Origin of the sequence: Streptomyces sp. NPDC005774, from assembly GCF_042871645.1 — a bacterium.
Lineage (GTDB): Bacteria > Actinomycetota > Actinomycetes > Streptomycetales > Streptomycetaceae > Streptomyces > Streptomyces pratens.
Genome location: NZ_JBIAIV010000002.1, coordinates 1 through 56,560 on the forward strand (window position 1 = coordinate 1; position 56,560 = coordinate 56,560).

Here is a 56,560-nt window from a genome sequence, read left to right on the forward strand (position 1 = left end):
CTGGCGTTGATTTTTGGCACGCTGTTGAGTTCTCAAGGAACGGACGCTTCCTTCGTACTCACCCTCTCGGGCTTTCCTCCGGGCGCTTCCCTTCGGTCTTGCGTTTCCGACTCTATCAGATCTTTCCGATCCGATTTCCTCGGGGTTTCGCCTTCCGGGTCTCCGCTTTCGCGCTTTCCCTTTCCGGCGGTTCCGACTCTATCAGATCTTCTTTTTCGACCTGACCCCCAGTCAGCGGGGTTTGTCTTTCCGGCTGTTGGGCCGTTCCGACGTCTCAAACCTTAGCGGACTCCCTCGCCGCTTCTCAAATCGGAGCCGTTCGGTTCCGATTCAGACGCCGGCATCCCTGCGAATTGAATTCGGGCATACCGAAAGCAGTCCGCTGGGGAGGTCGTGCTGGTGGTTTTGAGTGCCGCTCTCGCGGCGGAAGTATTGCCGGAGAACCGTTACGGCTCGATGGCAACTCGGAGAACTCTACGGGTCGGGTTGGGGGAAGTCAAGCGCCCCCTGTCAAGATCTTTTCGGCCGTTCGCAGGCCCGGAACTCGCGAGGGCGAGGCCGTCAGTCCAGGTCGGCGAGGCGGCCGCCGGCGTCGGGCTGGGCGTCCTCCACCCTGCGCAGGAGGCGGGTGAGCACCTCGCCCAGGGTGATCCGCTCGTCCGGCGAGAGGTCCTGGAGCAGGTCCCCCTCGAAGACCGTCGCCATGCGCATCACCTCGAGCCACTTCTCGCGGCCGGCGGGTGTCGCCTCGACGATGACCCGGACCCGGTTCGTCTCGTCGCGTTCCCGGTTGACGAGGCCTTCGGCGACCATGCGGTCGATCCGGTGGGTCATGGCGGCCGGTGTGAGGCCGAGTCGCTTGGCCAGGTCGCTGGGGCCCATGCGGTACGGGGCGCCGGACAGGACGAGGGCCTTGAGGACCTCCCAGTCGGCATTGGTGATACCGAGCTCGGCGGTCTGGCGGCCGTAGGCGACGTTCATCCGGCGGTTCAGCCGGGACAGCGCGGAGACGATCTTCTCCACCTGGGGGTCGAGGTCCTGGAACTCGCGCTGGTACGCGGCGATCTGCTCTTCGAGTGTCGGCTCGCTGAGGCCGGAGGTGTCGCCCATGGCCCGCAGTATGGCATGACACCCTTCACCCTGAAGCCCTTCGCATTGAAGCTGTTCGGTGTGTATTCTTCACCTTCAAACTTTAGCTTCTAAGTCTTCACTGTTAACTTGCAAGAGAGGGTGAACGTGACCAGGGCGATGGGCGCTGCGATGCGCCGGATCCACGTGGGCAGCGCACTCAGTGCGTTCGGCCTCGGCTTCACCGTCCCCTACCTGTACGTCTATGTGGCGCAGGTACGAGGGCTCGGAGCCGTGACGGCGGGGCTGGTGCTCGCCGTGTTCGCGGTGGCCGCACTGATCGTGCTGCCGTTCGCCGGACGGGCCATCGTCCGGCGGGGTCCGCTGCCGGTACTGCTCGTCGCCCTGGTCACGGCCGCCGTCGGAGCGCTGAGCCTGGGGCTGTCGAGCGGTGCGTCGAGCGTGCTGGTGTCGGCGGCGCTGCTCGGGGCCGGCCAGGCCGTGACGCAGCCGGCGCTGGCGACGATGATCGTGGACTGCTCCACGGTGGAGACCCGGTCGCGTGCGTTCGCCATGCAGTTCTTCCTGCAGAACCTCGGGCTCGGGGTCGGCGGTCTCATCGGCGGACACCTCGTCGACACGACCAGGGCCTCCTCCTTCACCGTGCTGTTCTCGATCGAGGCGGCGATGTTCCTGCTGCTGGTCGTGGTGATGGCGACGGTGCGGATGCCGCGCTCGCCGCGTATCGAGGGTGCTCCGGCTCCGTCGGCCAAGGGCAGCTGGAAGCGGCTGATGGGCAACCGGGCCATGGTGCAACTGTGCGTGCTGGGCTTCGTGCTGTTCTTCGCCTGCTACGGCCAGTTCGAGTCGGGACTGAGCGCGTACGGGGTCGAGGCGGCCGGTATCTCGCCGTCGACGCTGGGGACGGCGCTGGCGGCGAACACGCTGGCCATCGTTGTCGCGCAGTTCGTGGTGCTGCGGTTCGTGGAGCGCCGCAGCCGTACGCGCGTGATCGCGTCGGTGGGGCTGCTCTGGGCCGTGGCGTGGGCCGTGGCCGGGTACGCGGGCCTCGGGAACGGCAGCCAGGCAATGGCGACCGCCGCCTTCATCTCGACGTACGCCTTGTTCGGGCTCGGTGAGTCGATGCTGTCGCCGACGCTCGCGCCGCTGGTCGCGGATCTCGCGCCGGAAGGGCTGGCGGGTCAGTACAACTCGGCGTTCGCCCTGGTGAAGCAGCTCGCGCTGGCCATCGGTCCGGCGGTGGGCGGGCCGATGGGGGCCTCGCTGCACGGGCCGTACATCGTGGTCTTCGTGTTGTTCTCACTGGCGATCACGGTGCTCGCGCTGCGGTTGGGCCGACAGCTCACCCAGGTGCAGGACCAGCCGTCCGTGGCACGGAGCCTGGTGGTCACCCAGGGCGGCGCCGCCCCGGCGGGCCAGTCCCCGGCACACGTCTGAGCCTGGCGCACATGTCTGAAGCCCGGCACACGTCTGAGACCGGCGCACATGTCTGAGACCGACGCTGCACGGCGCGCCGCTCCCCAGGGCCTGCCCTAGGGAGCGACCGGTTTCGGCAGGGCGAACTCGCACCAGACGGCCTTGCCGCCGCCCGGGGTACGCCGGCTTCCCCAGTTGGAGGCGATCGTCGCGACGATGGCGATGCCCCGGCCGGACTCGTCGGCGGGTTCCGCGCGGCGGCGCCTCGGCAGGTGGTCGTCGCCGTCGGTGACCTCGACGATCAGCCGGCGGTCGGTACGGCGCAGGCGCAGACGCATGGGCGGGATGCCGTGCTGGAGGGAGTTGGCGACCAGCTCACTGGCGGCCAGGACGCCCAGGTCGTGCAGATCGGCGGAGAAGCGCCAGCTGGTGAGCACGCCGGAGGCGAAGGCACGCGCGCGGGGTGCCGCTTCGACGCCGCCCAGCAGTTCCAGGGCGGCGTTGTGGAACAGCTCGCTCTCCGGGCCCGTGCGGGCGGGGTACTGGAGCACCAGGACGGCGACGTCGTCGTCGTGCTCCGGGGTCACGCCCGCCGAGCGGACCAGACGGTCGCAGATCACCTGGGGGGTGCCGGTCGCACCGGCCAGGGCGCGCTCCAGAGTGGCGATGCCCTCGTCCAGGTCCTCGTTGCGGCGCTCGACCAGGCCGTCCGTGTAGAGGACGGCGGTGGAACCGGGACTCAGCGGGATCGATCCGGAGGAGTGCATCCAGCCGCCGGTGCCGAGCGGGGGGCCGGTCGGTTCGTCGGCGCGCTGGACGGTGCCCTGCTCGTCGCGGACCAGGATGGGCAGGTGGCCGGCGGAGGCGTAGACGAGGGTGCCCTCGTTGGGGTCGTGGATGGCGTACACGCAGGTGGCGATCTGGTTGGCGTCGATCTCCGTGGCGAGGCCGTCGAGCAGCTGGAGAATCTCGTGCGGGGGGAGGTCGAGGCGGGCGTAGGCGCGTACCGCCGTGCGGAGCTGGCCCATGACGGCCGCCGCGCGGACGCCCCGGCCCATGACGTCGCCGATGACCAGGGCGGTGCGCCCGCCGCCGAGGGTGATCACGTCGTACCAGTCGCCGCCGACGGCGGCCTCGGTGCCGCCGGGGTGGTAGGTGGCGGCGACCCGCAGGTCGTCGGGCTCCTCGAGCTCCTGCGGGAGCAGGGAGCGCTGGAGGGTGACGGCGGTCTCGCGCTGGCGGCGCTCGCTCGCGCGCAGGCGTTCGGCGGCCTCGGCGTGGTCGGTGACGTCGGTGGCGAAGACCAGCACACCGCTGCCGTCGCCCTGGGTGACCGGGGTGCAGGTGAAGGTGTAGGAGCGGCCGTCGGGGGCCTTGCGGGACTTGACCGTGCGGGGCTTTCCGCTGCGCAGGACCTGGTCGAGGAGGGGCAGCAGGCCGAGTTCGTCGAGCTCCGGAAGCGCTCCCCGCGCGGGGGCGCCGATCGGGCGGGCACCGAAGGCGGCCGTGTAGGCGCCGTTGACGTAGGCGATGCGGTGGTCCGGGCCGTGCACCAGGGCGACGAGGGAGGGGACGTGGTCGAGGACCTCGCGCACCCTGAGGTCGTCGACGGCGGGCACGGGCCGTGAATGCTCGACGGCTTGTTCGGCGCGGGCCGTGGGCACGGAGCCCTCCCCCCGCCGGTCCGGAGAGACCGCGTACTCGCCGCGCGCTGCGGCGCGGCGTTGCGTTCCGGGGAGCCGGGCGCTCCAGCGGGTGAAGTTCACGAATCCTTGCCTCGTGTCAGTTGTCGGCGGCCGGGAAACGGGGCCGGCCGGGGCCCCGGGGCCGCACCGGGAACGAGCAGCCGCCCGCCCTCGGTGGTGGACCAGTCTGGCAGGCTGCCGACCGGCCCGGCATCCGTCAGACGTCGGGCCGGTCCGTGGAGTTCCTGGGTACGGTCAGGACGACCCCTTCGGGTTGTCCGGGGGGTCCTGAGAAGCCTTTCCACCGGCCGCGAGTTCGAACTCGGCCCGCGGGTGTTCGAGTGAACCCAGGGAGACGATCTCCCGTTTGAAGAGCCCGGCGAGGGTCCATTCGGCGGCCACGCGCGCCTTGCGGTTGAAGGTGGGGACGCGGCTCAGGTGGTAGGTGCGGTGCATGAGCCAGGCGGGGTAGCCCTTGATCTTGCGCCCGTAGACGTGGGCGACGCCCTTGTGCAGTCCCAGGGAGGCGACCGACCCGGCGTACGAGTGGGCGTACGTCTGAAGGGGTTCGCCGCGCAGGGAGTGCGCGATGTTGTCGGCGAGGACCTTCGCCTGGCGGAGCGCGTGCTGCGCGTTGGGGGCGCATTCCCGGCCGGGTTCCCCGGCGGTGGCGTCGGGGACGGCGGCGGCGTCGCCCGCGGCCCACGCGTGCGGGGCGCCCTCGACGGCGAGTTCGGCGGTGCACCGCAGCCGTCCGCGTTCGTCGCGCGCCAGGTCGGTGGCGGCGAGGACGGGATGCGGTTTGACGCCGGCGGTCCACACGACGGTGCGGGTGGGGAAGCGGGCACCGTCGCTGAGTACGGCGACGCGGTCGGTGCAGGACTCCAGGCGGGTCTCCAGGCGTACGTCGATGTTGCGGCGGCGCAGTTCGCTGACCGTGTAGCGGCCCATCTCCTCGCCGACCTCGGGCAGGATGCGGTTCGAGGCCTCGACGAGGATCCACTTCATGTCCTCGGGGCGGAGGTTGTGGTAGTACCGCGTGGCGTAGCGGGCCATGTCCTCCAGCTCGCCGAGCGCCTCGACGCCCGCGTAGCCGCCGCCGACGAAGACGAAGGTGAGGGCGGCGTCACGGATCGCGGGGTCGCGGGTGGAGGAGGCGATGTCCATCTGTTCGAGAACGTGGTTGCGCAGCCCGATGGCCTCCTCGACGCTCTTGAAGCCGATGGCGTGGTCGGCGAGACCGGGAATCGGCAGGGTGCGCGAGACGGAGCCGGGCGCGAGGACGAGTTCGTCGTACACCACCGCCCGGCCGCCGCCGCTCTTGCCGCCCCCGCCCTTCTCGCTGTCGGCGAGGGTGATGACGGTGGCGACGCGGGCGGCGTGGTCGATGGCCGAGGCCTCGCCGATGACGATGTGGCACCGGTCCAGGACACGACGCAGCGGTACGACTACATGACGAGGAGAAATGGCACCGGCGGCCGCTTCGGGGAGGAACGGCTGGTACGTCATGTACGGGTCAGGGGTGACCACGGTGATCTCGGCCGCGCCCCGGGCGAGTTCCCGTTTCAGCTTCCGCTGCAGGCGCAGGGCCGTGTACATCCCGACATAGCCGCCACCGACAACGAGAATGCGCGCACGTTCCTTCACCCTCCCATGACGCACCCGCCGCCTGCGTTTGTCCACAGCCCCGACGAATTGTGTGACTGGAGGCGGTGGGCTTGCCGAGCGGACCGGATTCCCGGAGTGAACGGTGTATGTGCAGGTCAGCAGCACTTTCCCGGTACTTCTCCCGGGGTACATACGGGATCAATGCCCCCCGTACTCCGATCGGGGGGCGCTCCGTGCGGAACCTGCCCCTTCTGAATTGACTTCCTCTCAACTATGTTCGTACGTCGACGGGGTGTAGGGGGATGCGCTCATTCGGGTCCGCGACGGGCGGATCCGGCCACCGGGCATGTTTCTCGAGCCCCGGCCATCTATGGCGGGGAGTCTCCGGGGGGAGACGTCATCACCGGGGGAAAACATATGCATGTTCAGGATTCTCATTGGTCTTCCGCGTCCACCGTGGCGCCCGGCACCGCGCTGAGTGCGACGTCGCCGGGCCACGGGCGCGCGGGAGGGCCACGCACGACACCGCTGCGCGTGGACGCGCAGCGCAATCTGGAGCACGTGCTGCGCGCGGCACGCGAGGTCTTCGGCGAGCTGGGCTACGGCGCGCCGATGGAGGACGTGGCACGCCGGGCCCGCGTCGGTGTGGGCACGGTGTACCGGCGCTTCCCGAGCAAGGACGTCCTGGTCCGGCGGATAGCCGAGGAGGAGACCTCCCGGCTGACCGACCAGGCGCGTACGGCGCTCGGTCAGGAGGACGAGCCGTGGTCGGCGCTGTCCCGCTTCCTGCGTACGTCGGTCGCCTCGGGCGCCGGGCGGCTGCTGCCGCCGCAGGTGCTGCGGGTGGGAGTGATGGACGAGCACGACCACGACGCGCGCGTGCCGCAGCAGCGGACGCAGCCGGCCGGCGCCGAACTGCGGCTGGTGCCCGAGAAGGGGTTGGCCGGCGCAGGGGAGGACGACGCCGGTACGGCACAGCTTCTCGACGTCGTCGGCCGGCTCGTGGGGCGGGCCCGCGAGGCGGGCGCGCTGCGGCCGGACGTGTCGGTGTCGGATGTGCTCCTGGTGATCGCCACGGCCGCGCCCTCGCTGCCGGACCCGGCCCAGCAGGCGGCCGCCTCGGCCCGGCTGCTGGACATCCTGCTGGAGGGTCTGCGCTCACGCCCGGCGTGAGCGGGTGCGGCCGATGGGGCCCGTCCCGACCGGACGGGCCCTACTCCTTCCCCCAATGGGTGACTGTCCACACTCATGTGCGACAGAAACCCTCGGACGGGTGGATAGGCTGCTCTGAGCTGTCCTGACCAAAAGCCGCTATGGCACCCTGACCCGTGATCAGGACTGGTTGGGCAGGTGGCGGGGGCTTCCGCAATGAGCGTTGACGGGCGGGACGGGTCGTACGGTGACGGCGACTCCGGGGCCGAGAACCCACCGCAGGTGCCGAGTCAGGGATGGCGCACGAGCGTGCCCCCCGACGACAGGGACGACCCGGACGGCCTCGTCCCCGCCCAGCGCGACCGGCGCGAGGGGAGCATCCTGTCTCCACCGCACGAACTGCCGTCGTCCGACGCCGATCTCATCGCGCGCATGCGCGCGGGCGACGACTCGGCGTACGAGGAGCTGTACCGGCGTCACGCGGAAGCGGTGCGCCGGTATGCCCGTACCTGCTGCCGGGACGCCCATACCGCGGACGACCTGACCGCCGAGGTCTTCGCCCGCGTGCTCCAGGCGGTGCGCGGCGGTTCGGGTCCCGAGCACGCCGTACGCGCGTATCTGCTCACGTCCGTACGACGGGTGGCGGCGTCCTGGACGCAGTCGGCGAAGCGCGAGCAACTGGTCGACGACTTCGCGGTCTTCGCCACCCAGGCCGCGCGCCTGCCGCACGGGTCCGGCCCCGACACCCTGGATCTGGGCGCGGACGTACGGGCGATGCACGAGGCCGAACAGTCGATGGCCATGCAGGCGTTCAGGTCGCTGCCGGAGCGCTGGCAGGCGGTGCTGTGGCACACCGAGGTCGAGGACGAGTCGCCGAGCACGGTCGCCACGCTCTTCGGCCTGGACGCCAACGGCACCCGTGTCCTGGCCAGTCGCGCCCGTGAGGGCCTGAAGCAGGCGTACCTCCAGGCGCACGTCAGCGCGACCCTCACCGACGACGAGGAGTGCGCCCGCTACGCCGACCAGCTCGGCACGTACGCGCGCGGCCGGCTGCGCACCCGCGCCGAACGGGGACTGCGGAGACACCTGGACGCATGCGCGCGGTGCCGGCTGGCGGCCACCCAGGTCCAGGAAGTCGCCGGCGGCATCCCCTCCCTGGTGCCCGTCGCCGTCATCGGCTGGTTCGGCGCCGCCGGGTACGCCAAGGCGGCCGGTCTCCTCGCCGGAGGCACGGCAGCCGCGGGCGCGGCCGGCGCGGCGGCCGGCGGCTCGGGCGGAGCGGCCGGCGTGGTGGCCTCGGAGGGGCTGGCCGCACCGGTGAAGGCGGGCCTGGCGGCCGGTGTGGTCGCGGTGGCGACGGCGGCGGCCATCGCCTTCGCCCTCTCGGGCAACGAGAAGCCCCCCGAGGAGCCGAAGGCCGCCCCGCCCGCCTCGTCCCCCGTGGTCCGCGAGGAGCCCCCGCCGCCCTCGGAGGAAACTCCGAAACCGGCGCCCCCGCCTCCCGCTCCGGCCCTCGCACCACCGGCGCCCGCACCGACGCCCGCGCCGACGCCCACGCCGGCCCCGAAGCCCACCCCGACACCAACACCCACCCCCAAGCCGACCCCGCCCTCAGAGCCCGCAACGACCCCGAAACCCACCCCCACGCCAACCCCCGCACCGACCCCGACTCCCCCGCCCCCGCTACCTCCTCCGCCTCCGCCTCCGCCCACTCCGACGGTCCACCAGTGGAGCGAGCTCGCCTACGACATCAGCGGCGACGGCGACGCTCCCGAGATGCGCATCCGCGAGAGCAGCCGGGTCTGGCAGCGCTCGGCCCTGTCCATCGCTCGCCGGAGCCACTCCCCGGGCGTGATGGTCCGCGGCCGTTCCTCCGTCACCATCAACCTGAACCGCCCGTGCACCGCCTACGACGCGATGGTCGGCGTGGACGACCTGACGATGAAACTGGGCAAGGTCACCTTCTCCGTCCACGCGGACGGCGTCCCCCTGTGGAACTCCGGGCCGGTCAAGGGCGGTGGCCGAGCCGTCCCGGTTCACGTGGACCTGACGGGCCGCAAAACCGTACGCCTGGTGGTGGAGCCTCACAGCCACTTCGACCGCCTGGCCCTGGCCGACTGGGCCGAGTCCCGCTTCACCTGCGCGTAGACCCCCGACGTCGGACGAAGAACACGGCACTCGGCGCTCGACCGCACACGCGTGGGGCCCCGCCGGCCGGCGCGGCCCCGCCGGCCGACACGGGTCCACCGACCGACACGGGTCCAACCACCGCGCCCGGCCGTTCCCGCCGCGACGCCGTAGGCCCTCTCAGACCCCCCGGGCCAACGCCCCCTGCTGCGGGGCGATCCCCCCGGGCACCGCTCGCTGCCGCCCGGGCGTCCCCGTCCAGCACGTCCCCCGCCGCGCCAGCAGCCGCCGCAGCCACAGTTCCAGCGCGACCAGATCCGCGAGCCCGTCCAGCGGCAGCGGCTCCCCCTCCGCCGCGGCCCGCAGCGCCTTGCGCACCACGCGGGCCTCGACCAGCCCCGCCTCCGCGAGCAGCGGCGTGTCGAACAACGTCATCAGCGTGCCTGCGGCGACCCGCAGCCCGATCCTCGCCTCGGCGGCGGTGTTGGCCTGAGTCGGCGCGCCCCACCCGGCGGGCAGGTCCCGCACGCCGGACCCTTCCAGCACGGTCCGCAGGATGGAGGCCCGCGCCCCCGGCTTCACCCGCAGCGCTTCGGGCAGCCCCCGGCACGCGCGGACGACCTGGTTGTCGAGGAACGGTGTGTGCAGCCGCTGGAAGCGGATCTCGGCGGCCTGCTCCAACACCCTTACGCCGGCCGCGTGCCGGGCCAGTGCCGCACGCGCGCGGAAGTCGCCGGGCCGCTGCCCCGGCCCCACGTCGGACCGGCGGGTGGACGCCTGAAGGCGAACCGATACTTCAGCGAGCGCCTCCCCGGTCAGCCAGCGCGCCGCCGGACCGGGTCTTCCCCAGGTCAGCGCGGCCAGCGAGGCATCCGCCGCACCCCAGGGGGTCCCGTCGTCCAGCTGGTGGCGCAGCAGCTGTTCAGCGAGGGTCTCGAGTCCCGTGCGGTACGGCGTACGGGCCAGGCGCCGGGCCGCGGCGTACACGCGCGCGGGCACCATCACGGACCCGTCGGCTTTCGCCAGCGCGGCGACGGGCCGTACGAGATGGCGCCGCTTGCGGTCCATGAGGAGGTCGGCGAGACGCGCGGGATGCGCGTCGAGCACCTGCCGGGCCCCGTACCCCGTGAAGTGGTCGGCGCTGCCCGCGGCCAGTCGTGCCCGGTGCCGGGCGGCAGTGACCAGGGAGGGGGCCGGCTCGTCCGTGAGCGGTCCGTCGAGGTCGGCGTACGGCAGGGTGTCCTCGCCACCGGGGACGACCACGTGGTGCAGCCGGGGGTTGGCGGCCAGCGCCCCGGCACGCGCGATTTCGTCCGCCCGCCCGTCGGCCGAGCCGCTCCCCGCCGAGGCCGCGCCCCCCGCGAGATCGTTGAACGTGACGGCGAGCAGCCGCTCGCCCGCGCCCGTGCCATGCCCCAGCACGGTCCCCGGCATGCCCGGCAGCCCGGCGGCGAGCAGCGCCAGCGTCCCGGAGGCGGGCCCGCCGGAGAGGTCGGCCCCGATCCCGGGCACCGGCATCCCGCGCGCCGCGCGCCGCTCGGCAGGACCCATGCCCGGCACCGGGCCGGGATCGATGTCGGCGCCGGGGACGTGCCGGGGCGCGGCGAGCCGGGTGCGTACGGCCTCGACCAGCGCGTCCCGGACGGCGTCCACCGCGCGGTCCGGGTCGGCGGGCGGCGCGGCGACGGCGAGCGAGGCGACGGGCTCGTACCCGGCGATCTCACGCGCCCCGGCGCGCAGGATCAGCGCATGCCCCGGCGGAACCCGCTTCACGCCGTCGTACGGAGTGGAGTCGTGGAGCGCGGCCGGCACATCGGGGGCGGCCAGGAGCGCGGCGAGGTGGCCGAAGTCGAGGTTGGCCTCGACGAGGTCGGCGAGCGGCAGCGCGGCGGTGGCGTACGCGGTGCCACCCTCCCAGGGGGTGTGGAACACCGGCCGGGCGCCCGCGAGGTCGCCGCAGACGGTGACCCGGCGGCCCACCTGTACGACGGCGGTGTAGCTGCCCGGCCAGGCGGTCAGATGGCGCAGCGCGCCGCCGCGCGCGGCGAACAGGGCGACGCGCAGCTGTTCGTCGGAGGCGCCGCAGGTGCCGAGGACGGCGATCCGGGTCTCGGCGTCGCCGGTCACCACCCGCACTTCGTCGGGGCGCCAGTCGCCGACCGCCCACAGCGGATCGGGGTCGCCCCACAACGGGTGGGAACCCACCGGTTGCAGTGTCTCGCCGTCGGGGCCGGTGGCGCCGGCGGAGCCGTACGCCAGGGCGCCCGCGGCGGCGCTGCTCCATCCCACCAACCACCGCATCGACGCCTCCACAGGCTGTGGACAACCGGCGCACCGCATGCACCGGTTCACCCATGCTGCCATGAAGGAGGCGCTCAGGAGGGGTGCCGGTGCCGCATGTGCTCCGTCGGATGCGCCCCGGCGGATACTCCTACCCCGATCCGAACACCCGCCCGAGGCAAGGAGATCGTCCGCTCGCGACCATGCGCCCACCTGCACCGCTGCGACGCGAATGCGCCCCCCAGCGCGCCCCAAGAACCACTAACGCGCCCTCAACTGCCGTGGTGGATGGGCTGATAGCCCTGAAAGAGTGGGGGCGATTTTCGGCCAATTCGGAGAGGTGAGGACAACCTCGAACACGCTCCGTACAGGCTTTGCGCACCGCCGGGGAGTCATGCGGTCCGGGAGACGGAGTGCGTCTCCCGGACCGTTCCACCGCCCGCGGGGATGAAGGCGGCGGCGTCCCCCAGCCCACTGGATCCAGTACAGCGGGCCGACCCACGCAAGGACCATGGAATCGCCCCCGCCGTGGCCGGAGTAGAGCGCACGCACGGGCGCACGGCCACACGCCGGGAGCATGCCGCAACTGCGCGTATCGGACCCGTACTTCAGTACGGACCACAATCCCGCCATCCGGAAGAATGCCCCTTAACGCTTGGGATGCGGAGAACTACGCTGGGTTTACGAATGCCGCGCGGTTATGCCAGAGCGGCAGCCGTCTGTGTCGAGGGGTGGCGCATGTCCAGGGAGCTACGCGGGCCGAACGAAAAGCTTGGCACCGTTCTCGCCCTCGCGGGTATCTCCAACGCGGGCCTCGCGCGGCGCGTCAACGACCTTGGCGCCCAACGCGGATTGACCTTGCGCTACGACAAGACGTCGGTGGCGCGCTGGGTGTCGAAGGGCATGGTGCCGCAGGGTGCGGCGCCTCACCTGATCGCCGCCGCCATCGGCCAGAAGCTCGGCCGCCCGGTGCCGCTCCACGAGATCGGCCTGGCGGACGCGGATCCCGCGCCCGAAGTGGGCCTGTCCTTCCCCCGGGACGTCGGACAGGCGGTGAAGTCCGCCACCGAGCTGTACCGGCTGGACCTGGCCGGCCGCCGCGCGGGGTCCGGCGGCATCTGGCAGTCGCTCGCCGGATCGTTCGCAGTGAGCGCATACGCAACGCCTGCCTCACGCTGGCTGATAACCCCGGCCGACAGCTCGGTCGCACGCGAGGTGAGCCCTTCGGAGGGCTCCGCCGCACCGGCCAGAGTCGGCCACAGTGATGTGCGCAAGCTGCGCGAGGCCGCCGAGGACGCGCGCCGCTGGGACTCCAAGTACGGAGGCGGCGACTGGCGTTCGTCGATGGTCCCCGAGTGCCTGCGGGTCGAGGCGGCGCCCCTGCTGCTGGGCTCCTACGCCGACGACGTGGGCCGCTCCCTGTTCGGCGCGTCGGCCGAACTCACCCGGCTCGCCGGCTGGATGGCCTTCGACACCGGCCAGCAGGAGGCCGCCCAGCGCTACTACATCCAGGCCCTGCGCCTGGCCCGCGCGGCGGCCGACGTCCCCCTGGGGGGATACGTACTGGCCTCCATGTCCCTCCAGGCCACCTACCGCGGCTTCGGCGACGAGGGCGTCGACCTCGCCCAGGCCGCGCTGGAGCGCAACCGCGGCCTGGCCACGGCCCGCACCATGAGCTTCTTCCGGCTCGTGGAGGCACGCGCGCACGCACGCGCGGGTGATGCCCCGGCGGCCGGCGCGGCCCTGAAGGCGGCCGAGGGCTGGCTGGAACGTTCCCGCTCCGGCGACAGCGACCCGGTCTGGCTGGGCTTCTACTCCTACGACCGCTTCGCCGCCGACGCCGCCGAGTGCTACCGCGACCTGAAGGCGCCCCGCCAGGTCCGCCGCTTCACCGAGCAGGCGCTGTCGCGTCCGACGGAGGAGTTCGTCCGCTCGCACGGGCTGCGGCTCGTCGTCTCCGCGGTCGCCGAGCTGGAGTCGGGCAACCTGGACGCCGCCTGCGAGCAGGGGGTGCGCGCGGTGGAGGTGGCCGGCCGCATCTCGTCCGCGCGCACCACGGAGTACGTCAGGGACCTCCTGCACCGCCTGGAGCCCTACGGCGACGAACCCCGCGTGGTCGAACTGCGCGAGCGCGCCCGGCCCCTGCTGATGACCCCCGCTTGATGCCCGTGCCCCCGCCTGATGCCCTTGCCCCCGCCTGATCCGGGACGCCCTCCGTACCACCGCCCCGGCCGGCCCGGCGGATGCCGGCAGGCCCTCGCCGCTCCCGGGGTTCACGGGGTTTACGGGCGTTGTCAGTGGCGCAGTGCACTATCGGGACCTGGAGGTGGTGCGGGTGGTGCGGCGGGCGTACGACTGCGATGTGCTGGTGATCGGTGGCGGCATCGTCGGCCTGTCGACGGCGTACGCGATCACCCGCGCGGCGCCGGGCACGCGGGTCACGGTGCTGGAGAAGGAACCCGGCCCCGCCCGGCACCAGACGGGCCGCAACAGCGGCGTCGTCCACAGCGGCATCTACTACCGCCCCGGCTCCCTGAAGGCGCGGTACGCGGTGCGGGGCGCGGCCGAGATGGTCAAGTTCTGCGCGGAGTACGACATCCCGCACGCGGTGACGGGCAAGCTGATCGTCGCCACCGGCCGGGACGAGCTGCCCCGCCTGCACGCCCTGGCCCAGCGCGGCCGGGAGAACGGTCTGACGGTCCGCGAACTGGGCGCCGCGCAGATCGCCGAGTACGAGCCGCAGGTCGAGGGCCTGGCCGCCCTCCACGTCAACGCCACCGGTGTCTGCGACTACGCGGCGGTGGCCCGCCGGCTGGCGGCCGCGTCCGGCGCGGAGATCCGCTACGGCGCGCGGGTCACCCGGGTCGACCGCCGCCCGGACCTGGGCGTGGCCGCCCTGACCGCCGCCGGAGACGTCGTGCGCGGCCGGGTCCTGGTGAACTGCGCGGGTCTGTACTGCGACGAGATCGCCCGCCTCACCGGCGACGATCCCGGCATGCGCATCGTGCCGTTCCGCGGCGAGTACTACGAGCTGGCCCGCCCGGAGCTGATCCGCGGCCTGGTCTACCCGGTTCCCGACCCGGCGTTCCCGTTCCTCGGCGTCCACCTCACGCGCGGCGTCGACTCGGGCGTCCACGTCGGGCCCAACGCCGTACCCGCACTGGCGCGCGAGGGCTACGACTGGCGTACGGTCCGCCCGCGCGAGCTGGCCGCCACGCTGGCCTGGCCGGGCTCCCGGCACCTGGCCCGCCGCCACTGGCGGCACGGCACCGGCGAGCTGCACCGTTCCCTGTCCCGGCGAGCCTTCACCGAGGCGGTCCGCCGGCTCGTGCCCGCGGTCCGGGAGGCCGACCTGGTTCCGGCCCCGGCGGGCGTACGGGCCCAGGCGGTACTGCGCGACGGCACGCTCGCCGACGACTTCCTGATCCGGGAGACGCCCTGCGCGGTCCACGTCCTGAACGCCCCCTCGCCCGCGGCGACGGCGTCCCTGCCCATCGGCCGGGAGGTGGCCCGCCGGGCCCTGACCGCCCTGGACGCCCTGCCCGCTCCGGACGGCGCACCCCGCTGAGGCAGCCGCTCCCGGAGCCGACGGACGAACCTCTCGCGGCACCCCCGTAAAATCGACAGCACTGTGTCTGAGTCCGTGAACCCCCCCGAAGCACACCCCCGGCACCCCGAGCACACGCCCGGTGTCTCGGTCCGCCGTACCCGGGAGAAGGGGGAGCCCCGCTTCCCTGACGGCCCGAGGGCCGATCCCGCCGGGTCGCACTTCGAACGGCGGATCCGGAGTTTCCAGCCACGCCGGAGCCGGGTCACCGCCGGGCAGGCGGACGCGTTGCAGCGACTGTGGCCCCGGTGGGGCTTCGACGTCGACGGCCGGCAGCACCTCGACCTCGCCGAGTTCTTCGGCAACGACCGCCCGGTCGTCCTCGAGATCGGCTTCGGCATGGGCGAGGCCACCGCGCGCATGGCCGCCGCCGACCCCGACACCAACATCCTCGCCGTGGACGTCCACACCCCCGGCCAGGGCCATCTGCTCGGCCTCGCCGACCAGCACGGTCTGGGCAACGTCCGCGTCGGCAACGGCGACGCGATCATCCTGCTGCGCGAGATGCTCACCCCCGACGCGCTGGGCGGGCTGCGCGTCTACTTCCCCGACCCCTGGCCGAAGAAGCGGCACCACAAGCGCCGGCTGATCCAGCCGGCCTTCCTGGACCTCGCCGCGACCCGTCTCGCCCCGGGCGCGACCGTGCACTGCGCCACCGACTGGGAGCCGTACGCCGAGCAGATGCTCGAGGTGCTGACCGCGCACCCCTGCTTCGAGAACACCGTGGCGGACGGCGGTTTCGCACCCCGTCCGGAGTTCCGGCCGCTGACCCGTTTCGAGGGGCAGGGGCTGGCCAAGGGACATGTGGTGAACGACCTGCTCTTCCACCGCGTACACCACGACGACCGGCCCGACAGCCGGGCCGCCGTCCGGCCCGAGGAACAGAACGCCGCCGGCGCCTGAGTCCACCTGGTGTTCCTGCGGGCAGCACCGTTCCCTCGTTAGGGTCAATGCTGTGGCCATCAGCCGTCCGTACCCGACACAGCCCGGTGCGGTCCCCGGCCCCGCGGGGCCGGCCGACGGGCCCTCCCGGCGGCACGCGCACTGGTGGCAGCAGCCCTGGGTGCGCCACGGGGCGCCGACCGCCCTCCTCGCGCTCTCGGGCCTGGTCATCCTGGGCCTGGTCCGCGAGCAGACCGGTACGGAGGGCTTCCTGGTCGGCCTCGGCCTCGCCGTCCTGCCGGTGCCGCTGCTCGTCGCCGCGTTCCGCTGGCTGGACCGGGTCGCACCCGGTCCGTGGCGCAACCTCGTCTTCTCGTTCGCCTGGGGCGCCGGCGCCGCCGCGCTCATGGCGATCGTCGCCAACAGCTTCGCCACGCGGTGGATAGCGACGGAGACGGCCGACCCGTCCCGCGCGGACACGCTCGGCGCGATCGTGATAGCCCCGGTCGTGGAGGAGTCCGTGAAGGCCGCCGCCGTCCTGCTGGTCTTCCTGTTCCGCAGACGCGACTTCACCACGATCCTCGACGGCGTGGTGATCGCCGGGGTCACCGCCACCGGTTTCGCCTTCACCGAGAACATCCTCTACCTCGGCACCGCCTTCGGCACCGACCGGCTCATCGGCGGCAGCGGCGTCTCCTCCGTCACCGCGGCGACGTTCTTCGTCCGCGTCGTCATGTCGCCGTTCGCGCACCCGCTCTTCACGGTCCTCACCGGCATCGGCTTCGGGACGGCCGCGCTCGCCACCGGGCGGCGGCGCCCGGTGCGTTTCCTGCTCCCGCTCGGCGGCCTGCTGCTCGCGATGGGCATGCACGCGCTGTGGAACGTCTCCTCGACCCTCGGCGAGTACGGCTTCTTCGCCGTGTACGCGGCGTTCATGGTTCCGTCGTTCGGCCTGCTGACCTGGCTGGTGGTGTGGACCCGGCAGCGCGAGCTGCGGACCGTGCGGGAGGAACTGCCCACCTACGTCAGGGCGGGTTGGCTGACCCCGGCCCAGCCCTACGCGCTCGGCTCGATGCGGGCCCGGCGCGTCGCCCTGCGGTACGCGCGCGGGCACGGCGGCCGGGCCGCGGCCCGCGCGGTGGCGCAGTACGGGGCGTACGCGACGTCGCTGGCGTTCCTGCGGCACCGGGGGCGCCGCGGCCGCGCGGGCACGGACTTCACCGCGCGGGAGCACGAGCTGCTACGGGAACTGTGGCGGCGCCGCGACACGGCCCGCCCGGCCCTGGAACACGCGGCCCGGGTCACCGCGCCGCCCGCCCCGCCCTGGCCGGTGTACGGGGGGCACGGCGCGTACGGCGTCGTGAACCCCGCCTGTCCCGCGCACCCCGGGTACCCGGCGTCCGGGCCGAATCCGTACGTGTACCCGTACCGCCCCTGAAACGCCGGACCGGCAGTCCTGACGTCGGGGGGTCGTCGTCGGGACTGCCGGGGCTGTGGCTGCGAGAGCACGCGGGAACCGGCCGGGGGCCGGTGTCTCAGACGGTGAGGCCCTTCGACTGCAGCCAGGCCAGCGGATCGATGCCCGAGCCGGAGCCACCGGTGTGCACCTCCAGGTGGAGGTGGGCGCCGGTGGAGTTGCCGGTGGAGCCGACACGGCCGATCACATCGCCGGTGTTGACCTGCTGGCCGACGCTGACGTTGATGGAGGACTGGTGGGCGTACCAGACCTCGGTGCCGTCGTCGAGGGTCAGCACGGTCTTGTAGCCGTAGGAGCCGTCCCAGCCGGCGGAGGTGATCGTGCCGGTGTGGACCGCCTTGATCAGCGTGCCCGTGGGGGCGGCGAAGTCCAGACCGGTGTGCTGGCCGGAGGACCAGTAGGCGCCGGCCTGACCGAAGGTCGAGGAGATGGTGTACGAGGAGGTGGGCAGCGCGTACTGCGTGGCCAGCTTGGCAAGACGCTCGGCCTCGGCCTTCTTCTCGGCCTCCTCCTCCGCCTTCTCCTTGGCGGCGGCGGCCTTCTCCTCCGCATCCTTCTTCGCGGCGGCGGCCTGCTCCTTGGCCTCCTTCTCCGCCTTGGCGACGGCTTCGGCGGCGGCCTTGTCCTCGGCCTGGCTCTGCTGCTGCTCGACCTGGGCCATGATCCGGGCGCGCAGCACCTCGCCGGCGTCGGAGGTGCTGCCGCCCTGCTCGGCCTCGTCGGCGACCGTGCCGATGCTGCTGAGCGGGGTGGCGGAGCCCTGGGGGGTTTCCTCGTCGGAGATGAGGGAACCGACAGAGGGAAGGTCCGGCATCGAGATCGAGACCGGCGGCTTGCCGGTCTGGGCGCTGGCCATGCCGCCACCGGCGACAGCGGCTATGACACCGACGCCCAGGACGGTGGAGCTACGGGCGAGGCCTCCACCGCGCTGCTTGCCGACGCGATGCCGGCCGCGCACGGGAGGAAGGGACTCCGCGGTGGGGTTCCACTCCTCGAAGGGGCCCTCGTCGGTGCGGATGCTGCCGTAGCCGAAGGTCTCGCTGTCGCGCTGGCTCGGCATGAAGGGGGCCTCAGGAGCAGGCCGGTTTGACGCCACGTGGGCGCACTCCTTTCCTTCCTTCTCGCCTACCGGGTTAGCTGACGGGTTCGGAGCAGGAAGGTCTCCTACGCGCGTATACCGCCCGTGTCTCCACGGGGGCATCCGCACGATTCACCCCAAGGTGTTGGTTCCCCGGTTCCCTTGCGGGATTCGGCGCGTGCGCACGGAGCCGACTCGTGTGACGGCTGGGACGACCGCGCTGCGTTATCGAACGTTAATAGACGGAGGGCTCGTATTCCAAGCCGTTCCTCTTGATCGTTAACGATTCCGCACAGACTTAAGCGCCACGACCACCTCAAAACGGGCGAGTTGACTTCCCCTCATTCGTCACACTGGACCTGACGACACGTCAGTCGTTATGCGCAGCGCGGTGGCCCGATCACCTGGCGTGACATCGGTGCGGAAGGGCTGCCCGGGGGACGCGTTCTCGAAACCTCCGCCGGAAGACCCGGAAGACGGGTCCTGGGCCGAGAAGGGGGAACGGGAACGACCGAGGGCCGGAACCCTTTCGGATTCCGGCCCTCGACCTTCAGTAGCGGGGACAGGATTTGAACCTGCGACCTCTGGGTTATGAGCCCAGCGAGCTACCGAGCTGCTCCACCCCGCGCCGTTGTGTAACCAGCATACGGCATCCGCGGGGCACTCCGCACACACATGCCCGCCGCCCCTCCGTCACCGGCCGGTCAGATGGCCGTTCGGCGCCTCGGCGGCCTCCTTGTGCTCCGGCAGAACGACGACCGTGGCACCCTCCGCGGCCAGCACGCCACTGCCGTCGGCGCCCGCCACGAAGGTGTCCGGCTCCCGCCAGGCGGTGACCACCCGCCGTACCCCCGCGTCCAGGATCAGCCGGGCGCAGGGCTCCGGACGGGATGCGCGGCGGGCACAGGGTTCCAGGCTGGAGTACACGGTGGCGGTCGCGAGCCGCGGGTCCGCGGGGTCGATCCTGGCGAGGGCGGCCTCCTCGGCGTGCACCGTCGGGTCGCCGGCCTCGCGGGAGTGGCCGCGCGCCAGTTCGGTGCCGTCGGCCGCCACGACCACCGCGCCCACACTGAACGCCGTCTCCGAGGGCGGGCACCGGTCCGCCAGTTCACAGGCGAGGGCCAGCCAGTGGTGGTCGGCGGCCACCGGGAGCGGGCCGGTGCCGGGGGCGGTGGGCTCGTAGCGCATGAGGACGACGTCGCCGATGGGGCGGGTCTCCGACAGCCGCAGCCGGCCGCCCTGGTAGGTGCCGGGGCCGAAGAGGCGGGCGGCGTCCGGGTCCCCGACGAAGAGCGGGGCGAGGACCAGCTGGAGCTCGTCTGCGAGGCCCTGGGTGAGGAGCTGGGTGTGGATCAGACCGCCGCCCTCGACCATGAGCCGCCGGACGCCGTACGCGTCGTACAGGTGCGTCAGGAGCCGCCGCCAGTCGAGTTCGGCACCGAGCGGCACGATGTCGGCGGCGATGCCGTGCGCGCGGGCGCGTTCGGCACCCTTGTCACTCGTGTAGAGGACCTTCGCGCCGCCGGTGTGCCAGAACCGCGCCGCCGGGTCCAGGTCGCCCGAGCCGCTGACGGTGACCTTCAGCGGGTATGCGGGGCGGCCCTCGGCGACCCGGGCGGCACGCCGCTCGGGCGCGTTGACCAGCAGCCGGGGGTTGTCGGCGCGGATCGTGCCGGCGCCGATCAGGATCGCGTCGACCGACGCCCGTACCTCGTCGACCCGGTCGAAGTCCTCCGGACCGGACAGCAGCAGCCGTTCGGGGCCGGTGTCGTCGAGATACCCGTCGAGCGAGACGGCGGCGGACAGCAGGACGTACGGGTGGGGCATCGACGGCGCTCCTGACAGGGACGGCGGGCAGGACAGGGCTGGACTGGACTGAGCTGGGCCGGACTGGGCCGGACTGGGCCGGCGCAGAGAGTCTTGCACCCGGTGTGTCCCCGCGCGGAGGGAAGCCGTACGGTGTGCCACCGCCACGTGGCGCGAAACCGTACGGCGCGAACCGTACGGCGTGGAAACGCGGTGACTCGCCGAGTCCGACAACCGGCCCGCGATGAGGACCTTCCCCCCATGCCCCGTGGGTGTCGTCCGCCATCCCGTTTGGTGGCGTCACGGATGGCGAGTGCCGGGGGTCGGATGTGAGCGTTGAGAAACCCCCGGGCCACGGTCCCGGGACGCACAGGCCGTAACCCCTCGGGACCCGTGGGTGTACCGGCCGCAGCCCCGTATGGCGGAGAACCCCCACCAACACGAAGAAGCATTCCCCACTCGGGTCAGTCGATCATTTCCCCCTCCGTCCCCGTGCTGTGGTGGTGACCCGTGGGACATGCCGACACCCTGCTCGCCATGGGCGGCGCGTTCCTCGCCGCGGCGTTCCTGGCCCGTCTCGGCAGCCGGATCGGGCTGCCGACGATCCCGCTGTTCATGCTCGCCGGCATACTGCTCGGCCCGCACACGCCCGGCCTGGTCCTGGTCGAGGACGCGCACGACTTCTCGATGCTGTCGGCACTCGGTCTCGTCCTGCTGCTCTTCTACCTCGGCCTGGAGTTCCACCTCGACGACCTGAGACGGGGCGGCAAACAGCTCCTCAGCGCCGGTGGCATCTACCTGGCGCTCAACGTCGGCGCGGGGCTGGGATTCGGGTTCGCCCTCGGCTGGGGAGCGCGGGAGGCCCTGGTGCTCGCCGGGGTGCTCGGCATCTCGTCCTCCGCGATCGTCACGAAGATCCTCATCGAGCTGGGCCACATCAGCCGGCCCGAGACCCGCCTCATCCTCGGTGTCACCGTCGTCGAGGACATCTTCCTCGCGCTGTACCTCGCCGCGCTGCAGCCCGTCCTCAGCGGCGCCCAGGGGCTCGGAGACATGGAGCTCCAGGCGTCCAAGGCGTTCGGCTTCCTGATGGTGCTCGCCATCGCCGCCCGCTACGGAACCCGGCTGTTCGGCCGGATCATGGCCGTACGCGACAACGAGCTGCTGGTCGTCACCTTCCTCGGGACCGCGATCTTCGTCGCGGGTGTCTCCGAGGTGCTCGGGGTCGTCGACGCCATCGGTGCGTTCATGGTCGGTCTGATCGTGGCCGGTACCCCCGCGGCGCCCCGGATCCGCACTCTGGTGCATCCCCTGCGGGACGCCTTCGCCGCGATCTTCTTCTTCGCCTTCGGGCTGGCCATCGACCCGGGGGACATCGCCTCCGTCGCCGGTCCGGTGGCCGTCGCGGTGGCGCTCACCCTCGCGATGAACCTGATCGCGGGCCTTCTGGTGGCCCGCCTGTACCGGTACGGCGCCGACATCGCCACCACGCTCGTCTCCCGCGGCGAGTTCGCGCTGATTATGGCCGCCATGGCCACCGGCGCGGGGCTCGACGACCGGCTCACACCGTTCATCGCCGGATACGTCCTCGTCCTCGCCGTACTCGGTCCGGTGCTCGCCAAGCAGTCCCACCTGCTCGCGCGCGCCCTGCGCGCCGTCCAGGCCCGGCTGCCCGACCGAGGCTCGTCCCGGGACACCGGAACCGACCCGGACACCGGCCCTTCATCCGGCACGGGGCTCCCCCCGGACCTGGACGCGGGGCCCGACGGAAGCCTGGATGCCGGACCCGTGCCCGACCGGGAGCCCGCCGAAGCCGAGCGCCAGCCGCACAGGGCGGGCACCGAACGCATGGGGACCGGTCATCGACCGTACGGGAAACGGCACTCGGTCAGGGTTCGGTGAGAGCCCGTCAGGGTTCGATCAGCCCCACCCGGATGGCGTACCGGGTGAGTTCCAGCCGGTCCTTCAGGTCGAGCTTGGCCAGCAGGTTCGCGCGGTGGCGCTCCACGGTCTTGGGGCTGATGACGAGGAGGTCGGCGATCTGCTGCGAGGTGTTCCCCTCGGCGACCAGCTTGAGGATCTCCTCCTCGCGGTCGGTGATGGCCTTCGCGGGCAGGTTCCGGCCGTCCCGGGCGAGTTCGAGATAGTTGCGGATGAGGGCGTTGACGGCGCCCGGGTAGAGGAACGGTTCGCCGCGCATGGTGGCCCGGCAGGCCTCCACCAGGTCACGGTCGGCGACGGACTTGAGCACGTAACCGGAGGCACCGGCGCCCAGCGCCTCGAAGAAGAACTGCTCGTTGTCGTACATGGTCAGAATGAGGATCCGCGTCTGCGGCAGGGTGCGGGAAAGCTCACGGGCCGCCTGAAGGCCGGTCAGGCGGGGCATGGCGATGTCGAGGATGGCCAGGTCGGGTCCGTGGATACGGGCCTGCTCGAGGGCTTCGGCACCGTTGTCGGCCTCGGCGACGACGGTCAGGTCCGGTTCGCCGTCGAGGATGAGGCGCACTCCTCGGCGGACCAGTGCGTGGTCGTCGGCGAGGAGGATGCGCGTCAGGGAGCTGCCGCTCTCAGCGCCAGTGGGGGTGCCAGCGGGGGTGCCAGTGGGGCCGGGCTCGGTCATGTTCGGTGTTTCCGGTCGGGGGCGGTGGTCACGGGCGGCAGGGTCCGCACGGGCGCGGGACCCCGCACGGGGACAGGGACAGCGAGGCGCACTCGGGTCCCGCCGCCCGCGGCCGGGCCCACCTCGAGGTCGGCGCCGACGAGCAGGGCCCGCTCGCGCATCCCGAGGATGCCGGCGCCCTCGGACGCGGCGCCGATGCCCTGGCCGTCGTCCTGGACGCGCAGTTCTACTCCGGTGGGGGAGCGGCGCAGGGCGACCTCCGCGCGGTGGGCGTTCGCGTGCCGGACGATGTTGGTGAGCCCTTCCTGGGCCACCCGGTAGAGGACCAGTTCGGCCTCCGGGCCCAGGTCGGGCAGGTCGGGGGCGAGACGGTGCTGGACCGTCAGGCCGGGACCGCCGAACTCGGCGGTGAGTGCCTTGAGCGCGCTGCCCAGCCCGAGTTCGTCCAGGACTCCGGGGCGCAGCCGGCGGGCGATGCGCCGGATCTCGTCCAGGCTGCCCCGGGTGGTCTCCTGCACCAGGCTCAGTTCCTCCCGCAGCTCCGGCGGGGCGTGGTCGGCGACCCGCTTGAGCTGGAGCAGGACGGCGGTGAGGCTCTGACCGACCTCGTCGTGCAGCTCCTGGGCGATCCGGCGGCGTTCGTCCTCCTGCGCGGACAGGGCGCGGGCGCTGCTCGTGGCGCGCTCGTCCTCGAGCCGGTCGAGCATCGTGTTGTACGTGCTGATCAGCTCGGCGATCTCCCCGCGCCCGGCGACCTCGGGGCGCTGGCCGGGGCGCAGCAGGTCGGTGGTGGACATGGCGCGGGTGACACGCTGCAGCGGGGCGAGGCCGACGCGCAACAACAGCGCGTTGGCACCGAGCATGGCGGCCAGTCCCACGGTGAGCACGAAGGCCTCGGTGAGCAGGACCGGGGTGGAGACGGTGACCGGTCCGAGCAACAGGACGGTGGCCGTGATCAGCACGACGGCGTTCAGCAAAAAGATCCGCCAGAACAGTGGCACCCAGTACCACCTCCTCACCGTGCTTCTCCGGAGCCGTCCGTCGTCGTACGACCGTTCTACCGTGCTTATGCCCCGGCGCCGCGGTAGTGCTGCCCTGCCGCCGCCCTGATCTTTCCCTGATATCGCCGTGACCCGGCCCCGCCCCGAGTCCGCCCCCACCCCGGGCCCGGCCTCCCGGGCCCGGCCTCCCGGGCCCGGCCTCCCGGGCCCTGCTCTCCTGGGACCGCCTGGCGGACAGCACCCCCACAACAGGGGGCTGCCCGGCAGGGGTGCAGCCCGGGTCGGCCCTGCTGTCGTAGGCTGCCGTGCCGCGGAGCTTTCGGCGGCCCGCGCTACCGGGGGCGCGGGCGCGGGCCGTCATGGCCCAGCGTGAGTGCTGGTCCGACGGTGCGCCATCCGTGACAGTCCCCATTTTTCCCGTGGGTGTGCGGTGTCCGGCCGGCCCGCGTACAGCTTGGTCCCCCACGAAGATGAGGGCTGCCCCCTATGGTCGCTGACCCCCGGGCGGGCGACCCTTGAAATGGACGCACGCCCGTCCCGTCGAATCACCCCGTACCGGGCGGGTGATGACCTCGGCGCATGGGCAAACTCCCAGGGTCGGCCCGATGGCGGAGTGTCGAGATTCTTGAGGGCCGGCGTTTCGTTTTTCCGCCCCGGCGTCGGTTGCCACGGTACCGACGCCCGGAGGCGTTGCTTCGGAGGTGGCGGTCGGCCGTCTCACCGTGCTGCCACCGTTCGGGAAGGAGGAGACGTGCCCCAGTCCGACAACCAGCGCCTCGTCGATCTCGCGGCCCGAATCGAGCAGGACGACCCGCATTTCGCCCGCTCGATGTCCAGCGGGCGGCCCACCCGGCCCCGCGAGTACCGACGCGCGCGCGCCTGGTGGGTGCTGGGGAGCGGCCTCGTCCTGCTGACCATCGGCCTGATCATGCCCGACGGACTGCTCATCGCGACAGGTCTGGTGCTCAGCGGAATCGGTGCACAGTTGTTCGATCCGTACTCGCCGCAGAGGGGCGGCCGGGAGCGGCACTCGGCCCGCTGAGAGCGCGGACCGCCGGGATCACTTCCCTTCACGCACCGTCGCTTTGCCATGTCATGCGACGTTCTTCCCAGCGCACCCCGGTTTGGGGTGCGCTAAAATCTTTACCAAGCGCTTACGCTCCGTTGAGCAGCGTTCCGCTCTTTCATCGAGCGTTGAACTCTGCGCGTTGAGTACTGGGCACTGAGTGCGGTGTACCGAGTGCGCCGTGTCCTGAGTGCCGCGTACCGATTGCTGGGCGTCGCCGACCGGTTGAACCGATGAGAAGAAGAACGGGGGCGTGACATGGGCCGGGTGATCCCCGTACGTGTCGACAACGCCGCCCGCGACGGCGTCCCGGATACCGGCGGCGCCGGCTGCCGCCCGAGCAGTCGTCCCCGGCGCTGACGCGCCCGCCCTTCACCAGCCGCGAGCGCCACCGGCTCCCACCCGGGCCGCAGCCCGTTCCGCACCCGCTTCCTCGGCCCACTCGGCCCGGGGCCCGCGGGTACTTGCCCACCCCGTAGGGGACACACCCAGCTCACCCCGGCGACCCGTTCCCCCACCCCACCCCACCCCGAGACCCAGCACCTCGGCGCCCCGGCATCTCAGCACCTCGGCACCTCGGCACCCGGCCCCGGAAACCTCCACCAGGCACCGCACCCGCCGTTCCGGCACCCAGCCATCAGGCACAGACGCCGACACCGCAACGATCCACGGAGGTCAGACGCCCGTGCACAACACCACCGCCCTGCTCATCGAACTCGGAGCGATCATCCTCGCCCTCGGGCTGTTGGGCCGTCTCGCCGGACGGGTGGGCTTCTCCCCCATACCCCTCTATCTCCTCGCGGGGCTCGCCTTCGGCCACGGCGGCATCCTGCCCCTGCAGGCCAGCGAGGAGTTCGTCGCCACGGGCGCCGAGATCGGTGTCATCCTGCTGCTGCTGATGCTGGGGCTGGAGTACAGCGCGTCGAGCCTCGTCACCACCCTCAAGACCCAGTACCCCTCGGGTGCCGTCGACTTCGTCCTCAACGCCGCCCCCGGCGCCGTCGCCGCGCTGCTCCTGGGCTGGGGGCCGGTCGCCGCCGTCGCCCTCGCCGGAGTCACCTGGATCTCCTCCTCCGGGGTCATCGCCAAGGTGCTCGGCGACCTCGGGCGCACGGGCAACCGCGAGACACCGGTCGTCCTGTGCGTCCTGGTCATGGAAGACCTCGCCATGGCCGTCTACCTGCCGATCCTCACCGCCCTGCTGGCCGGGGTCAGCCTCGCGGGTGGCAGCGTCACCCTGTTGATCTCCCTGGGCACCGTCGGCGCCGTCCTCTACATCGCCCTGCGCCACGGACGCATCGTCAGCCGCGCGGTCTCCTCCGACAACGCCGAGATGCTGCTGCTGGTGGTGCTGGGGCTGACCCTGCTGGTCGCGGGCGTCGCCCAGCACCTCCAGGTGTCGGCCGCGGTGGGCGCGTTCCTGGTCGGCATCGCCCTGTCCGAGGAGGTCGCCGAGGGTGCGCACGGCCTGCTGTCCCCGCTGCGGGACCTGTTCGCGGCGGTGTTCTTCGTCTTCTTCGGGCTGCACACCGACCCGGCGGACATCCCGCCGGTGCTGCTCCCGGCGCTCGCCCTGGCGGTCGTCACCATGCTGACGAAGATCGCCACCGGCTGGTGGGCCGCCCGCCGGGCGGGCATCCCGTCCAAGGGCCGCTGGCGTACCGGCGGCACGCTGGTGGCGCGCGGCGAGTTCTCGATCGTCATCGCCGGTCTCGCCGTCGGCACGGAACCCCGGATCGGCCCGCTGGCCACGGCGTACGTCCTGATCCTGGTCATCCTCGGCCCCCTCACCGCCCGCTGGACCGAACCGCTGGCAAGCCGCCTCACCCGCCGCCCGCCGGACAAGCCGCAGAACACCACCCCGGTCGGCCAGTCGGAACCGGCCCACGCGGGCGGCTGACGGCCGACACGGCGAAGGGCCGGGCAACCGGCCCGTCGGGAACGGATCGGCCGTCGGGACGAGGCCATCGCGTACTTCTCCCGCACGACTGCAGGGTGCGAAGATCGAGAGACCCACATCCGACCGGGGGACGTAGATGCACGTGTCGATCAGGTCCGCGCGGGCGACGGAAGCCGAGATGCTCAGCGCTTTGGCCCTGCGGTCCAAGGCACATTGGGGTTATGACGCCGAGTTCCTGGAAGCATGCCGGGACGAGCTCACCGTCGGTGCGAACGAGGTCGCACGCCGACGAGCCATGGTCGCTGACAGAGACGGTCACATCCTGGGTTTCACGACTCTTGAAGGAGAACCCCCCACAGGCGTTCTGGGCATGATGTTCGTCGAGCCGCGGGCCGTCGGACAGGGAATCGGAAGCCTGCTGTTCAAAAGCACCGTCGCCGCCGGACGAGACCTGGGGTTCACCCGGCTCACGATCGACGCGGACCCGAATGCCGAGCCTTTCTACCGCGCGATGGGCGCAGTACGCACAGGAAACGTCCCCTCCGGCTCCATCGCCGGCAGAGTGCTGCCGCAGATGATCGTCACCATCCAGCGCTGAAACAGCGCCGCTCGACACCATCGTGGGGAAGCCACCGGAATTCGGCCATCGGTGTCGGCCCCTCGGCCCGATGGCCCCGGCGGTGCGAAAATCGGCTCGGTATTCATTCCTCACCCGTCGAGGTCCGGGCGCGCCGACGACCGGCCGGCCCCGCCTGCCGGGCCGGCACCGGGGAGCGCCGGAAGGGGACCGCTGGAAGGGGAGCGTCGGCATGGTCGAGTGGATCGCCCTCGGCACCGGTCCGAGGCCGGTGCCACAGCCCGTCGCCACCCCGCTGATATGGGCCGGCGCCTTCGGCGGCGCACTGACGGTGGTGCTCCTGTCCCACACGGTCGTGGGCCCGGACCGCCCCGGGCTCACGCTGGCGGCCCTGTCCCTGCTCGCCGCCGTCCTCGGCGTGTGCGCGCGGTTCACCGCGGCCCCCGGCACGACGGCCCTGTGCTGGCTGTTCCTCAACGGCTTCGCGATACCGCCCGCCGGCACCCTCACCTGGACCGGCTCCAGGGACGCGCTCTGGCTCGGCTGCCTGCTCGCGGCCACCGTCGCCGGTACGACCGCCGCCCGCCTGGCCCACGCCCGCGCGGCCTACCGCCGCCTCACGACGTAACCCGGAGCGTGAGGTCACCGGCCCCCGACGCCTCATCCACCACTCGGCCGCTCACCCGCCCCTCCACCCGTCCGCCCGGCCATCCATTAAAGAACGATCGTTCTTGACCGATCGTTCTTTAATCCCGTACGGTCATGGACATGGGACGACCACGCGCCTTCGACACCGATCAGGCCGTCCGTACCGCAGCCGTCCTCTTCGCCACCCACGGCTACGAGGGCACTTCGGTCGACGACCTGGTCACGGCCACCGGCATCCACCGGGGCAGTCTGTACAAGGTCTTCGGCTCCAAACGGAGCCTGCATCTGACCGCTCTCCGCACACACCTCGACCACGAGATCCACCCGGCCGCCGCGGCCATCGCCACTCTCACCGACCCCGGGCAGGCCCTGGCCGCGGCCATCGCGTCGTACGACAACGGTCCGGCAGCCGGGCTCCTGCTCCTCTCCGCCGCCGAACGCGCACCCCATGACCCGGACGTCGCCGCGCTGGTCGCGGAAGGGATCACGGCACTGGAGAACGCCCTGCGCCCCTCCCACGGGGACGACGCCCCTCGGCTCGCCTCCACCGTCCTCGGCACCCGTCTGCGGCTGCGAGCCCAGCCGACCGCACCCAAGGAGCACTGACATGGCCCTGATCTCCATCGACCGCGAACGAGGCCTGCTGACCGCCGAGTTCCAGGGCCTCGACAAGCTCTGGACATTCAGCAGCCGCCTGGAGATCCCCCTCGCCCACATACGCGGTGCCACGCACGACCCCGGCATCGCCCGCGAACCCAAGGGCGTCAAGGTCGGCGGCACGCACTTTCCCGGACTGATCACCGCAGGCCGCTTCCGCCGCGACGGTGAACGGCTGTTCTGGGACGTGAAGAACCCGGACAAGGCGATCGTCATCCAGCTCGCCGACGCCGAGCACTACGACCGGCTCATCCTCGAAGTCGACGACCCCCGGGCCACCGTCCACCTCATCGAACAGTCCCTCGCCCGCGACTGAACCGCACCAGGAACCGGCCGCCCCTCCGTAGCCCCGTCGGCCCGCTGTCACAGCGACCGATCAGGCGGTGTCCTGAGGTCGACCCCCTGGAAACGGTCGAGCCCTTGAGACGACGGAGACACCATGACCGAGAACACCCACGTGGCCGTGATCGGCGGCGGATACGCCGGCGTCATGGCGGCCAACCGCCTGACGCGGCGCGACGACGTGAGAGTGACCCTGATCAACCCGCGCCCGGACTTCGTCGAGCGGATCCGCCTGCATCAGCTGGTGGGCGGATCCCACGACGCGGTCGTCGACTACCGGGACGTCCTGGCCGACGGCGTCCGGCTGGTGGTCGACACCGTGACCCGGATCGACGCGGCCGGGCGCGGCGTGGCATTGGCGGCCGGCGGCACGGTCGGCTACGACTACCTGATCTACGCGGTGGGCAGCGGCAGCGCCGACCCGGGTGTGCCCGGAGCGGCCGAGTTCGCCCACCCGATCGCCACGCTGGAGGCGGCGGAGCGGCTGCGGCCGGTCATCGAGGCCGCTCCCGCGGCGGCCGCGGTGACAGTGGTCGGAGCCGGGCCGACCGGCATCGAGACCGCCGCCGAACTGGCGGAGGCCGGCCACGCCGTGACCCTGGTGTGCGGTGGGGTGCTCGGCCCCTACCTGCATCCCCGGGGCCGGCGCTCGGTGGCGGGGCGGCTGGCGGCGCTCGGGGCGACCGTACTCGAAGGCCCCGACGCGAAGGTGACGGCGGTGACGCGCGACACCGTACGGCTCGGCGACGGCCGGGAGCTGCCGAGCAAGGTGACCGTCTGGACCGCCGGATTCGGCGTGCCGGACCTGGCTGCCCGCAGCGGGCTGAGCACCGACGCCCTGGGCCGACTGCTCACGGACGAGACGCTGACGAGCGTGGACGACGCGCGCATCGTCGCGGCCGGGGACTCGGCGGCACCTTCGGACCTGCCGCTGCGGATGAGCTGCCAGGCGGCGATGCCGCTGGGCGCGCGGGCCGCCGACACGGTGCTCAGCCGGATCGCGGGTGAGCAGCCGTCGACGCTCAACCAGGTGTTCGCCGGCCAGTGCATCAGCCTCGGCCGACGCGGCGGCATCTTCCAGTTCGCCCACCGGTACGACGTGGCGGTGGGGTTCCACATCGCCGGCCGCCCCGGCGCGAAGCTCAAGGAGTTCGTGTGCAGGGGGATCATCAAGCACCTGTCCGACGAGGCCCGCAAGCCCGGCTCGTACAGCTTGCACCGCGTCCCAGGAGGCCCCAACCGCCAACGACTCCTGCGGACCGGGCCGGTCAAGGCACCGGCCACCCCCTGAACCAGCCCCGAGAGGCGTGTCGCCGACGTCACGAGTCGCGTGGGGCCACCAGGCCGGATTCGTAGGCGAGGACCACCAGCTGGGCCCGGTCACGGGCATGAAGCTTGGCCATGGCCCGGTTGACATGGGTCTTCGCGGTCAACGGGCTGATCACCAGCCGGCCCGCGATCTCATCGTTGGACAGGCCCCGCGCGACGAGAACGACGGCCTCGCGTTCGCGGCTGGTCGGCTCTTTCAGCCCCGGGCCGATGTCGGTGAGGGGCGGCTGGTCCACGTACCGGTTGATCAGCCTGCGGGTGATCGCCGGGGCCAGCAGGGCGTCGCCACGCGCGGCGACGCGTACGGCGTGCAGGAAGTCCTCCGGCACGATGTCCTTGACCAGGAATCCGGCGGCGCCGGCGCGCAGCGCGTTGAAGACGTGTTCGTCCAGGCCGTAGTTGGTCAGGATGACGACGCGCACCCCGGCCAGGGCCGGGTCCGCGGCGACCGCGCGTCGGGCGTGGGGGAGCAGATCGCGTTGATGCCGGCCGCCGTGCACCACGTCGACCACCTGGTCACCACCCGGCTGCTCCCCCACGAATACGCGGAGGAACACCAGCTCCACCCCGCACCGAACACACAAACCGACGACCTGCGCGCCTGCCTGGACGGGCTCCCTTCCGTTCTCCGCCCGCACTTCAGCCAGGAGGAGGAGAGCTACTTCTCACTCGCTCCCTGAGCCGGACCGCCCATGGGATCGCGATCACCTTCAATCCTGCGTCCCACGTCGAGTTGGAGTCCGGCAAGCGCCCGAAGCCCCTCCTGTGTACCGATGAGCGTGTCCGGCGGTGGCGTGGGACCCCTACGAGTCCGAACCGAAGACGGAGGGCAGCGCGAACTCGATCGCACTCGGCAGCATGAACATCGCAGTCCTGGGAGACCACAGGGTCCGCCAGGAGCAAGGAATGCAAGGGCCCGAAAACGAAGCAGCGCCCGACCCGACCAAAGTCGACTCGGACGCTGCGTAGCAGGTCAGATGCCATATCCCCCGCCTACCACCGGTGGGCCCTGTGGGACTCGAACCCACAACCAATGGATTAAAAGTCTGATGAGCGCCCATGGCATCTCACCCCGCCGTGCTCTGCTCACCCCGCCGCGCCCCAAGGAGTGCAGGTCAGCGGCACCTCAGTTTCGCTCACCGAACGTCGCTCACCCCATCTCACCCCACCGCGCATCAGCGTGTTGTGTGGCGTTCGGGCCAGCACGGGGCCAGCAGTAAGGGCCTCCGACCCGCAGGTCGGAGGCCCTTTTCCTGTCCCCGATTCTACGCCGAGGGCTCCCTTTTGTCAGTGCTGGCCCGTACCGTGGAGTCATCATCATCAGCGTCTGCTGGCTGCGTCGCTGAGCCCGGCCCCTGGTGCGGCACAACGCTCGCACCAGGGGCCGCTCCACGCCCGCGCCGAGCGCGCGGCACGGCGGCCGCCGCGCGCTCCGTCAGGTCCTGCTCGTACTCCTGGAACAGCGCCATGTAGGTGTCGGCGGTCAGCACGATCGTGGAGTGCCGCAGCTTCTTGCTCGCGTCGTCGATGTCGCCGCCGCCAGCCTTCACCAGCGCGGCCGCGCCGTGCCGGAGGTCGCGCAGGTTGAGGGGTGGCAGGCCGGCCGCCGCCACGATCCGCTTGAACTCCTTGCTGACGACGTCGGGGTGCAGCCAGCTACCGTCGTCGGTGGTGAAGACCTTGCCGGTGTCGGCCCACGACTTCCCGGCCTTCATCCGTGCGGCACGCTTGGCGTCCTGACGGGTGCGGTGCTCGCGCAGCACGGTCACGGTCTCCCGGTCGAGCACCACCGACGCCATGGAGGAGTCCGTCTTGGGTGCGGTCTCGATCGGCGTCCAGCCGTCCACCACGATCTCTGTCAGAACGTCGATGCGCGGCGGGTCCGTGTCCAGGTGCACGTGTGACCAGTCCGCGCCCACACCCTCACCGCGGCGCAGGCCGTGGTGGGCGACCAAGTGGAAGAAGGCGTACAGCCAGTGGTCCTCGGCTGCGTCGAGGAACGCGCCCAGCTGCTCCGGGCTCCAGACCATCACCGGGCTGGGAGCCACACCCGACTCCCGCCACCGCGCGACTCTTTCGGCCGTCCACAGCAGTCCCTTGGGGCGCGCGCTGGAGCCGAGTTCGACGTGCTTCGCCGCATTGAAGGTGATGAGCTGCTGAGCGATCGCCGCGTTCAGCGCCGTGCGTAGGGTCCGGCGGATGGCGTGCCGCGTGGCCGGGCCATTGGCCTTCCGGTACGGCTTCATTGCGGCCAGGCGCTCGCGCTCAACAGCTAGGCGCTCTCGCTCCTTCGCCGGTGGCCGCCCAGGCTTGGACCACTTAGAGCGTGCCTCTTGCTCTCGGCGGGCCGTGTTCTCCGCACGGATCGTGTCCGACTCATCGGCGATGGCGTCGAACATCTCCTGGACATGGCCGACGTTCAGTCGGTCCAAGCGGTAGTGCCCAATGCGTGGCCTCAGGTGAACCTTGATGTGCGAGCGATAGCCCGCGGTCGTCGTGCTCCGAGTCTTCTTCCCGGCCATCCACCGGTCCAGCCAGTCGGCCATGGTGGTCTGACCGTCGAGCGGGACGCCCACGCCCAGGCGTCGCTGGACCTCGGAGGCTTGTGGGATGTCAGCTCGGCGCCGGGCGATGTCGACGAGTAGATCGCCCACGCGCTGCTGTTCAGCAGGATCGTCACCGGGGAGGTCAAGAATGGCCTGCAGGCGGGAGAGGTCGCCCTGGGCCTCCGCGACGCTGCCGTATCCGGTGCGTCTCCACGTTCTACGCTTCCCCTCGGCATCCGGCGGTAGTTCCTGGCGGACCGCGACGGTGCCGTGGTTCTTGCGCTTCAGCTTGGGGCACGAGGTGCCCAGCAGTTTGCCGTCCTCGCCGCGGCACTCGCAGCGTCGGTAGATGCTGCCTGCCCGGCGTGCTGACGGCATGGGACGCTCCTCTCACTCAGGGGGCTTGCCCTGGCTGATGTTCAGCTGTGCGAGACCCACGCTTATTACATGATCTGCGGCTTCGTTGAGTCGGTCCAGCATCGCCTGATCCATTCCGCTGTTGGGACGTACGGCGAACGCCAGCCCATGCTCGTTACGTATGGGCATGAAGATCTCGTCCTCGGGCAAGTCGTCGCTGAAGAAGTACCAAACTCGCTGTCTTGAACCGCGCCCTGCCTCCATGCAGCCTCCCCGTTCCTCGGTCACACGTTCGAGTGACATCCTGGACCAATGTGTTACGGCCCGCAGGTCCGCACATGATCGCATCACCAGCAACAGAGGTCTACAGGCCGTTCACACCTGTCACCCGGTGTGACGCAAGGGGGAATACTTTCCTCATTCGGGGGAATCCGGAGGCACCAATGTGTCAATCAGCCGGAGGAGTCGCTCCCGCTGGTCCGCCGGCAACCGGTCCAACTTGCGTACGTACGCGGTCGCTTCGGACGATCCACCGCTGAGCGGGTCAACCCCGTGAAACTGGCTGCCGGCCGCATCCTGCAGCGCCTCCACGGGCAGCCCACAGGCCTCCGCGAGCGCGCGCAACTCCTCAAAAGCGGGCGGCGTGACTGGCTGCCCCGTTTCCAGGCGGTAGATCCAGCCACGCTTCACCCGCACCCCTGAAACGGGGTCAACAGCCCTCTCGGCGAAAGCGTTCAGACCCTCATTCAGCTCGGCTCGACGCGCGCGAACGAGGTCCGCGAACTGAGTGCGCTGTTCAGGGTCATGTGCCGTTCCGCTCGGTGGCGTGTCATTGGGAGCCATGGGGGTCATCCTGCCACTCCTGTGGTCAGAGGTATTCACGGGTCGTTCAGGGTCTGTGCAGCCCGTTGGGACATACGGGCAGGTCAGCCGAGTCGTTCATTTCACTCACTGGACGGATTGTTCAGTACGTGAGCCGATCACGCCAGGTCGCGCGGGGTCATTGACTGATTACAGCCGCACGCCCCCAGCGTTCAGTCGACTAGACAAACCGTTCAGCCCATGGAATGCTCCACCCATCGACATTCAGTGCGATGAACAAAGCATTCCGCGAGGTGAACGTGAACGAAGCCCCGCCCATCCCGTACGCGGTCGTCAGCAACGACCGACTCAAGCTCCTGATGGAGCGCACCGGCACCGGTGAAGCCGTCACCAGCCGCGAACTCGCCGCCAAGTCCGGCGTGGCACACGGCACGATCGGCGCCCTCATGTCCGGCACCCAGCGCCTGGTCCCCGAGGACAAGGCCAAGGCGATAGCCGCGGTCCTCGGCATTGACCTCCTGGTCCTCTTCATCCCGATGGAGCGCTCCGGCCGGTCCTTCATCCCGGCCCAGCCGCAGAAGGAGGCCGTGTGACCGCCCCGATGGAGCCCCTGACCCCGGAGCAGGTCCTGGCCCTGCCCGCGATGCCGCCGGTGAAGTCCGCGTTCGCGGCCCTCAACATCAGCGAGGGCACGGGCTACGGCCTGATCCGCCAGGACGAGTTCCCCATCCAGGTCTTCGAGTTCGGCCGCGCCAAGCGCGTGCGGAAAGCGGACCTGGTCGCCTTCCTCGGCCTCTCCCAGTTCGCCGCTGCCGAGGTCCAGTCGGCAGCGGCCACCAACGACGACGCCCCCGGGGTCCAGCCGGGGGCGCCTACCGAGCAGCCCGCCCACACCAGCAAGTAGAGAACGGAGCAGCTCGTGAAGCAGCTTCCCACGCCCCGCACACCGTCGCCCAGCGCGGCCGTGATGCGCGCCATCACCAGCATCGAGCTGGCGAAGCAGGACGCCGAGCCGCCCGTCGCCGAATTCCTCGACTACGTCGGTCAGCTGATCGCCCAGCGCGGGGACCCGACCGCCGTCCTCGACTCCGTCAGCGACGCGCTCGCCCGCGAGGAAATCAGGGCCCTCGGCAACTCGTACTGCCTGACGCTGCACACCACGCGCGCCGCCGACCAGCCCACCGAGCTGCACGTCGTCTGGAACGCCACCGGCGGACTCGTCATCGTCCCCCAGGCACTGGGACCCCGTCTCGTCCTCACGAAGCTGCGCGCAGCCATCGCCGAGCTGGAAGAGGAAGAGCGCTTGAGCGCCGACTTCCAGGCCTCCGTCGCGGCTGGCTATGTCGAGGACGTCGACACCTGGTTCTCCCGCACCCAGGCGGACCGTTGACCGCCACTGCCGCGCGGGCCCGGGACACCCCGGGCCGCGCGGCCCCCGCCTCACCCTTCCACGGCCTCCTGATCGTCGACATGGAGAACGTCCGCGCCCGTTACGAGTGCCTCCGCCCTGGCTGCCCGCAGCCCAAGGAAGGCCCCGTCTTCGGCCCCGGCGTGAAGCCCTTCGTGGACGACATCAAGACCCAGCACCTGGCCCAGCACCACGGGAGTACCCGTTGACCGACTCACAGACCACCGACCTCCGGGCATCTGCTCGCGAGCTGCACGACGCTGGCCTGTGCGTCCTGCCCGTCCGAGACGACGGCACCAAGGCTCCAGACGTCCGTAGCTGGACCCCGTACAAGGTCGACCGTTCCACCCCTGACGACCACGACAGCTGGTTCGGTGACGGCCGCCGCACCGGCATCGGCGTCGTCACCGGCGCCGTCTCGGGCAACGTCGAACTCATCGAGTTCGAGGGCCTGGCCATCAAGGAGGGACTCCTCAAAGAGGTCACCGATCTGGCCCGCAACAGCCAGCTCGGTGACCTCTGGGAAGCAGTCACGACCGGATGGGCTGACCGGTCTCCCTCCGGTGGCGTCCACTACAAGGTCGTCGTCAAGGGCAGGCCCGCCGCCGCGAGCACCAAGTTGGCACGGCGTCTTGCCCGAGAGGACGAGTACACCCCGGAGGAGCGGCAGCGCGTCGCGGAGAAGCCCGGCACGAAGATCGTGCGGGTCCTCATCGAGACGCGCGGCGAAGGCGGCTTCGTCGTCGTCGCTCCCTCGCACGGCTCCACGCACCCGAGCGGTGAGCCGTACACCCGGATCGCTGGCGGTCCCGCCACGATGACGGTCGTCGAGCCGGAAGAACTCGACGCGATCTATGCCCTTTGCCGGGCCTTCGACGCGATGCCCCTGCCGGAATCAGCGAAGACGGCTCCCCGCCCGGCCCCGCCCCGCCCTGACGGGACCCTGCGGCCCGGCGACGACTACGAAGCCCGCGCTACGTGGGAGGACATCCTCCGTGGCGTCTTCCGCCCGCTGACGACCCGAGGCACCGAAACGCAGTGGGGATGGGCTGACGGGGTCGGCGGCGTCAAGGCCACCACCGGACGCGACGAGCACGACCGCCTGTGGGTGTTCGCCACGGGCAGTGAGTTCCAGTCCGAAGTCCCCTACAGCAAGTTCGGCGCCTACGCCCTGCTGAACCACAGCGGCGACCACAAGGCAGCCGCCCGGGAACTTGCCCGTCAGGGCTACGGCAGCCGCCACCTGGCAGCCATCGGCACTCGCCCCGCCAACACCCCTCCGGCCCCCGGGCCCGCGGCTCCGGCGCCGGAGGAAGAGGCCACTGCAGACGAGCCGAAGGACGAACCCCTCTCGGTCGATGCCGAGGGCGACCCCAAGGGATTCGACTACGCCGACGTGTTCGGCTTGCCCGCCACTGTCCGCACTCCCTACGACTACCGGGTCACAGGACGTGGGGTCGAGGTGCTCAGCACCAGCGGTGAGAACTGGCTGCGCGTGACGTTCGCGCCGCTGGTCATCACAGCCACGTTCGAGGACCCCGAGGGCGACCAGTACGTAGAGCTGTCCTGGATCGACCGCAGCCTCGGGCGGCCTCGCCGTATCTCCCGCATCGTCAGCCGCGAGACCGCGAAGCGCGGGCGGAAGCTGATCGAGAGCCTGGGGTCTGCCGGCCTCCCGGCCGTCGAAGGGGACGCGCGGGCCGTGGAGAAGTGGCTGGCCGAGTTCGAGGCAGCCAACTTCGGGCGGATCCCGTCCGAGCAGCTGGCCAGGTGGCTGGGCTGGCAGGACGACGGCACGTTCGTCTCCTCTCCCGAGGACGGCATCAAGGTGGACACGCCGTTCGAGGAGCAGCGCGGCCCGGCCCGTGCGCACGCCAGGAAAGGGACGCTGGAGGGCTGGCAGGAGACCGTCGCCCAGCTGGCCGGCTACCCGGTGCCGCGCGTCGCCATCGCTGCGGCGCTCGCCGCGCCCCTGCTCAAGCCCCTCGGCCTGAACTCCTTCACGCTGGACATCTCCAGCCGGTCCACCAAGGGCAAGACCACCGCCCTTCAGGTCGCGCTCAGCGCGTGGGCCGACCCGTCCGAGCACGCCAGCGCGATGTCGAACTGGCGCACCACCCTGTACGCCATCGAGAAGCGGCTGAACCTGGTCCGCGGGATCGTCACCGTCTTCGACGAGACGATGGCTGTCACGGACGACAGCCTCATCGACGAGGTGCTCTACCAACTCCCGATGAACCACGGGAAGGCCCGGTCCGGCGGGGCGTTCGGCAACATGCTGCCCTGGGAGACCATCCTTCTGTCCTCCGGCGAGCGGCCAGCGCTGAGCTTCACGACCAGCCAGGGCGCGGCGGCCCGCATCCTGGGCACGACCATCGCCCCGTTCGGTGATGGCGGCGGCGCGGCTGCGGCTGCGGCCCGGGAGGGCGTACTGGCCCACCACGGGCACGCGGGCCCGGAGTTCATCCGCTACATCCTCAGCGGCCTGGCTCAGCCCAACGGCCGGGACAAGCTGAAAGAGCACCACCGCACGCTGGTGGAAGAGTTCCGCGGCGGCGGCGACATGACGAACCGGCGCGCCCCCATGGTGGCCGCCCTGGCGCTCGCCGAGACGCTGGCATGCCGTACCGGGCTGCTGCCGTACGAGCCGCTGGGCCACGACGTGTGGCGTGGTCTGTTCACCGCCCACAACCCCACGGACAACCGGCCCGACATGGCGCTGGACGTCCTGCGGGAGTACGTCGCCGGGCACGCGCATGAGCTGTTCACCGCCACCCGCGCGGCGATGAACGAGAAGCCGCCGTACTCCGGCTGGCTGGGCGTCCTGTCGACCGACAAGGCGGGGGTCGTGGAGGTGGCTCTGCTGCCCGAGCGCGTCCGCAAGATCCTGGCGGAAGCCGACTACTCGCTGGACGCCGTCGTGGGCAGCTGGGTCGATTCCGAGTACCTCAAGACCCTCAAGAGCCAGCGGCCCGCACACCTGGTACCCCGCCGGTTCGACGGCGCCCGCGCAAAGTGCCTCGCCTTCACCCCCAAGGGCATGCCCTTCGGTGACGAGGACGAGGCGGCATGAGCGCCCCGAACGGGGTGGTACGCACGAGGTGCGTACCACCCGCCGCCCTCCGTCTCCGCAGGTCAGCGGCGTTCGGAGTGCCGTTCTCGGGGTGGTACGCACTCGCCGGGAAATGGCACCCCTCAGGCGTGGGTGTGCGTGCGTGCCTGCGTGCGGGTGTGCGCACACATCGACCCCTGTCTGTTTCTGCGTACCTGCGTACCACTCTCCCTAGAGAGAGACATAACAGCAGGTCAGACCCTCTTTTCCCCCGGTACGCAGCCGGTACGCAGCCGGTACGCAGTGCGTACCAGTCCTCTCCCCTTTCCACCGAATCGAGGTGACCCATGTCCTTCACACCCCGCCCGTACCAGGTCGACGCGATCGAGGCGTTGCGCCAGGGCTGGTCCACCGAGAAGAACCGGCTCGCGGTCGTTCTGCCGACCGGCGCCGGCAAAACGGTCGTGTTCTCTCACCTGGCACACCGGATGCTCGATGACCTCGGAGGCAAGCGCGTCCTGGTCATCGCCCACCGGGAGGAGCTGATCGAACAGGCGGCTTCCAAGCTCTTGGCGGTCGACCCGATGCTGCGGGTCGGCATCGTCAAGGCCCAGCGCGACGACCACCACGACGCCGACGTGATCGTGGCCAGCGTCCAGACCCTGGCCGTACCGCGCCGTCGCGAGGCCATCCGCGACATCGGCTTGATCATCGTGGACGAGTGCCACCACGCCGCCGCCCGCACCTACATGGAGGTCCTCGCCCACTTCGGCGCCTGGAACGGAACGCCGACGGCCGGCTTCACGGCGACCATGACGCGCACCGACGGCGGACTGGCTGAGGTGTGGGAGGACGTCGTCTTCCGCCTGGACATCCTCGACATGATCGGCGACGGCTACCTGTGCGACGTCCGAGGCAAGCGCATCACCGTCGACACCCTGGACCTCGACAAGGTCCGCACCCGGGGCGGCGACCTGGTCGACGGCCAGTTGGGCCAGGCGCTCGAGGACTCGGGCGCGCTGGACGCCATCGCTAAGGCCTACGTCGACCACGCGGGTCACCGGGCTGGCGTCGTCTTCACCCCGACCGTGGCGACCGCCCAGGCCGCCGCCGAGGCGCTCAAGAACGTCGGCATCACTGCAGCCCCGGTGTGGGGCGACATGGGCCGCGATGAGCGGCGCGAGACGCTCGCCCGCTACTCGGCTGGGGACGTCCAGGTGCTCACCAACTGCATGGTGCTCACCGAAGGGTTCGACGCACCCCACACCTCCTGCGTCGTCATCGCCCGGCCCACGAAGTCCCCCGGCCTGTATGTACAGATGGCCGGCCGCGCGCTGCGCCCGGCGCCCGGGAAGCGGGACGCGCTGCTCCTGGACGTCATGGGCGCCTCGACCCGTCACAAGCTCGCGTCGATGGTCGACCTGACCGCACGGGAGATCGGCACCGCCGAGGAGGGCAAAACGCTCCGGCAGGTCGCCGAGAAGGCCGCGGCCGCCGAGAAGCGCCGGACGCTGACGGCGCGGGTCGAAGCCGAGGAGATCAACCTCTTCGGCAGCAGCGCGATCCGCTGGTTGCGCACGGAGGACGGCGTCTGGTTCATCCGCCTGACGGGCGCGATGTTCCTGTTCCTGCAGCGCGACCCCGGCACCCGGCTGTACCGGATGCGCCGCTGGACCGAGGCCGACGGCGTGCACCCGCCGAAGGACGACGCGGCCCGGCCGCTGCCGGAGGCGCTGGCGTGGCTGGAGCAGCAGGCCAAGGTCCTGGCCCCGTCCGCGTTCGTGACGAGGCAGGCCCGGTGGCGGTCCGGGGCGCCGAGCCCGAAGCAGCTGGGGCTGTGCCGCCGTCTCAGCATCTCGGTGCCGCGTGGCGCGTCGGCCGGCGACGTCGCCGACCTGATCGACCAGGACCGCGTCGGCCGGGTCCTCGGTCAGCTGGTCCTTCCCGCCGCCGCTTAGTGGTCCGGGCCTGCCCTTAACAGGCCCGGACCTCCACCCATCACACCACGGAGGAACCCATGGAGAACCAGCCCACCCGCATCGAAACTGCTGCCCGCCGTGCCCTCGATGCCCTCAACGACCTGATCGCCAACACGACCGACCCCGGGGTCGAGGCCCTCGGCGCTCGGTTCGAGCTGAGCCAGGCCCTCATCGGCGCGCAGCCCTCGCCGCTCGACCGGGCTGCCGCGCGAGAGCTGAGCACGACCGAGCGGGGCACGCTCCGCTTCGCCCTCGACCTCGCCCAGGAGCGAATGCTGTCCCGAGGCGACGAGTTCACCGACGACGACGAGGCCGCCGTCGACTCACTGCGCCGCATGGCCGTTCAGAAGGTCGCTGGGCACGCCACCGCCCTGGAGACGACCAACGCCTACGAGCCGGTCGCCGAGCAGGCGAAGTGTGCGAAGTGCCAGCAGCCGTTCGACCCGACCGACACGAGGTTCGACGGCAAGGCGCAGCAGGACGGGACGCCGTACTGCCGCCGTTGCGTCGACCGCTGCCACGAGTCGACGGACGCCTTCCACGTGTGCCCCATCTGCCGCTGACCGCCACGGCCGCCCCTGCACGTCAGGGGCGGCCCCATCAGGAGGTACCTGTGACCGGATCCGCCCGCGCCCTCTGCTGGGCCTACGTGCTCACCTCCCTGTTCCTCGCCCACTGCGCCGCCACCAGCGTCCGCGCGGACGCCTGGTGGTACGCCGCCGCGCTCTTCTTCGTCTCGCTGCTGCTGGGAGTCGCCTTCGCCCGTGAGCACGTCGCCGCCGACGAACGCCGGGCTGCTGCCGTTCGCGCCGAGCGGGCCGCCCGCCTCCGCAACTGGTCAAGCCAGTCAAGGACCGACCAGGAAGACGGCTGCTGCGAGCGCTGGTGGACCAGCTGCGGCGCCGAACACGACCTGCCCCACTGCGCCCGAAAGGACCAGGCCGCATGAGCCCCGGACCCGCCCGCATGCCCCTCACCCCCCGGCAAGCCCAAGCCCTCACCGCCGCCGCCGACGGCGCCCCCCTCCGCGAGGTCGGGGCCCGCCTCGGTACCACCCGCGAGCACGCCTCATCGCTGCTTTCCCGGGCCTACGAGCGCCTGGACGTCACATACCTCCCCCGGTCCGAGCGGAGGGCAGCGGCAGTACGCACCGCCCTCGCCCGCGGACTCATCACCGTCCAGTCCGAGGAGAGCACCACCCCGTGACCTGCGAACTGTGCGACCGCGCGGCCAGCGGCTACCTGTGCAACCGGCACAGGGAAGAACTGGCCGCGCGGCTCCAGGCCCTCCCCGCCCTGTACGCCGAGGTCGGCGAGTGCCTCGTGCCCCGCCGCTCCGGCTGGGGCGAGATCGTCGCCACCAAGGCACCGGCCGGCCCCCGCTCCCCCGTCAACGAAGACGTCATCGACACGGTGAACTGGGGCCGCGCCACCGAAGTGATCCACCTGTGGCGGGCCGACGTTCGGCGGCTGCGCTGGCCTCACCGCGGGGCGCCCCCGCCCGCCCGTCTGGACGCTGACTGCCGGTGGCTGGCGCAAGAGCTGGACTGGATCGTCGCGCAGTACCCGGCGGCCGGCGACCTCGCCCGCGAGGTCGCCGAGCTGAACAGTCAGGTCCGCTCGATCGTCGGCGACCCGGAGCCACGGCGTCAGCGGATCGGCTACTGCGTCGCCCTGGTCGGCGAGGGTGTGGTGTGCGGTGCGGTGATCTCCCGCATGCCGGGTGAGACGCAGCTGAAGTGCCAGTGGTGCGGGTCAACATACGGGTCCGAGGACTACCTGATGCTGCACCACTTCCAGCCTGCTGATGCGCCCTGATGCGCACCCGACGCATTCAACAGGCTGGACAATACGTTCAGGCTATGGAACATTAAAGGGTACAAGAGAGGCCGGGCAGCAGCTCGGGGGTTACCGCCCCCGGCGCGCGCACCGCCCGGCCTCTCACCGAACTACCTGATGAGACCAGGAGTCGGCATGACCGATCATGTCGCGCGCCCCGAGCGCGCCGCAACCTCCCGCCGGGAGCGCGTAGCTGAACTGCAGCGCCTCGCCCGCGAGGACTACGACAGCAACGCGTCCCTGCACGCCTCGAACGTCGGGGAGCCGCTGTTCGGCACGGCGGCCGACGCCGTTCGCAACCAGCTGCGCGAGCCCACCGACCTCCAGGTCGCCATCCGGGTCGCCCAGCAGCTGCTCGACAGCGACAACGTCCTCTCCCTCCAGGAGGCCCTCCGCCTCCTGCTGCGCGCCCACGACGCCGAGCCCGCCACCCGGCCGGCCGTCGTCGAGCCGCCCGCGGTCCGCTGCCCGGCCGCGCACCCCGAGGACCCCACCCCGTGCGGCGGCCCGGTCGTCGTCACCATCCTCGACCGCGGCAACGCGGGCGCGAACGGCTGCGAGTACCACGGCGCCCGCCTCCTGGCCTCCCTGGACGGGGGCCGCGTCTACCCGCTGCCCGACGCCCCGGAGCAGGCCGCGATCCGCGTCTTCAAGGCCGCCGACACCACGCGCCCCTTCGCCTGGGTCGACGCCCCCCGCACCCGCCCCGACCAGCTCAGCACCGAGGAGAACCGCCGCCGGGGTGAGGGCCAGTGAGTACCCGCAACCTCACCAAGGGCCAGCGAGCCGTCCTCATCACCGCCGCCGTCCTCATGGTCGCCGTCGGCGGGTTCGGCGGCTGGGGCACCTACAGCAACGCCGTCTCCGAGTTCGGCCGCGCCGCCACCGCGGCCGGCGTCGTCGCCGCCGGTGAAGGCCTCACCCTGATCCTCGCGATGGTCATGCTGGGCAGGACCATGCTCGGGCAGTCCTCCCCGGCCGTCGTCCGGCTGGGCATGTGGCTCGCCCCGGTGTCCGCCAGCTGCATCGGCATCACCATCGCTGGGACTGTCCGCGAGGCCGCCGTGTACGCGGTCACCCCGCTTGCCATGTCCGGCGCCGCCGAGGGGCTCGGGTTCATCGCCCGCAGCATCGTCGTCTACCGCACCGGCGTGGACGCCGAGGTGATGCGCCGCAACGCGGATGCGGCCAGGCAGTTGGCGTTCCACCGGGCGGTCGCCGACAGTCACCCCGGCAAGTGGCGGCGCAAGCTCGCCGTCCGCCGGTACTGGAGCCTGGCGAAGCACGTGGGTGTCGGCGACGCCGAGCTGGGCGCCGGCCTGGTCGACGTCCAGCGCACCCGCGTGAAGGCCGGAGCCGATGCGGCCCTCGCCACCATGTACGGCGCCCCCGCTGCGGCCGCCATCGAGGAGCCGCCCACGCGACCCCGCCCGGCGTCCGCCACGGAGGTGCTGCGCGTCCGCTTCGCCGAAATGGACCCGTCCGAAGCAATCCACTTCGCTCACGCAGGACGACCTGATGCGCCCCCCGCCGAACTCGCCAGCCTGCTCGGCACCTACGGCGTGCACGTCGACCCCATCGCCGTCGCCGTCGTCCTCGGGCAGCAGCCCCCCGAGTACGAGCTGCAGCGGGATGATGCGGCCGCGCATCAGCAGGTCAACGCCCTGCCACCCGTCAACCTGAAGGGCGCCGTCGAGGAAGCCGCATCAGCCCTCGGACCCGACGCCAAGGCGAAGCAGATCGTCGAGCACATCGCCCGGCACCGGCGCCTGGTCGTCGATGAGGCCTACGTCCGGACGGCTCTGTCGCGGGCCGCGAAGAAGCCACCGCCGAAGGCTGATGCGCCGGTGACGCGCGACGAGGGCAACGGGGGCTACGCATGAGCAACCTGGAGAAAGCCGCCCGGGACGCGGTCGACGCCGCGGCGAACACCCGGCAGGTGGAACTCATCACCGCGATCCTCGCCGCACAGCAGCTCCTCAACGCCCAGCAGCCCCAGGCGCCGGCCCCGGCGCCGCGGCCCGAGTTCAGCGCCACGAAGTGGCTGGTGATCGGCGGCGTAGTCGTCTCGGTCGGCCTGGTCGGCGCCCTGTTCGCGGTCGCCGTCGCCATCGGCGCCGTCTCGGTCGGCATCCTCGCCCTCGTCCTGCGCTCCATGTGGGCCGACGTCCAGAAGGGCCGCTGACCGGCTGCCCGATCCGCCCGTCTCGCACGGGCGGTGAGGGGAGCCGGGACAGCCCCGGCTCACCACTCGAGAGGAGCCCGTCATGGGCCTGTTCAGCCGCAAGGCGCCCAACCTGCTGACCGAGGCTGGCAACCGCCAGGCCGCCGAGACCGCGACGAAGAAGGCGAAGAAGGCACGCCGCGCCGGAGACCACGAGTTCGCCGGGCACTGCGACGCCTACGCCACCGAGGCCCTGAAGCAGGCCGAAATGGCCAAGCGCCACGGCCGCTGACCTGCCCTTCCGTCCCCCGCGGCCCGCGCCGCGGGGGTGCGGTGGGGCCGGACAGCCCGGCCCGTCCGATGACCACCGACTCCCGAAGGGACCACCGATGACCCGTCGCTCCCGCCTGCTGGCCGCCCTGGCGCTTGCACTGCTCGCGCTGACCGCCTGCTCGCCGTCGTACCCGCCCGGCCCGTCCGGCAAGGTCACCGACCGCGACCGCGCCTACTTCAAGCCCGGCGGCTGGCGCTACTCGCTCACGGTCGACAGCCGCAAGTTCCGCGTCACCCGCGACGACTACAAGCGCTGCGTCCGCGGCTCCAGCTACCCCGCCTGCACGACCCACGGCTGACCGGCTGACCGGACAAACGCGGCGGCATCCGCTGGTGGTGACCCACCCGGCCACCACACCCACCACCCGAGAGGACCAGACCATGCCCGCCACGAACCACGACCCGCACACCCTGTCCGAACTGGCCCGCGTCGTCGCGCTCGGCGTCCAGATCCAGCGCCGCAAGGCCCGCGGCAAGGGCACCAAGCGCCTGGAGAACCGCGTCGACGAGATCCGCGCCAAGGCCCAGGCCCGCGAGGACACCCGCCGCACGAAGTAGCAACGCCACCACCACCAGCCCAGGAAGGACCACCGCATGACCGACCTCGCCCGCATCCTCGACACCGGCCTGGAGTGGCTGTACGAGACGGTGCAGCCCGACGACGCCCACCAGCAGCACCACGGCATCACCCTCCACCTGCCCGAGGCGAACCGCTGGTACGGCTTCTGCCCGGCCGGCGCCCGCACCCGGCCCGTCGTCTCCGTCGACGTGACCAAGAAGGAGTACGAGTTCGACAGCGTCGGCGACTCCGTCCCGGCAAACCCGCTGAAGCCCGGGGAGCTGGAGGCGCTCGCCGACGAGCTGCGCCGCCGGGGCTTCGAAGCGGATGACACCTGGAACGGGCGCCCCGGGACCACGGGGAGCGTCGGCCTGGCCCGGCCCGCGCACCCGTCCCTCGTCGCCGCCGTCGACCGCTACCGCCGCGGCTGCACCGTCCACCCGCAGCAGTCCGTGTTCTGCAACTGCGAGCACTGGACCGCCGAGGCCGCCCGCATCGTGCGACCTGCCACCGCCTGAACAACTGCACCAACGCCCCGGGGCGGCCGCACTGCTGCCAGGCAAGACCGGCCGCCCCGGGCCCCGACCACCCTGATGAGCAACCGGAGAGTCACATCATGACCGAGACCGTGCCCGAGCAGGTAAACGGCCACCACACCCCGAACGTGACCCTGCTGAAGGTCACGCCCGAGTCGGCCGTCAGGGACGCCCACGACACCCTCACCGAGACCATCATCGACGTCGTCCAGGACGCCCAGCCGCGGCCCGTCGACCCGCCCGCCGAAGCTGTCCCCGTCGGCACCTGGATCGCCGAACGCCAGGCCTACCTCGCCGACGCACCCCCGGTCGTTCCGCCCGCGCTGCGCCGCTGGGACGCCTTCAAAGAGACGGCCCGCTGGACCGCGTCGTACTACGGGCACGTCGCCGGTTTCCACGCCCTGCGCGCGCCCGTCTACCTGGCCCGTCTCCTGGCCCGCGCACCGCGCGGTGCCGGGCGCCTGGTCGTCCGGTGGGGGAAGTGGGTCGCCGACCTGGAGGCCCGCCCCGTCGAAGCGAAGGCCGCCGCCAGCGCGGACATCGAGGCGTGGCTGGCCCTGTCCCGCGAGCACTCCCGCCGCGTCCGCCCCCGCCGCACCGCCTCGCTCGCCGTCGCCACCGTCACCGGCATCACTGCCACCGTGAGCGCGTTCCTGGTGCCCGGCTGGACCATGGCGGCCGCCATCGCCGCCGGGGCGCTGCTCGGCACGATGGGCAAGAAGCACGACGGGAAGCCCCTGGTCACCCGCTACGTCGCCACCAACATCCTGCGCCGCCTGGACTCCAACGAGGTGTTCGAGGCGCTCGCCGCGATCGGCATCGAAGGCAAGAAGGGCCGCCGCGGCGTGGAGTTCGCCTCTGAGGTCATGCGCGACGGGCCCGGATGGCGTGCTGAGGTCGACCTGCCGCCCGGTGTGGAGGCCATCGCGGTGCTGGAGAAGCGGGCCGCCCTGGCCGCCGCCATGCGCCGCCCCATCAGCACCGTGTGGCCCGAAGGCGACCGCACCGCCCACCCCGGCCGCCTCGTCCTGTGGGTCGCCCAGCGCGACCCCGCCAAGGCCGGCCGTAAGCTCTGGCCGCTCATGAAGGAGGGCCAGGCCGACGTCTACCAGCCACTGCCCTACGGCTTCGACCCTCGCGGCAACCTCATCGAGATCACCCTCATGTACTCCAACCTGCTGGTCGGAGGCATTCCCGGCTCCGGCAAGACGTCCTGCGCGCTCGCCATCGTCCTCGGTGTCGCCCTGGACCCCACCGCCGAACTGTGGATCTACGAGCTGAAGGGGTCGGGTGACCTCGACTCCGTCAAGCCGATCTGCCACCGCTACGTGTCCGGCGACGAAGACGAGGACCTTGAGGCCGCCCTCGCCGGCATGCGCTCCGGCATCGCCGAGTACCAGCGCCGCGCGGCGTTCGTCCGCTCCCTGCCCGCCTCCGAGGTGCCGGAAGGCCGCAAGGTCACCCGCGCGCTCGCCGAGAAGTACCCGAAGCAGGACCTGGGGCCGCGCGTCATCGTCATCGACGAGGTGCAGGAACTGTTCACCCACGTCGACTACAAGGAGGAGGCGGCGGCGCTGGCCACACGGCTGATCAAGAAGGCGCGCGCCTACGGCATCATCCTCATCCTGCTCACCCAGAACCCCGACGCCCCGTCCCTGCCCTCCAGCGTGTCCAGCAGCGTCGGCACCCGCCTGTGCCTCGCCGTCATGGACTGGCGCGCCAACAACAACGTGCTCGGCACCGGCGCCTACGACCGCGGCCTGCGCGCCACCGACATCAGCATCGACGAGCAGGGCACCGGCATCCTCGCCCGCGGCCGTGAAGGCATCACCGTCCGTGCCGCGTTCATCAAGCAGACCGAAGCCGAGGACATCGCCAAGCGTGCGCTCGCCCTGCGCACCGCCGCCGGCACCCTCACCGGGCAGTCCATCGGCGCCCAGGTCGAGGAGCTGGACGTGGAGACCGTCGTCGACCACCTGCGCGCCGTCTGGCCCGACGGGGTGGAGGCTGTCCACTCCCACCGCCTGGTCGAAGCCCTCGCCCGCTTCCGGCCCGACCTGTACAAGCCGTGGACCGAGATGGACGCCGCCGGCGCCTCCACCGCCCTGTCCGCTGAGCTGAAGCTGCTCAAGGTCTCCACCAAGCAGCTGACGATCAGGGAGTGCTGCGGCGGCGCCAAGGGCCTCCGCTGGGCCGATCTCCCGGCCGCCGAAGACGGCGAGTAGAGGCCGCTGAGCCGGTTTCGGGAAGGGGCAGAGGTTTCACCCCGGCCCGAAACCGGTTTCGCCCCCGATATCGGCCCCCACCTGCACAGTTTCGAGTTTCGGGCCCCCGCGCCAAAGCCCGTATCCGGCCCGAAACGGGTCTCCGGAGACCACCCCGCGAGCGACACCAATACGAGAGGATGAACCCATGACGGAGCAGCCCAGCATCATCGACTCCATGAACGCTTTGCGCGCCGCCCTGGCGCCTGTTGTCGCCCGGCAGATGGAGGTGATCCGCCGCGTGCACACCGCCATGCGCCCGCTGATCGAGCACGCCAAGCAGCACCCCGAGGTCTGGGAGCAGTGGCGCCGCGAACGTGACGCAGAGGCACAGCTCGGCTCGTGCCACTGCCTGTGCGGCATCCACCGCGAGCAGGCCGAAGGCGTGTGCACCGGGCAGGCCGAGCCCGGTCTGACCGTGCGGTTCGACTCGCCGACCGTGGGGCCGACGGACGTGCCGATGTGTCGTTCCTGCTCGAAGGTGAACGTAGAGCGACGCATGGCCGCGCTGCCGATCGACTGCTGAAGCATCATGGGGGCATGGAGTCGCAGATCATCCGGCCCGGCCACCTCACCACCGACCAGGTCGCCCAGGTCCTCGGTACCAGCCCCGGAGCCGTGCGGAACCTCGTCTACCGAGGCCGCCTGACCCGGAGCGGCGGCACCCCGAGGCGGCCCTGGTTCGCCGCCGAAGACGTTGCCGCACTGCACGCCGAACGCCTCACCCGCCGAGTCGCTTGACCGCAGGTCACACGCTGTGTGACGATCGCCGTGCACCACTGTGCCCGCATCAGGCACCACAGACACCCCGAGGCCCCGCCCACCAGCGGGGCCTTACGCATACCCCCCAGGGCGGTACACCCCCCACTGGGGTACCCCCCAGGGAGGCCCCCCCAGAGCACCCCCGGGGAGGTACCCCCCATGCCCACCCGGCCCCCCACCCGATGCGCCGACCCTGGGTGCCGTGCCCTCGTCCCCCAAGGCCGATGCGAGAAGCACCAGCGCATCCCATGGGCAGGCAGGGACGACAAGGCAGCGCGGTACGGCATCAGCTCAGGCAGATGGCGCACGCTGAAGCGACGCGTCACCATCCGCGACAACAGCTGCTGCTACCGATGCGGCACCGAGCAGCCCGACCGCGAGGACGATCCCGACGGCGAGCACCAGCACGAGCTGGACCACATCAGACCGATCAGCGAAGGCGGAGCGGTCGAGGACCTCGACAACCTCGGACTGATCTGCCAGCCATGCCACCTGATCAAGTCCAAGGCCGAGGCCGCACGCGCCAACAGGGCACGTCGCAGGCCCCGCTGACACCACGGAGGCTCACCCCATGGCCGCAGAGATCGTCAGCCCCGTCCACCTGGTCACCGAGCTGCCCGACGGCGTCGAGCTGCGCACGGAGATCGGCAGCATCACCGTGGACGTCCACCCCGACGGCATCGACCTTGACCAGGCCCGCCTGATGCTTGCCGCGCTGTTGACCGAAGCTGGCTCCTACCTGCTGGCCCGCGGCGACCTGACCGGCCGCCCCGCCCCCTCCCGGGGGGAAGGGGAGTCTGGATCGCTGGACTGATCGCCAGGGGGCCCGGCGCTGTCAGCTCGGCGCGTGCGTGCACAGAATCGTGAAGGGGGGTCTACCCGATGGGAAGGACCGCTCAGCCCGCCGCCCTCAAGTTGATCAAGGGCCGGGCGCCCGGCAAGGACTCCGCCGGCCGTGACGTCAACCCCGGGCCCGCGTTCAAGCGCATCCCGCCCGAGGCGCCGGCCTGGCTCTCCGACGAAGCCCGAGCCGAGTGGGACCGCGTGGTTCCCGGCCTGTCCCGGCTCGACCTGCTCAAGCCCGAGGACCGGGCGGCGCTCGCCGCGTACTGCGAGGCGTGGGCGACGTTCCGGGAGGCGACGGAGACCGTGTGGCGGGAAGGCCTGACGTTCGATGCGAAGCAGGGGACCCTGCCGCACCCGGCGGTCGGCATCGCGCGGGCGGCCGGCCGTGAGCTGCGTGCGTGGGCCGGCCACTTCGGTCTGACTCCCAGCACGGAGCAGGCTCTGGCGAGGGGGTCGGAGAATGAGCCGGACCCCGACAACCCGTTCGGGTAGGAAGAAGACCCCGGCCGCATACCTGGACGAGGAGCTGCTCGAGCGGCTGAAGATCTCGCCCGAGGTGGCGTGGTACCTGACCGAGCGCGGTATCCCACTGCCGGACTGCCCTCCGCTGATCAAGACACCGGAGCCCCGGGACGTGCCCGGCGCCGTGTTCGACGCTGACCGCGTCGACAAGGTCCTGAAGGCGTTCGATCAGCTGCGGCACACTCAGGGTGCGCTGGCCGGGCAGCCGCTACGGCCGGACCCGTGGCAGGTCGCCTACATCCTGGCGCCGATCTTCGGGTGGGTGCACTGGGACGACGACGCCGACATGTACGTGCGGATCATCCGCGAGGTCTACGTCGACGTGCCGCGCAAGAACGGCAAGACGACGCTGGCGGGCGGGATCGCCCTGTACATGATGGGCGGGGACGGGGAGCCCGGGGCGCAGGTCATCACGGCGGCCGTGACGAAGGAACAGGCGCAGCTGCTGTTCAAGCCGGTGAAGGCGATCGTGGAGAAGTCGCCCGCGCTGAAGCGGGTGATGCAGCCGCTGGCCGGGGTGATCCTGCACCCCAAGACAGACAGCTACTTCAAGCCCGTGTCGTCTCTGGCGGGCGCGCAGCACGGCCTGAACCTGCATGCGGGGATCGTGGACGAGCTGCACGAGCACAAGAGTCCGGAGCTGGTGGAGACGATCGAGTCCGGTACGGGCTCGCGTCGGCAGCCGCTCATCTTCATCATCACGACGGCGGACGCCGGTAAGAAGGAGTCGGTCTACGGCCGTAAGCGCGAGCGGATCGAGCAGTTGGCCCGCGGCGCGTTCACGGCGGCCGCGGTGTACGGGGTGGTGTTCGCCGCCACCCGCGAGGACGATCCGTTCGAGGAGTCGACGTGGCGGAAGGCGAACCCGGGCTACGGGATCTCGCCGACGCGGGCGTACCTGCGGACGGCGGCGGACAAGGCGAAGCAGTCCCCGGCAGAGCTGGCGTCGTTCCTGCGACTGCACTGCGGTGTGCGCACGAAGCAGACGACGAAGTACCTCACCCTGGAGTCGTGGACGGCGAACGGCGCCCTGGTCGACGAGGTGAAGCTGCGCGGCCGGGAGGCCTACGGCGGCCTGGACCTCGGCGCGGTGTCCGACCTGAACGCGCTGGCGTGGCTGTTCCCGGACGACTCCGACGGCGGCCTGGACCTGCTGATGCGGTTCTGGACGCCCGAGGAGAACATCACGGACCTGGATCGGCGCACGGCCGGCAACGCGTCGGTGTGGCTGCGTGAGGGCTGGCTGAAGACGACGCCGGGCAACGTCACCGACTACGACGTGATCGGCAGGCAGATTCGCCGTGACCTGGACAGCTTCGACGTGAAGTCGTTGGGCTATGACCGTTGGTCGGCCACTCCGCTGACCAACAGTCTGGAGAACGACCGGGCGCCGATGGTCGGCGTGGGTCAGGGCTACAAGAGCATGTCGCCCGCACTGAAGGCGGTGCAGCGGCTGCTGCTGCAGGGGCAACGGCAGGTACGCGAGGGCGGCCGGCCGATGCTGCGGCACGACGGCAACCCGGTCATGGCGTGGATGGTCGACAACCTCGCCGTCGCCATCGACACGGCCGGGAACGTGAAGCCGGACAAGTCCAACGGCGGCGACAAGATCGACGGCGTCAGCGCCCTGTGCGACGCCATGTCCGAGGTCCTCGCTCGCCCGCCCAAGCGCGTGTCCGCCTACGAGGACAGCGACTTCGAAGCGATCTGAGAGAGGGGGCGGACATGCGCTGGTGGCCGCGCCGCAAGACGACTGCCTCCGGGCAGGTCATCGACCAGGACGGGGTGCCCGTGCTCGCCAAGGCCGCCGAGGCCTTCGGCGACCTCACCCAGCTGGGTGCGCACCTGGCGGCGAACGGAATCCGGGTCGTCGACCCGGGGGTGCCGCTCGCGAACTATGCCGACACCGCGGCGGCCGGGCGGGTGTGGGAGACCCAGCCGAGCGTGCGGAAGGTCGTCGACTACATCGCCCGGCAGCTGTGCACCATCCCCTGGCACGTGTACGAGCGGGTGTCCGACACCGACCGCCGCCGCGTCACCGATCACCCGCTGGCGCAGCTGCTCAGCCAGCCGGCGCCGTACCGGTCGGGGGCGAGGCTGTGGCACACGACGCTGGTGGACTGGCTGATCTACGACCGGTGGTGCCAGCAGGTCCTGCCCAGCGCGGACACTCAGTCGGGGTTCGAGCTGCGGCGGAAACCGGCCCGCAAGTTCCACATCCTGGCGGACGACGACGACACCCCCCAGGCGCTGTACCTGACGATGTCCCAGGGCCCGGCGCAGGTGGTGCCGCTGCCCGCGCCGTACCTGTTCGACCACGGGTACGCCACGGTCGGCGCCAACGGCACCAGCCCGATGGACACGCTGCGGCAGATCCTCGCCGAGCAGGCCGAGGCGGTCGAGTGGCGGCGCTCGGTGTGGCGCAACGGCGCCCGGGTCCCGACCGTCATCGAGCGCCCGGCGGACGCACCGGCCTGGTCCAAGACGGCGAAGGAGCGTTTCCAGGCCGCGTTCAACGCCTTCATCGGCCGGGGCCCGTCCGTCGGTGGTACGCCGATCCTCGAGGACGGCATGACGCTGAAGACGGTCACCGCGTTCAACCCGCAGGAGACGCAGGACATCGAGGGCCGCAAGCTCACCGATGCCGAGGTCGCGTCCGCGTACCACATCGCCCCCGAGCTGGTCGGCGCAAGGGAAGGCACCTTCAGCAACATCGACGCATTCCGGCAGATGCTGTTCACCATCTCGCTGGGCCCGTATGTGACGCAGTGGCAGGACGTCCTCAACTCCATGCTGGTGCCGCTGCTCGCCCCCGGCTCGAACCTGTACATCGAGGCGAACCTGGAAGCCAAGCTCAGGGGTTCGTTCACGGAGCAAGCCGCACTGTTGCAGACCGCGGTGGGCGCCCCGTACATGCTGCGCTCGGAAGCGAGAGCGGTGCAGAACCTGCCGCACGTGGACGGCACGGACGAACTGGTGACGCCGCTGAACGTGATCGTCGGCGGCCTGGCCTCGCCGCGGGACACCGCCCCGGACAACACCCCAAAAGGGCGCGGCCGCCCCGTGTGAAGTCGGCGGAGCGGCCCGAGGATCTGGGCACGTTTGAGGTGGAGCGGGATGCCTACACGGCCGCGCTGACCGACTGGGCGCAGCGCCAGGCCGACGCGCTCCTGTCGGTGGCCGACGCAAAGGCCGACGGGCCGCCGGACTTCTACGACCTGTGGGCCGCGCAGTCCCCGGAGCGCCAGGCCCAGCTGGCCGCACTGATGGCCGGGTACGGCTTCCGACTGGCGCAGATCGGCGCCTGGTCGGTGCTCGGGGTGTGGAACCCCGACGGCGGCGGCTGGGACCCGGCGGTGATGGAAGCGTGGCTGGCGGCCGCGGCCGCCTCGCATGCCGAGCAGTACGAGCAGGCCGCCTACACCGCGGCGACCGCAGCGGTGCGGGACGAGGGCGACTGGCGCGACAACCTCAAGGAGGGCCTGTCGTCGTGGGTCGTTGCGGCCGGGGTGCACGCGGCGACCGCCGCAACAGAGGCCCGCTCGTTCGGCTCGCACGACGCGGCCGGCGCCTCCGGGCTGACGCACAAGGTGTGGAGAGTCAGCGGGAAGAACCCACGCACGAGCCACGTGCGCATGGACGGCGAGGCCGTCGAGCTGGGCCAGACCTTCAGCAACCGGCTGCGCTGGCCGGGCGACTCGAACGGTGACGCCGAGGAGACCGCGAACTGCGGCTGCCGCCTGGACTACACGAGAGGGGGCTGACCGTGGCTGCGATCACCGTGGTGGTGGGCCCTCCGTGCGCAGGGAAATCGACCTACGTCACCGAGCAGCGGCAGGACGACCATGTGGTCCTGGACTACGACAAGATCGCGGGCGCCCTCGGGGCGGCTACGGCGCATGCTTCCCAGGGCGCGATCCGCGAGGTAGCGCTGGCCGTCCGCAAGGCCGGCATCGACCGGGTCATGGACGGAGTCGAATCCGACGCGTGGATCATCCACACCTCGCCATGGCCGTCGCAGATCACCCGCTACCAGGCGGCAGGCGCCGAACTCGTGCTGTTGGACCCAGGTCTTGAGGAGTGCCTGGCCCGCGCGGAGAGCGACGGGCGCCCGGACGGGACGACAGACGCCATCCGGCAGTGGTACGACGCCCCGCCGCAACTCGGAGAGAAGAGGACGACAGGCATGCGGACGAAGGACTGCACCGCGCGGGTGAAGGCAGCAGGCCCGGACGACGGCCTGGCCGAGGGCCAGTTCCGAGCGCTCGTCAGCGTGTTCGGCAACGAGGACAGCATGGGCGACGTCATCGCCCCCGGCGCGTTCGCCCAGGTCCTCGCCGAGTGGAAAGCCTCCGGCGACCCCATCCCGGTGGTGTGGTCCCACAAGTGGGCCGACCCGTTCGCCCACATCGGCTCCGTCCTGGAGGCCACCGAGACCGCCGACGGGCTGGAGGTCCTCGCACAGATCGAGGACATGGACACCAACCCCACCGCGAAGCACGTGCACGGCCTGCTCAAGGGCCGCCGCATCAAGCAGTTCAGCTTCGCCTACGAGGTCGGCGAGGGCGGCTGGGTCGAGACCGACGACACCGCCCGCTTCCCGTGGGGCGAGTACTACGAGATCAAGCGGTTCGCCAGCCTGTTCGAGGTGGGCCCGTGCCTGGTCGGCGCGAACCAGGAGACCGACCTTCTCGCCGCGAAGGCCGACGACCTCGCCCACCGGGCGAAGGCCGGCCGCGTCCTGTCCCAGACGAACTACGACGCCCTGGCCGCCGCGCACGCGTCCATCGGTGACGTGCTCGCCGCCGCCACACCGGAGAAGAACCGGAAGACTTCCCCGCCCAGCCAGGGCGGGGCCACACCCGAGCAGGAGACCGGCCAGCAGCCGCCCGAGGAGACCGCCGCCGCCGTACCGGCCGCCGCGAAGTCGCCCGCGCCCACGCCCGCCCAGGTAGCCGCATGGGTCACCACGCAGGAACTGATGACCATGAGGAGTACAGGATGACGCTGCGCGAGAAGCTGCAGGCGCTGCTGAAGGAAGCGGCGGACATCGTCGCCAAGGCGGCAGCCGAGGACGGCCGGGAGTTCACCGAGGACGAGGTGACCCGGGTCAACGAGATCAAGGCGGAGACCGACGACCTGACGGTGAAGGTCAAGGCCGCCGACGACGCACAGGCCGCGGCCGCCGCGATGGCGGGCAAGGCCACCGACCGTCCCGCGCCCAAGCTGTCCGAGGTCAAGGACCGCCAGGAGGACGCCGACGCGCACACCTTCGGCGACCGGTTCGTGAAGTCCGGCCTGTACGGGGAGTTCCGCAAGCAGCACCCGAGCGGGCTCGGTGAGGGCTCTGCGGTCGACATCGGCCGCACCCGGGTCGGCTCGCTCAAGGAGTGGATGGCGTCGCGGAAGGCGACCGCCTCGCCGCTCCAGGTGGCGCTGGGGCACATCCAGCCGATCCGCATGCCGATGATTGACCAGGTTGATCGGGACGCCCTGACGATCCTGGATCTCATCAGCCGTGGCGAGTCGTCCGGCCCGTTTGAGTACCTCCAGGTCACCGGGGTCACCCGCAACGCGGCGATCGTCCAGGATGAGATCCTGCCCGGCGACCCGGCGTCCGCGCTCAAGCCGACCAGCACGATCCAGACGGAGCTGGCCGACGCCAAGCCGTACACCTACGCGGACGGCTACGACGTCACCAACGCGCTGCTGTCCAACGCGCCGGCGCTGGCGACGTACATGAACAACGAGCTGGAGTACTCCCTCGACTCCGTCATCGAGGACAAGCTCCTGAACGGCACCGGCACCGCCGGCCAGCCGAAGGGCATCCTGAACACCACCGGTGTGCAGGAGCTGACCTACACCCCGGGCGCCGACGCCATGGCGCAGGTCAAGGCAATCCGCCAGGCCATCACCCGCATCACCACCCTGCCGGGCGGCAACGTCACCGCGGCCCTCATGTCGCCGGAGGACGACGAGGCGTGGGACCTGATGCAGGACGCCAATGACCGGTTCTTCGGTCAGGGGCCGTTCGGTCAGGGGCCGAACACGTCCTGGGGACGCGCGCGTGCGCTCTCCCAGCGGCTCGCCCCGGGCACGGTCATCCTTGGCGACTGGCGCCAGGTCGCCCTGCTCGACGTCGAGGGCCTGTCCATCCTGGCGTTCAACCAGCACAAGGACTACGCGCAGCGCAACCTCGTGTACGTCCGTGCGGAGCTGCGCGCC

At 71.3% G+C, this 56,560-nt stretch carries 56 protein-coding genes, 1 tRNA gene and 1 riboswitch (1 of these 58 cut by a window edge); of the genes, 44 read left to right on the forward strand and 13 right to left on the reverse strand.

The window, feature by feature from the left end:
- Positions 1-561 precede the first annotated feature (561 nt).
- The gene (locus ACFYQA_RS02125) at positions 562-1,110 is read right to left on the reverse strand and encodes a MarR family winged helix-turn-helix transcriptional regulator (protein WP_386392545.1); all 549 of its coding nucleotides are present in this window, start codon (positions 1,108-1,110) and stop codon (positions 562-564) included.
- A gap of 138 nt (positions 1,111-1,248) precedes the next feature.
- On the opposite strand from ACFYQA_RS02125, the gene ACFYQA_RS02130 reads away from it, so the two are divergent.
- Positions 1,249-2,526 (forward strand): MFS transporter, encoded by a 1,278-nt coding sequence (locus ACFYQA_RS02130; protein ID WP_388911068.1) that lies wholly within the window; start codon positions 1,249-1,251, stop codon positions 2,524-2,526.
- A 95-nt stretch (positions 2,527-2,621) separates the two neighbouring features.
- Here the strand turns inward: ACFYQA_RS02130 and ACFYQA_RS02135 are convergent, their stop codons facing one another.
- Together ACFYQA_RS02135 and ACFYQA_RS02140 are read right to left on the reverse strand one after the other, a co-directional pair.
- Positions 2,622-4,271: a SpoIIE family protein phosphatase gene (locus ACFYQA_RS02135; protein WP_388910329.1), complete on the reverse strand. Its 1,650-nt coding sequence runs from the start codon at positions 4,269-4,271 to the stop codon at positions 2,622-2,624.
- Positions 4,272-4,445: 174 nt separating this feature from the next.
- The gene (locus tag ACFYQA_RS02140; RefSeq protein WP_388910332.1) at positions 4,446-5,837 is read right to left on the reverse strand and encodes an NAD(P)/FAD-dependent oxidoreductase; all 1,392 of its coding nucleotides are present in this window, start codon (positions 5,835-5,837) and stop codon (positions 4,446-4,448) included.
- A 378-nt stretch (positions 5,838-6,215) separates the two neighbouring features.
- Between ACFYQA_RS02140 and ACFYQA_RS02145 the strand changes: the two genes are divergently transcribed.
- The gene (locus ACFYQA_RS02145) at positions 6,216-6,971 is read left to right on the forward strand and encodes a TetR/AcrR family transcriptional regulator (RefSeq protein ID WP_388910335.1); all 756 of its coding nucleotides are present in this window, start codon (positions 6,216-6,218) and stop codon (positions 6,969-6,971) included.
- A 195-nt stretch (positions 6,972-7,166) separates the two neighbouring features.
- The gene (locus ACFYQA_RS02150; RefSeq protein WP_388910337.1) at positions 7,167-9,098 is read left to right on the forward strand and encodes a sigma-70 family RNA polymerase sigma factor; all 1,932 of its coding nucleotides are present in this window, start codon (positions 7,167-7,169) and stop codon (positions 9,096-9,098) included.
- A gap of 159 nt (positions 9,099-9,257) precedes the next feature.
- Here the strand turns inward: ACFYQA_RS02150 and ACFYQA_RS02155 are convergent, their stop codons facing one another.
- Entirely contained in the window at positions 9,258-11,378 is a 2,121-nt protein-coding gene (locus ACFYQA_RS02155) for an asparagine synthase-related protein (protein WP_388910340.1), read from the reverse strand.
- Between the two features lie 717 nt (positions 11,379-12,095).
- On the opposite strand from ACFYQA_RS02155, the gene ACFYQA_RS02160 reads away from it, so the two are divergent.
- The 4 genes from ACFYQA_RS02160 (at position 12,096) to ACFYQA_RS02175 (ending at position 17,284) form a co-directional block, all read left to right on the forward strand.
- Complete coding sequence (locus tag ACFYQA_RS02160; RefSeq protein WP_388910344.1) at positions 12,096-13,520, forward strand: MFS transporter; 1,425 nt, start codon at positions 12,096-12,098, stop codon at positions 13,518-13,520.
- Positions 13,521-13,662: 142 nt separating this feature from the next.
- Entirely contained in the window at positions 13,663-14,925 is a 1,263-nt protein-coding gene (gene lhgO / locus ACFYQA_RS02165; RefSeq protein ID WP_388910347.1) for an L-2-hydroxyglutarate oxidase, read from the forward strand.
- A 63-nt stretch (positions 14,926-14,988) separates the two neighbouring features.
- Complete coding sequence (gene trmB / locus ACFYQA_RS02170; RefSeq protein WP_388910350.1) at positions 14,989-15,867, forward strand: tRNA (guanosine(46)-N7)-methyltransferase TrmB; 879 nt, start codon at positions 14,989-14,991, stop codon at positions 15,865-15,867.
- A 52-nt stretch (positions 15,868-15,919) separates the two neighbouring features.
- Positions 15,920-17,284: a PrsW family intramembrane metalloprotease gene (locus ACFYQA_RS02175; RefSeq protein WP_388910353.1), complete on the forward strand. Its 1,365-nt coding sequence runs from the start codon at positions 15,920-15,922 to the stop codon at positions 17,282-17,284.
- 97 nt (positions 17,285-17,381) lie between these two features.
- On the opposite strand, the gene ACFYQA_RS02180 is transcribed toward ACFYQA_RS02175, so the two are convergent.
- From ACFYQA_RS02180 to ACFYQA_RS02190, 3 genes are all read right to left on the reverse strand, one after another.
- Entirely contained in the window at positions 17,382-18,419 is a 1,038-nt protein-coding gene (locus tag ACFYQA_RS02180; RefSeq protein WP_388910356.1) for a M23 family metallopeptidase, read from the reverse strand.
- A gap of 11 nt (positions 18,420-18,430) precedes the next feature.
- A riboswitch (cyclic di-AMP (ydaO/yuaA leader) is annotated at positions 18,431-18,588 on the reverse strand.
- Positions 18,589-18,955: 367 nt separating this feature from the next.
- Positions 18,956-19,029 (reverse strand) — tRNA-Met (locus ACFYQA_RS02185).
- 65 nt (positions 19,030-19,094) lie between these two features.
- Positions 19,095-20,228, reverse strand: a complete 1,134-nt coding sequence (locus ACFYQA_RS02190; protein ID WP_388910358.1) for a dihydrofolate reductase family protein — start codon at positions 20,226-20,228, stop codon at positions 19,095-19,097.
- A 489-nt stretch (positions 20,229-20,717) separates the two neighbouring features.
- On the opposite strand from ACFYQA_RS02190, the gene ACFYQA_RS02195 reads away from it, so the two are divergent.
- Positions 20,718-22,109, forward strand: coding sequence for a cation:proton antiporter (locus ACFYQA_RS02195; protein WP_388910361.1), 1,392 nt, complete (start codon positions 20,718-20,720; stop codon positions 22,107-22,109).
- Between the two features lie 7 nt (positions 22,110-22,116).
- On the opposite strand, the gene ACFYQA_RS02200 is transcribed toward ACFYQA_RS02195, so the two are convergent.
- Both ACFYQA_RS02200 and ACFYQA_RS02205 read right to left on the reverse strand, forming a co-directional pair.
- A complete protein-coding gene (locus ACFYQA_RS02200) occupies positions 22,117-22,827 on the reverse strand; it encodes a response regulator (protein WP_388910364.1) in 711 nt (236 codons plus the stop codon).
- Positions 22,824-23,828 (reverse strand): histidine kinase, encoded by a 1,005-nt coding sequence (locus ACFYQA_RS02205; RefSeq protein ID WP_388910367.1) that lies wholly within the window; start codon positions 23,826-23,828, stop codon positions 22,824-22,826. Before ACFYQA_RS02205 ends, ACFYQA_RS02200 begins: the two co-directional genes overlap by 4 nt.
- A 751-nt stretch (positions 23,829-24,579) precedes the next feature.
- Between ACFYQA_RS02205 and ACFYQA_RS02210 the strand changes: the two genes are divergently transcribed.
- The 7 genes from ACFYQA_RS02210 (at position 24,580) to ACFYQA_RS02240 (ending at position 30,309) form a co-directional block, all read left to right on the forward strand.
- Positions 24,580-24,870, forward strand: a complete 291-nt coding sequence (locus ACFYQA_RS02210; RefSeq protein WP_388910370.1) for a DUF3040 domain-containing protein — start codon at positions 24,580-24,582, stop codon at positions 24,868-24,870.
- Between the two features lie 709 nt (positions 24,871-25,579).
- Positions 25,580-26,794, forward strand: coding sequence for a cation:proton antiporter (locus ACFYQA_RS02215; RefSeq protein WP_388910373.1), 1,215 nt, complete (start codon positions 25,580-25,582; stop codon positions 26,792-26,794).
- 136 nt (positions 26,795-26,930) lie between these two features.
- On the forward strand, positions 26,931-27,392 hold the full coding sequence (locus tag ACFYQA_RS02220; protein WP_388910376.1) for a GNAT family N-acetyltransferase: 462 nt from the start codon (positions 26,931-26,933) through the stop codon (positions 27,390-27,392).
- 211 nt (positions 27,393-27,603) lie between these two features.
- Positions 27,604-27,999: a hypothetical protein gene (locus ACFYQA_RS02225; RefSeq protein ID WP_388910378.1), complete on the forward strand. Its 396-nt coding sequence runs from the start codon at positions 27,604-27,606 to the stop codon at positions 27,997-27,999.
- A 140-nt stretch (positions 28,000-28,139) separates the two neighbouring features.
- Positions 28,140-28,625 carry a TetR/AcrR family transcriptional regulator gene (locus ACFYQA_RS02230; RefSeq protein WP_388910381.1) on the forward strand — a complete coding sequence of 162 codons (486 nt, stop codon included), beginning with the start codon at positions 28,140-28,142 and terminating at the stop codon, positions 28,623-28,625.
- 1 nt (position 28,626) lies between these two features.
- On the forward strand, positions 28,627-28,992 hold the full coding sequence (locus tag ACFYQA_RS02235; protein ID WP_388910384.1) for a hypothetical protein: 366 nt from the start codon (positions 28,627-28,629) through the stop codon (positions 28,990-28,992).
- Positions 28,993-29,115: 123 nt separating this feature from the next.
- Positions 29,116-30,309, forward strand: a complete 1,194-nt coding sequence (locus ACFYQA_RS02240; protein ID WP_388910387.1) for an NAD(P)/FAD-dependent oxidoreductase — start codon at positions 29,116-29,118, stop codon at positions 30,307-30,309.
- A gap of 28 nt (positions 30,310-30,337) precedes the next feature.
- Here ACFYQA_RS02240 and ACFYQA_RS02245 read toward each other — a convergent pair whose 3' ends face one another.
- A complete protein-coding gene (locus ACFYQA_RS02245; RefSeq protein ID WP_388911071.1) occupies positions 30,338-30,931 on the reverse strand; it encodes a LuxR C-terminal-related transcriptional regulator in 594 nt (197 codons plus the stop codon).
- On the opposite strand from ACFYQA_RS02245, the gene ACFYQA_RS02250 reads away from it, so the two are divergent.
- Positions 30,842-31,027, forward strand: a complete 186-nt coding sequence (locus tag ACFYQA_RS02250) for a hypothetical protein (RefSeq protein WP_388911127.1) — start codon at positions 30,842-30,844, stop codon at positions 31,025-31,027. The two genes, ACFYQA_RS02245 and ACFYQA_RS02250, sit on opposite strands and share 90 nt — an antisense overlap.
- 585 nt (positions 31,028-31,612) lie before the next feature.
- Here the strand turns inward: ACFYQA_RS02250 and xerC are convergent.
- The 3 genes from xerC to ACFYQA_RS02265 form a co-directional block, all read right to left on the reverse strand.
- Positions 31,613-33,271 (reverse strand): tyrosine recombinase XerC, encoded by a 1,659-nt coding sequence (gene xerC, locus ACFYQA_RS02255; RefSeq protein WP_388910390.1) that lies wholly within the window; start codon positions 33,269-33,271, stop codon positions 31,613-31,615.
- A gap of 12 nt (positions 33,272-33,283) precedes the next feature.
- The gene (locus ACFYQA_RS02260) at positions 33,284-33,538 is read right to left on the reverse strand and encodes a hypothetical protein (RefSeq protein WP_388910393.1); all 255 of its coding nucleotides are present in this window, start codon (positions 33,536-33,538) and stop codon (positions 33,284-33,286) included.
- Positions 33,539-33,667: 129 nt separating this feature from the next.
- The gene (locus tag ACFYQA_RS02265) at positions 33,668-34,093 is read right to left on the reverse strand and encodes a helix-turn-helix domain-containing protein (protein WP_388910396.1); all 426 of its coding nucleotides are present in this window, start codon (positions 34,091-34,093) and stop codon (positions 33,668-33,670) included.
- A 251-nt stretch (positions 34,094-34,344) separates the two neighbouring features.
- Between ACFYQA_RS02265 and ACFYQA_RS02270 the strand changes: the two genes are divergently transcribed.
- From ACFYQA_RS02270 to ACFYQA_RS02405, 28 genes are all read left to right on the forward strand, one after another.
- Complete coding sequence (locus ACFYQA_RS02270; RefSeq protein ID WP_388910399.1) at positions 34,345-34,665, forward strand: helix-turn-helix domain-containing protein; 321 nt, start codon at positions 34,345-34,347, stop codon at positions 34,663-34,665.
- The gene (locus tag ACFYQA_RS02275) at positions 34,662-34,976 is read left to right on the forward strand and encodes a hypothetical protein (RefSeq protein WP_388910402.1); all 315 of its coding nucleotides are present in this window, start codon (positions 34,662-34,664) and stop codon (positions 34,974-34,976) included. The genes ACFYQA_RS02270 and ACFYQA_RS02275 overlap by 4 nt, the downstream gene beginning before the upstream one ends.
- A gap of 15 nt (positions 34,977-34,991) precedes the next feature.
- Positions 34,992-35,462: a hypothetical protein gene (locus ACFYQA_RS02280; protein WP_388910405.1), complete on the forward strand. Its 471-nt coding sequence runs from the start codon at positions 34,992-34,994 to the stop codon at positions 35,460-35,462.
- Positions 35,459-35,689 carry a hypothetical protein gene (locus ACFYQA_RS02285; RefSeq protein WP_388910407.1) on the forward strand — a complete coding sequence of 77 codons (231 nt, stop codon included), beginning with the start codon at positions 35,459-35,461 and terminating at the stop codon, positions 35,687-35,689. Before ACFYQA_RS02280 ends, ACFYQA_RS02285 begins: the two co-directional genes overlap by 4 nt.
- Complete coding sequence (locus ACFYQA_RS02290; RefSeq protein ID WP_388910409.1) at positions 35,686-38,553, forward strand: DUF927 domain-containing protein; 2,868 nt, start codon at positions 35,686-35,688, stop codon at positions 38,551-38,553. Before ACFYQA_RS02285 ends, ACFYQA_RS02290 begins: the two co-directional genes overlap by 4 nt.
- A gap of 326 nt (positions 38,554-38,879) precedes the next feature.
- Positions 38,880-40,490, forward strand: coding sequence for a DEAD/DEAH box helicase (locus ACFYQA_RS02295; RefSeq protein ID WP_388910411.1), 1,611 nt, complete (start codon positions 38,880-38,882; stop codon positions 40,488-40,490).
- 59 nt (positions 40,491-40,549) lie between these two features.
- Positions 40,550-41,074: a hypothetical protein gene (locus ACFYQA_RS02300; protein ID WP_388910414.1), complete on the forward strand. Its 525-nt coding sequence runs from the start codon at positions 40,550-40,552 to the stop codon at positions 41,072-41,074.
- Positions 41,075-41,124: 50 nt separating this feature from the next.
- Positions 41,125-41,460 (forward strand): hypothetical protein, encoded by a 336-nt coding sequence (locus tag ACFYQA_RS02305; RefSeq protein WP_388910417.1) that lies wholly within the window; start codon positions 41,125-41,127, stop codon positions 41,458-41,460.
- Positions 41,457-41,717 (forward strand): sigma factor-like helix-turn-helix DNA-binding protein, encoded by a 261-nt coding sequence (locus tag ACFYQA_RS02310; RefSeq protein ID WP_388218526.1) that lies wholly within the window; start codon positions 41,457-41,459, stop codon positions 41,715-41,717. Before ACFYQA_RS02305 ends, ACFYQA_RS02310 begins: the two co-directional genes overlap by 4 nt.
- Positions 41,714-42,328, forward strand: a complete 615-nt coding sequence (locus tag ACFYQA_RS02315) for a hypothetical protein (RefSeq protein WP_388218528.1) — start codon at positions 41,714-41,716, stop codon at positions 42,326-42,328. The genes ACFYQA_RS02310 and ACFYQA_RS02315 overlap by 4 nt, the downstream gene beginning before the upstream one ends.
- 156 nt (positions 42,329-42,484) lie before the next feature.
- A complete protein-coding gene (locus tag ACFYQA_RS02320; RefSeq protein ID WP_388910420.1) occupies positions 42,485-43,105 on the forward strand; it encodes a hypothetical protein in 621 nt (206 codons plus the stop codon).
- Positions 43,102-44,232, forward strand: coding sequence for a hypothetical protein (locus ACFYQA_RS02325; protein ID WP_388910423.1), 1,131 nt, complete (start codon positions 43,102-43,104; stop codon positions 44,230-44,232). Before ACFYQA_RS02320 ends, ACFYQA_RS02325 begins: the two co-directional genes overlap by 4 nt.
- Positions 44,229-44,534: a hypothetical protein gene (locus ACFYQA_RS02330; protein ID WP_388910426.1), complete on the forward strand. Its 306-nt coding sequence runs from the start codon at positions 44,229-44,231 to the stop codon at positions 44,532-44,534. The genes ACFYQA_RS02325 and ACFYQA_RS02330 overlap by 4 nt, the downstream gene beginning before the upstream one ends.
- An 82-nt stretch (positions 44,535-44,616) precedes the next feature.
- The gene (locus tag ACFYQA_RS02335; RefSeq protein ID WP_388910429.1) at positions 44,617-44,805 is read left to right on the forward strand and encodes a hypothetical protein; all 189 of its coding nucleotides are present in this window, start codon (positions 44,617-44,619) and stop codon (positions 44,803-44,805) included.
- Between the two features lie 97 nt (positions 44,806-44,902).
- Complete coding sequence (locus tag ACFYQA_RS02340) at positions 44,903-45,145, forward strand: hypothetical protein (protein WP_388910432.1); 243 nt, start codon at positions 44,903-44,905, stop codon at positions 45,143-45,145.
- A gap of 82 nt (positions 45,146-45,227) precedes the next feature.
- On the forward strand, positions 45,228-45,404 hold the full coding sequence (locus ACFYQA_RS02345; RefSeq protein ID WP_388910435.1) for a hypothetical protein: 177 nt from the start codon (positions 45,228-45,230) through the stop codon (positions 45,402-45,404).
- Positions 45,405-45,440: 36 nt separating this feature from the next.
- Positions 45,441-45,923, forward strand: coding sequence for a hypothetical protein (locus ACFYQA_RS02350; protein ID WP_388910438.1), 483 nt, complete (start codon positions 45,441-45,443; stop codon positions 45,921-45,923).
- 98 nt (positions 45,924-46,021) lie between these two features.
- Entirely contained in the window at positions 46,022-48,166 is a 2,145-nt protein-coding gene (locus ACFYQA_RS02355; RefSeq protein WP_388910441.1) for an FtsK/SpoIIIE domain-containing protein, read from the forward strand.
- Positions 48,167-48,353: 187 nt separating this feature from the next.
- Positions 48,354-48,731 (forward strand): DUF6372 family protein, encoded by a 378-nt coding sequence (locus tag ACFYQA_RS02360; RefSeq protein WP_388910444.1) that lies wholly within the window; start codon positions 48,354-48,356, stop codon positions 48,729-48,731.
- A 14-nt stretch (positions 48,732-48,745) separates the two neighbouring features.
- A complete protein-coding gene (locus ACFYQA_RS02365; protein WP_388910447.1) occupies positions 48,746-48,946 on the forward strand; it encodes a hypothetical protein in 201 nt (66 codons plus the stop codon).
- Positions 48,947-49,126: 180 nt separating this feature from the next.
- The gene (locus tag ACFYQA_RS02370; protein WP_388910450.1) at positions 49,127-49,519 is read left to right on the forward strand and encodes an HNH endonuclease; all 393 of its coding nucleotides are present in this window, start codon (positions 49,127-49,129) and stop codon (positions 49,517-49,519) included.
- 19 nt (positions 49,520-49,538) lie between these two features.
- Positions 49,539-49,781, forward strand: a complete 243-nt coding sequence (locus tag ACFYQA_RS02375; RefSeq protein ID WP_388910453.1) for a hypothetical protein — start codon at positions 49,539-49,541, stop codon at positions 49,779-49,781.
- Positions 49,782-49,849: 68 nt separating this feature from the next.
- A complete protein-coding gene (locus ACFYQA_RS02380; protein ID WP_388910456.1) occupies positions 49,850-50,305 on the forward strand; it encodes a phage terminase small subunit P27 family in 456 nt (151 codons plus the stop codon).
- Positions 50,274-52,046 carry a terminase large subunit gene (locus ACFYQA_RS02385; protein ID WP_388910459.1) on the forward strand — a complete coding sequence of 591 codons (1,773 nt, stop codon included), beginning with the start codon at positions 50,274-50,276 and terminating at the stop codon, positions 52,044-52,046. The genes ACFYQA_RS02380 and ACFYQA_RS02385 overlap by 32 nt, the downstream gene beginning before the upstream one ends.
- A 14-nt stretch (positions 52,047-52,060) precedes the next feature.
- Positions 52,061-53,404, forward strand: a complete 1,344-nt coding sequence (locus tag ACFYQA_RS02390) for a phage portal protein (RefSeq protein ID WP_388910462.1) — start codon at positions 52,061-52,063, stop codon at positions 53,402-53,404.
- Positions 53,401-54,099 carry a hypothetical protein gene (locus ACFYQA_RS02395; protein WP_388910465.1) on the forward strand — a complete coding sequence of 233 codons (699 nt, stop codon included), beginning with the start codon at positions 53,401-53,403 and terminating at the stop codon, positions 54,097-54,099. Before ACFYQA_RS02390 ends, ACFYQA_RS02395 begins: the two co-directional genes overlap by 4 nt.
- Before the next feature lie 2 nt (positions 54,100-54,101).
- The gene (locus tag ACFYQA_RS02400; protein ID WP_388218558.1) at positions 54,102-55,340 is read left to right on the forward strand and encodes an HK97 family phage prohead protease; all 1,239 of its coding nucleotides are present in this window, start codon (positions 54,102-54,104) and stop codon (positions 55,338-55,340) included.
- Positions 55,337-56,560: the 5' portion of a phage major capsid protein gene (locus ACFYQA_RS02405; protein WP_388910468.1), read on the forward strand. Its footprint extends 54 nt past the window's final position; the window shows 1,224 of its 1,278 coding nt (coding positions 1-1,224); it begins with the start codon at positions 55,337-55,339; the stop codon falls past the right edge of the window. Before ACFYQA_RS02400 ends, ACFYQA_RS02405 begins: the two co-directional genes overlap by 4 nt.

Coding starts and splice junctions, on each gene's coding strand:
- ACFYQA_RS02125 (WP_386392545.1), bottom strand. CDS start 1,110: ATGGGCGACACCTCCGGCCTCAGCGAGCCGACACTCGAAGAGCAGATC.
- ACFYQA_RS02130 (WP_388911068.1), top strand. CDS start 1,249: ATGGGCGCTGCGATGCGCCGGATCCACGTGGGCAGCGCACTCAGTGCG.
- ACFYQA_RS02145 (WP_388910335.1), top strand. CDS start 6,216: ATGCATGTTCAGGATTCTCATTGGTCTTCCGCGTCCACCGTGGCGCCC.
- ACFYQA_RS02150 (WP_388910337.1), top strand. CDS start 7,167: ATGAGCGTTGACGGGCGGGACGGGTCGTACGGTGACGGCGACTCCGGG.
- ACFYQA_RS02155 (WP_388910340.1), bottom strand. CDS start 11,378: ATGCGGTGGTTGGTGGGATGGAGCAGCGCCGCCGCGGGCGCCCTGGCG.
- ACFYQA_RS02160 (WP_388910344.1), top strand. CDS start 12,096: ATGTCCAGGGAGCTACGCGGGCCGAACGAAAAGCTTGGCACCGTTCTC.
- ACFYQA_RS02190 (WP_388910358.1), bottom strand. CDS start 20,228: ATGCCCCACCCGTACGTCCTGCTGTCCGCCGCCGTCTCGCTCGACGGG.
- ACFYQA_RS02200 (WP_388910364.1), bottom strand. CDS start 22,827: ATGACCGAGCCCGGCCCCACTGGCACCCCCGCTGGCACCCCCACTGGC.
- ACFYQA_RS02220 (WP_388910376.1), top strand. CDS start 26,931: ATGCACGTGTCGATCAGGTCCGCGCGGGCGACGGAAGCCGAGATGCTC.
- ACFYQA_RS02225 (WP_388910378.1), top strand. CDS start 27,604: ATGGTCGAGTGGATCGCCCTCGGCACCGGTCCGAGGCCGGTGCCACAG.
- ACFYQA_RS02230 (WP_388910381.1), top strand. CDS start 28,140: ATGGGACGACCACGCGCCTTCGACACCGATCAGGCCGTCCGTACCGCA.
- ACFYQA_RS02235 (WP_388910384.1), top strand. CDS start 28,627: ATGGCCCTGATCTCCATCGACCGCGAACGAGGCCTGCTGACCGCCGAG.
- ACFYQA_RS02240 (WP_388910387.1), top strand. CDS start 29,116: ATGACCGAGAACACCCACGTGGCCGTGATCGGCGGCGGATACGCCGGC.
- xerC (WP_388910390.1), bottom strand. CDS start 33,271: ATGCCGTCAGCACGCCGGGCAGGCAGCATCTACCGACGCTGCGAGTGC.
- ACFYQA_RS02265 (WP_388910396.1), bottom strand. CDS start 34,093: ATGGCTCCCAATGACACGCCACCGAGCGGAACGGCACATGACCCTGAA.
- ACFYQA_RS02270 (WP_388910399.1), top strand. CDS start 34,345: ATGAACAAAGCATTCCGCGAGGTGAACGTGAACGAAGCCCCGCCCATC.
- ACFYQA_RS02295 (WP_388910411.1), top strand. CDS start 38,880: ATGTCCTTCACACCCCGCCCGTACCAGGTCGACGCGATCGAGGCGTTG.
- ACFYQA_RS02300 (WP_388910414.1), top strand. CDS start 40,550: ATGGAGAACCAGCCCACCCGCATCGAAACTGCTGCCCGCCGTGCCCTC.
- ACFYQA_RS02310 (WP_388218526.1), top strand. CDS start 41,457: ATGAGCCCCGGACCCGCCCGCATGCCCCTCACCCCCCGGCAAGCCCAA.
- ACFYQA_RS02320 (WP_388910420.1), top strand. CDS start 42,485: ATGACCGATCATGTCGCGCGCCCCGAGCGCGCCGCAACCTCCCGCCGG.
- ACFYQA_RS02330 (WP_388910426.1), top strand. CDS start 44,229: ATGAGCAACCTGGAGAAAGCCGCCCGGGACGCGGTCGACGCCGCGGCG.
- ACFYQA_RS02335 (WP_388910429.1), top strand. CDS start 44,617: ATGGGCCTGTTCAGCCGCAAGGCGCCCAACCTGCTGACCGAGGCTGGC.
- ACFYQA_RS02340 (WP_388910432.1), top strand. CDS start 44,903: ATGACCCGTCGCTCCCGCCTGCTGGCCGCCCTGGCGCTTGCACTGCTC.
- ACFYQA_RS02345 (WP_388910435.1), top strand. CDS start 45,228: ATGCCCGCCACGAACCACGACCCGCACACCCTGTCCGAACTGGCCCGC.
- ACFYQA_RS02350 (WP_388910438.1), top strand. CDS start 45,441: ATGACCGACCTCGCCCGCATCCTCGACACCGGCCTGGAGTGGCTGTAC.
- ACFYQA_RS02355 (WP_388910441.1), top strand. CDS start 46,022: ATGACCGAGACCGTGCCCGAGCAGGTAAACGGCCACCACACCCCGAAC.
- ACFYQA_RS02360 (WP_388910444.1), top strand. CDS start 48,354: ATGACGGAGCAGCCCAGCATCATCGACTCCATGAACGCTTTGCGCGCC.
- ACFYQA_RS02365 (WP_388910447.1), top strand. CDS start 48,746: ATGGAGTCGCAGATCATCCGGCCCGGCCACCTCACCACCGACCAGGTC.
- ACFYQA_RS02370 (WP_388910450.1), top strand. CDS start 49,127: ATGCCCACCCGGCCCCCCACCCGATGCGCCGACCCTGGGTGCCGTGCC.
- ACFYQA_RS02375 (WP_388910453.1), top strand. CDS start 49,539: ATGGCCGCAGAGATCGTCAGCCCCGTCCACCTGGTCACCGAGCTGCCC.
- ACFYQA_RS02380 (WP_388910456.1), top strand. CDS start 49,850: ATGGGAAGGACCGCTCAGCCCGCCGCCCTCAAGTTGATCAAGGGCCGG.
- ACFYQA_RS02385 (WP_388910459.1), top strand. CDS start 50,274: ATGAGCCGGACCCCGACAACCCGTTCGGGTAGGAAGAAGACCCCGGCC.
- ACFYQA_RS02390 (WP_388910462.1), top strand. CDS start 52,061: ATGCGCTGGTGGCCGCGCCGCAAGACGACTGCCTCCGGGCAGGTCATC.